We start from the raw sequence: 57,671 nt of genomic DNA on the forward strand, positions 1-57,671 counted from the left end.
ATACCCAATGCTTATCAAGGCTTGATTATCGGCCTACTACTGACTTTTTGTCGGGGGCTAGGTGAATTTGGCGCATCCTTGATGGTCGCCGGTTATATTGAAGGGAAAACGGACACCATCGCAACTAGTATTTATTTTTCGATTCAAGGTGGTGACACGTCAACGGCTCTGCTATTAAGTGGCGTCAATATTTTGATTGGCGTTTGCGCCTTGCTACTGATCCACTTACTTAATCAACAAATTGAAAGGAAGAAGCAGCAATTATGACGCTAGCTATCGCGATCCACAAGCAAATGAATGCGCGCCAGCTGAATTTTACCGCTACGCTCACTGAACAGATCTATGGCTTAATGGGACCATCTGGCGTTGGTAAAACGACGTTACTACGGATCATTGCTGGCCTAACCACCGCTGAAACTGGCCGAATCACTTGCCAAGAGCAAGTATGGTTTGACGCTGCACAAAAAATCAATTTACCACCAAAAACACGCCGACTTGGCTTCATGTTTCAAGATTTGGCATTATTTCCCCATTTAACCGCCCAGGCTAATATTGAATTTTATCGGCGTTTAAAGGCTCAACCGCGCCAAGTCGATACTGAATTTGAGCAACAATTGATCACTGAACTTGAATTAGAGGCATATTTAACGCGGCCAGTAACCCAACTTTCTGGTGGTCAGCGGCAACGAGTTGCGTTGTGTCGGGCATTGATTTCACGACCACAATTATTACTACTAGATGAACCATTTACTGGTCTGGATGATCAATTACGGCAGCGAGCAATTGACCTCACTAAAAACGTATTGGCCAAAACACCAGGGACTCAAGTTATCATTGTTTCTCATCGCCGCGACGAAATTACGGCTTTTACTGATAATATTTTAGCGTTGGAACGTTGATCGAATGTACAAAAATAGCCGCAATTGCGGCTATTTTTTTGACACTTTATCTCACTAAGCTTCATTCCAGATTTCAGTTAATACATTGGTTTGATCACGATCAGGACCAACTGAGAAAGTGGCGATATCGACGCCAACTAAGGCAGCTACTCGTTCAACATAATGGCGCGCGTTTTCTGGAAGTTCAGCTAATGTTTTAACACCAGTGATATCTTCCTTCCAACCAGGCATTTCTTCGTAAATTGGTTTGCATTTAGCCAATTCATCTAGACTAGCAGGATAATGATAAATCGTTTCGCCATCACGGTCATAGGCAGTACAAATCTTAACCGTGTCTAGGCCCGTTAAAACGTCGATTGAATTCAAGCAAAGGTCAGTCAAGCCCGAAACACGCTTGGCATGGCGCATAACAACGGAATCAAACCAGCCGATCCGCCGTGGCCGCTTCGTTACGGTACCATATTCGTGGCCCGCTTCACGTAAGAAATCGCCGGTTTCGTTCAATAATTCAGTTGGGAATGGCCCATCGCCAACCCGTGAGGTGTAAGCCTTGCAGACACCAACAACACGATTGATATGGGTTGGCCCAACGCCATTACCGACTGTGACACCGCCAGCAACAGGATTTGAAGAAGTAACAAAAGGATACGTACCTTGGTCGATATCCAACATGACCCCTTGAGCACCTTCAAATAAAACATTTTTACCAGCGTCTAAAGCATCGTTTAAAATAACTGATGTATCCGCAACAAATTGTTTTAGGCGTTGTCCATAAGCGTAATAAGTGTCGAAAATATCGTCAAATTTCAGCGCTGAACCGCCATAGATTTTAGTAAATAATTGATTCTTAAAGTCGAGATTTTCACGTAATTTCTTTGCAAAAACATCCTTATCGAGTAGATCGACCATCCGAATCCCAGTACGGGCTGCTTTATCCATATAAGCTGGGCCAATACCGCGATTGGTGGTACCGATTTTTTGATCGCCTTTACTTGCTTCTTGCAAGCGGTCAAGTTCGATATGGTAGGGTAAAATTACGTGGGCGCGGTCGGAAATCCGTAGATTATCCGCCGTTACCCCATTCTCAGCTAAGTAGTCCAATTCTGCTACCAACGATTCTGGATTGACCACCACACCGTTACCGATGATCGAGATTTTATTGGGATACAGAATACCGGATGGAATTAAGCGAAGTTTCAAGACTTTGCCTAGCCCGTGGATTGTATGCCCCGCGTTGTCGCCGCCTTGTGACCGAGCAATAATGTCGGCGTTTTCGCCCAAGAAATCGGTGATTTTCCCTTTTCCTTCATCGCCCCATTGGGATCCTACTACAACAACTGATGCCATATGATAACACCTCATTGAATTAGTGTATGCCTTGCTGCATTGCAACAACACACCAAGACTCATTCTAACAAGAAAAGCGTGTCACTTCAAGTTAAATCCGAATGAAATTATTTAAATTTGCAAATTATTAACTAAAATCCGAACATTAATTAAATATCACTATTTGGTTGTAAAAATTACCAAACTTACGTAAAATAATATCAGTTTCATTTTTAAGTAGGAGGCTTCAAATTTGTCTAGATTTTTGAAATCAATTCCGTTGCCAATTTGTGGCCTAATTTTAGCGATCGTTTCGTTAGGTAATCTGTTTAAAGACTATCAACACTTAATTATCGGCGATTTTTTAGGTGCTATTGGAACCGTTTTAATTATTATTATCGTGTTAAAAATTATTAGTGCACCACAAACAACCTTAACTGATCTGCAGGATCCAATTATTGCGTCCGTCGCGCCTAATTTGCCAATGGCGCTGCTGGTTACGGCTACTTTTTTCACCGCTTATCCACTACTAGCCAATAGTATTTGGTACATTGGCGTTGGCTTGCAGTACGGCTTATTGATTTATTTCACCTGGCACTTTGTTAGCAACCGCCATTTAAAGTTAGCGCAAATTTATCCCAGTTGGTTTATCGTTTATGTCGGTATTGGCGTTATTCCGCTGACCGCCGCTAACTTTAATCCACTAGTGGGCCAAATTACATTTTGGTTGGCTTTAAGTGCTTATTTAGTCTTACTACCGCTGGTTTTGTGGCGCGTTTTATTTATGCATCAAATGCCGGAAGCTACGTTACCACTGATTACAGTTATCGCGGCCCCTGGTTCCCTATGCCTAGCTGGGTACCTACGCGACTTCGCTCATCCACAAGCTGGCTTACTATTAGCTCTGGTTATTTTGGCGCAATCTGCTTACTTGCTTGTCCTATTTTTAATGCCACGGCTAGCTCAGGTTCCATTTTACCCCAGCTATGCGGCCTTCACCTTCCCACTGGTGATCAGTGCCTTAGCCATGACCTACTTAGTCGACTACTTGCAAAAAGGCGGTCAGCACGTTATCTGGCTACAAATGGCGGCTCGTGGTGAAAGCTTAATTGCCTTAGTCGTTGTTGGCTGTATTTCGTTACGTTATCTCCGCTACTTATGGCGGCAAAATGAACCAATGACCCAGAAACGAATGACAAAAAAGTCTAGCGATTAAATCGCTAGACTTTTTTAATTTACGCTTAATTTACTTTTTCAAAAACGGCTTTTCCTTTGACTTGTCCCTGACCAGCTTGCGCAATTTGATAAGTAAAGCTTCGCGCCGTGAATTTGTTACTAGTGGCTAGAATCTTATTATATTGCCATTGCGAAACCTTGTTCGCCTTAAGTTGCGCCAACGTTAACGTACCACCTTCAGCTTTGTAGCTCCAGTTGATCGTCTTTGACTGCGTTGTGTATTCTTTATCAAAGGCACTCTGACTTTGCGCAGCATCTAGTGCAATTGTTTTATTTTGATTAACAACTACTTTATTGTCATTTTTCGAAAAAGTCAGATAAAGTGATTTATCATTAGCGGTACTCTGATACCGATAAGTATTACCTGGAATACGTTTGGCCACAGAATGACCCATATTCCAATAATAACCGCCACCAACGGCCAAGATAATCACGATCAACACACCGATGATTGCCCAGCGCTTTTTATGGCTCGCCTTTTTTGTTGTCCGCATTAGTTTGCCAACTCCCTCAATTATTCGTCAACATCTGTCGTATTAACAGTGGTCTCTGAATCAGTAGTCACACTATCATTACTGTCTTCGTCTTCACTAGAAGTGGAATCTGAATCTGATTCTGATTCAGAATCTGTATTTGAATCACTAGCTTCATCAGCATCGGTTGTACTTTCTGAGCTATCGTTATCAGCCGCTGCTTCAGTCGTTAATGTTACGTTAAAATCAAAGCCATCAGCAGTTGCAGTGACCGTCACTTCGATTTCGTCAGCAGCATCCAAATCACTTAGTTTATCGTCAGCCTTTAATTGCTTATAGATTTTCTTAGCAACCTTGTTCGCATTTTTCGTCGTCAAAGTCGTGCTATTAGTCGTGATCGTCTGATCTTCAGTATAAACCGTTTGGGTATCATTATCCTCAGTATCAGTATCGGTGTCTTCATCACTAGCAGCTGCGTCGTCGTCCGTAACAGTCGATTCAGCATCATCATTACTTTCAGTATCAGTGGTGGCATCATCATCAGTAGCCGCTGTAAAATCAACCGTCAGCTTATCAGTTGTCTCGTCATCAAGATCTAATTTGGTCGCTAATTTATCATTGATTGCTTCGCCGAATTCATCTTCATCTAAGCGATTAGTTGTTGTCGTACTGTTAGTTTCTTTGTCAGATGAAGTGCTATCAGCTTCCTTAGTTGTAGAACTTGTACTTGTTGTCGCTGCGGAATCACTTAGTGCAGTCGAATCATTATCAGTTTCATCAGCCTCGCTAGTACCAGTTGCTGTTTTCCCTGAACTAGACTCATCAGCAGGTGATTGATAATTATTCGTCGTCTTACTGTGATCATCAACGCTCACTGGTGATACATCAATATGGGTCGAATTATCAGAATTTTCGGTAAAATTATTGATGGTGACCTTGGTATTCGCAACTTGCCACCCATCACCATAGTAATACCAATCAGTTGGTACATAGCCATCGCGATTCAGCATTAAAGTGTCACCTGCATAAATCAAATCAATATTCCGAATATTGTTGTCATACGCTAATTGGCGCACAGAAATACCAGTTGCCGCAGAGATACCTGATAATGTATCGCCCCACTGGATCACGTATTTATTCTGATCGCTTTGATTTAAATTATTGACGTCGATGTGCTGTGCACTAATATTACTGCTAATTTGTTCTGATGTATTAGCTACCCAATTGGTAATATCAGCTCGCTCAGCATTCGTCTGATTAGCATAGAAACTATCGGCCAATACAGTTGTTGTTTGCGCAATGAGCGGTGCAAACAATAAAGCACTCGCAATTGTTGCCCCAACAATTTGTTTTTTATTCATTTTTTGTCCTCCGCTTGATTTAAAAGGCTTTTTTTATACTTTCATAATAACTAATTTATTAAAATAACTCAAGCTTTGTTTAATTCATAGGCAATAGATCACTCGATAATTGCGTTGGTATCTGTTTTAAGCGAAAAAAAATAAGCGTGTGACCTAAAACTAGATCGCAGGCTTATTTCGAACTGTTTCCATCTTTAAATCCCAACTGCATGAAATAACTGCGCATAATGAACACTTTGTCCCTGAATTTCCACTGGTAATTCTAAGACCATAATTGTGATCAAAATGGCAATGATCGCATCACTAAAAACGTCCAAGCGTTCTTTCAATTTTTCTTTCATAACGTCACCTATTGCGCTTCCGGCACGTAAGCAATCGAGGAAAATTTATTATATTGCTTCACGAATAATAATTTTACCGTACCGCGCGCGCCACTTCGGTTTTTCTCAATAATGATTTCAACTTCGCCAACTTCTTGATCCTCGTCACGCTGACCACCAGCGGCACTATTTTGGGCGAATTTACTATTGTCGTCGTCATCGCCACCATCTTCATCACGATAATAATCTTCACGATACAAGAAAGCAACGATATCAGCATCCTGTTCGATCGACCCTGATTCACGAATATCAGACAGCACTGGCCGCTTATCTTGCCGCTGTTCAACACCACGGGAAAGCTGTGATAACGCAATTACTGGCACTCGTAACTCTTTGGCTAATTTTTTAAGTTGCCGCGAAATACCAGACACTTCTTGTTGCCGGCTTTCTTTATTGCTACCTTCGATCAGCTGTAAATAATCGACCACAACTAAGCCTAGATTACCCTTTTCCTTAGCCAAGCGGCGGCATTTAGCGCGGATCTCGGACATTTTATTGCCTGGCGTATCGTCAATATAGATCGATGCCTTGGACAAGCTACCCATGGCGATGATCAAGTTTTGCCATTCCTCTTCGGATAACTGACCTGTTCGCAAATGACTCGCATCGATACTGCCTTCTGCGCACAACATCCGGTTGACCAACGACTCAGCACTCATTTCCAAACTAAAAATAGCCACTGTTTTGTCAGTTTTAGTACCTACATTCTGGGCAATATTTAGCGCAAAGGCTGTTTTACCAACGGCTGGCCGCGCAGCTAAAATAATTAATTCGTCTTCCTGCAAGCCAGCAGTCATTTTGTCTAAATCACGATAGCCTGTTGGTAAACCAGTAATATCGTCATTATTTTGATACAACTGATCAATTTGTTCGATCGTACTATTTAAAACGTCTGAAATCGACTTAAAACCAGTCGAATTTCGCTGTTCGGAGACGTTCATGATGTCTTGTTCCGCTTCGTCCAAAATCGCCGTAACGTCGTCTTCAGTGTAGCTTTTAGTAACGATATTCGTCGCTGCCTTGATCAAGCGCCGTAAAATCGACTTTTCCTGCACAATTTTGGCATAATGGGCCACGTTAGCTGCTGTTGGTACGGCCACTGCTAAGTCGGCTAAATAAGGCAAACCGCCGATATCTTCCAGCTGGTTTTGCCCATCTAAGCGGTCCTTTAGCGTCACCACATCAATCGCTTCGGAAGCATCATTTAAATCCACCATTGCTTGGAAAATCACTTGATGAGCGCGCCGATAAAAATCATCCGGCGTAACAAATTCCATCGCTTCAACCAACGCATCAGGATTTAAAAAAACCGCGCCGAGAACCGCTTGTTCGGCCTCAATATTCTGTGGCGGTGTTTGATCGATCAATTCATTCACGCAAAAAATCCTCTCTTAAAAACCTAACTAACTGACATCAAACGATAAAATACTGCCATTATTATACGTTGTTCCGCGCGTAGTAGCAATCAACAATAACTGCAATTAAAAAGGACCGTCAAACGTTTGCTAGTACCGCTAAACGCTGATTGTCCCTATTACTTACCTGCTTATTTTTCGGTAATATGTACCCGAATTTTTGCCGTTACATCACCGTATAATTTAACTGGTACATTACGATAGCCCAACGCACGAATTGGTTCTGGTAATTCAATTTTGCGCTTGTCGACCTCAATTTGATATTGCTGCTTCAAGGCTTGCGCAATCTGTTTACTAGGTACGGAACCGAATAAACGACTATCAGCGCCTGCTTTAGACTTGATAATAACGACAGTATCATCTGCTTCGATCACTTTTTTCAATTTTTTAGCTTCAGCTAGTTCTTCTTCAGCGCGCCGTTCTTCAGCCCGTTGTTGACCGTGCAATTGGCTCATTGCTTGCTTAGTGGCCGACTTAGCTTTGCCATTTTTGATTAAAAAGTTTTGCGCATAACCATCAGGGACTTCCTTGATCTCCCCACGTTTGCCTTTACCACGTACATCTTCTAAGAAAATAACTTTCATTGCTAAATCCCCCTCTTGAGTTGTGCCTTATTCGGCGGTATCTTGCTCGGCCTTAGCTAACACTTGCTCCAGTTGTTCGCGCGCTGCAGCCACCGTTGTATCTTCCAGCTGCGTTGCGGCATTGGATAAATGACCACCGCCACCGAGTTGTTCCATGATCACCTGCACGTTCACGTTACCGAGACTGCGGGCAGAAATACCAACATCGCCACTAGGCCGCCGAATAATGACAAACGACGCATCAATGCCGGATAACGACAACAACGTATCCGCAGCCTGTGCAGCAATTACTGGATCATAGCTTTCGTCTTCCTCACCTAAACATAATGCCACATTTGGTTGAATAAATTCAATCGATTCGATCAAATGATTCTTTTGAATATAATTATCCACGTTCTCTTTCAACAAGCGCTGCACCATGATGGCATCCGCACCAACGGAACGTAAGTAACTGGCCGCATCAAAAGTCCGCGTCCCAGTTCGCAACGAGAACGACTTTGTATCAACTGTTATCCCAGCCAACATCGCCGTGGCTTCAAGCTTATTGATTGCCTCAGTTTCCTTCGGCTGATACTCAAACATTTCTGTGATCAGCTCACAAGTTGATGACGCATAAGGTTCGATGTAAACCAACATCGGATTTTCTGGAAACTCTTCACCACGCCGATGATGGTCGATGATGATCGTCCGATTAGCTAACCGCTGGTATAAAATTGGACTGGTTGAGATCGATGGTTTCGAATGATCCACCATGACCAGTAAACTATGATCAGTCGCTAATTCTGGTGCCTGATCTGGTGTTAAAATATCAGGGCCAATATTAGGGTCAGCCTTTAACTGAGCCATTAATCGCTGAATATCGGTGTGCACATGTTCTTGATTAACGACGATCGAGCATTTCTTACCGTTCATCGCAGCGATCCGGCGAATCCCTAAGCAAGCGCCTAACGAGTCCATATCTGGCTGTGCGTGACCCATAACGAAGATCCGATCGACTTGACTCATGACTTCTTGCAAAGCTTGACTGATCATCCGTGCCCGCACTCGTGTCCGCTTCTCCATCGGATTAGTTTTACCACCATAAAAACGTGCTTGCTCATTTTCAGCCTTAACGACAACTTGATCACCGCCACGGCCTAAAGCTAAATCAAGGTTGCTTTGCGAAAGTGTTGCTAACTTGGCCAGATCTGTATTGCCGTACGCAATCCCCAACGATAAGGTCAACGGATAATTTTGCTTCGACGTCCGCTCGCGAATCCGATCAAGAATTTTAAAGTTATCAGCTTCAATTTTCTGCAAAGCTTGCGCGTAAATCATCACGAAAAAGTGATCATCATCAACTCGCTTCAAGAACATCCCATAATGACGCGCCCAATTACTTAATTCATTAGTCACATAATTATTTAAGTTAGCAATATTCTTGTCGGTCATCGTCTGCGTGATCTCATCATAATTATCAAGGAAAACCTGGCCAATGGCAAGCTGTTCGTCATTATACCGTTCCTCAATTTTGGCATAGCGGGTAATATCCAATAAATAAACGACCCGAATACCCTCTTGAATAATGATTTCAAACTGATTATCGCCCCAACGCACCGTTTTTGGCTCATTAGTCGCTTCATTTTCGGTAATTAATTTAGCTAACTCAGGGTCGATTGTTGCAATCTTTTCCCCCAACACTTCTTTTTTACCTAAATATTCCTGTAAATATGGATTGGTCCATTCAATTTCGTTATCTTCACTATACAATAAAATTCCGATTGGCATTTTGATCAGCGCTTCTTGTTCGCCGCGCTTGATGCGATATGACAGATCAGAAATATATTTGTTCGTATTCGTTGTTACTGTCTCTAAAGCAAAAAAAACAGTCCCAACCAGTGCCGCAAACAACACTAACAAAAAAATACCTAAAATAAATTTAATGAAGAAGGCTAGGATAACGCCCAGCGCAGCAAAGGCAATCAGACCAACTGCAATTAAGCGTAACCGATCATTTTGTAAAAACGCTGGCAAATGGTCCCTTGAAAACAATTTTTTCATAGTAGCTCCTTTTGACCGAGATCCTACATAATATCCTTATTTTATCACAATCGCTTTCCTGATACAGCGAAAAGTACAGCGTACACCCTAAGACGCCTAGCTAATAAGCATTAGCCGACTATTCGTAATCCTTGGTTGAAAATAAAAAGAAGGCTGTGACTAAGCTTACCGTCACAGTCTCTGCAAAATAAATTCTATTTATGCTTCTTGATCGATTGCCATTTGTGCAACCTGATTTAAATAATTAACTGGCTGATCATAGAATGGATTGAACAACATATCGGTAAACGCTAGGTCCTCAATCGTATTATGATTTTGAATACTGATCGAAACAGCATTAGCCGACTGGGTGAGATCATACTCACCATAAAATTGTGCCCCTAAAATGCGGTGATCAACTTTGCTATAAACTAATTCGATCATAACCTCACTGGTCTTTGGCATGAACAGTGGCCGATAGGGACCAATGTAGGTTGCACTAGCAGCATCAGCCCCGCTGGCCAAAGCTTTTTTCAAAGTAACGCCGGTTGTCGCTAACGTTTGATCAAACAAGCGTAATGCTGTGGTCGCTTGAGTGCCTGGATAATGCTGCACGTGGCCAAACAAATTTTTAGCAATGATTCGACCTTGTTGAACTGCATTAGTCGCCAACGGAATAAAAGTTGGAACATCCGTTGGGTTAAATTTAGCGGCACAAGCATCCCCCGCTGCGAAAATCGTAGGATCAGAGGTTTCTAGCCATTGATTAGTCACAATTGCGCCGTGGCGATCAATCGTCACTTGCCCTTCTAATAAATCAGTATTAGGAATAAAGCCTGTGCAGACAACTACAAGATCAGATTGGAAATCACCTTGCGATGTTTCAATTTGTACAGGATTATCAGGACCCTCGGTGTGAAAAGCATTAACGTGTGTATTCAGCTGCACAGTAACACCATGTTTCCGCAATAACGCCACAATTTCTTTAGACATATTAGCATCAATATAGTTAGCTAATACCTGATTGTCGCCTTGTAACAAGGTAACTTCGTGGTCAGTATTTGCGTACGCTTCAGCTAATTCAATACCAGAATAACCAGCACCAACGATGGTTACCTGCCGGCTTGTTTCGGCGCTTTTCTTAATCGCTTGAGCTTGATGGTAGTCCTTACAAACCAATACCTTGCTACTATCAACACCACGTAATGGTGGCACTGACGCTGATGAACCAGTAGTCATTACCAAGCGATCGTAAGTATCCGTAAAAATACGTTTCGACTCTAAATCTTGAACCGTGACTTGGTGCTGCTTCGCATTTATTTTTAAAACATCATGGCGAATCTTCACATTGACCCCTAATTCGGCCAAATGTTCCGGCGTTTCGTAAAACATATCTTCCAAACGATCAACAGTATCCTGCAAATATAGTGCAATACCACAAGACAAAAATGAAACATTATCATTACGTTCATAAACGGTAACATCTGTATCTGGATGCTGCTTCATGATTTCTGTGATCACAGTCGCACCTGCGTGTGTACAGCCAACGACAATAACTTTCAAAAGCCGCACCTCCCTACTTCACAATTAATAGTTATTGATTACCTTTAAATAAGCTAATCAAGCTCAAATTTTAACGGTCAGTCAACTAAAAAGCAGTTGCACCTGACCGCTAATTTAAAATAAATAAGACTAAACTGCTAATGGATGTGGCTTGCCATAATAGTAGCCTTGGCGTAAATCGATTTTCATATCATCGACTAGCTCGTCATCATCCTGATTTTCAATACCTTCTAGAATAAAACGTAACCGATGTTGATCGGCAAAGTTCCGCCAAAAGATAACTTCAGCCTGCATCAACGGATCATGGATCGTGCCGTCAAAGTTTTGTAAAGCAAACTTGATTTCATGGGCATAAGGCAATAATTGCTTAATTTGCGCTAACAAGTTACGCCCACTACCGACATCGTCCAAAGAAATCTCCATACCATGATCAGAAAATTGACGCAAAATAGGAATCAACTGTTGATTTGTGATTGAAGCGTCCGTTTTTTCTTCAGTAATTTCAATCTTAATTCTGACTGGCCGTAATTGATCTTGCGCCGCCAGTAAAGCCGCTACAATATCAGGATTGATCATTTGGCTGCGATTCAAATTTAATGATAACGAACCGATTTTTAACTTCAGCTGGCTTGTTGTTTCAAACAATAGGCCCGCAACGATCTTAGGTGGAATATCGGTAAATGAAGCCGGCGGCCGCCAACCATTTTCTGTTTTTTGTTTTAATAAGAGTTCATAACCAATTAAAGTCTGATTATATTTGTTCAAAATTGGTTGGACAAAATACTTATACATAGCGACTTACCCCTTCCAGAAATAAAAAAGGCCCGCAACTTGTCTCTCTCAAGTGCGGGTCGTATCTCTATTCATGACAAAACCGATTTAGTTCCGTCTTAACAAATAGAGTTGAGCAATCAATAACATTTAGTTTTATTTACAGTTCTGCTTAAGCTTCAGTTGTAATTATAGCACACGCCTAATTAAATGAACAATTAAATTGTACTCAAATTAAATACATTTAATACCATACTTACTGGTGCCTATTCATGAAAGGCTTGCCATAACACAAAAAGATTGCATTTCCTGATGTAAGTTTAGTCAGTAACAACCGCCACTCTATTTCCACCAGCCCGTTTGGCCGTATAGGTTAAATGGTCCGAGCGGCGGAAGAAATCCCGGGAAGTTTCGTCGGTAACCTTGATCTGACTTAATCCGGCAGAGAAGGTAAGTTTAATATGGCTGCCCTCATAGTGGAATTCATGTTGTTGCAACGTTTCTAATAGCTGATTAGCAACGACCGTGGCTTGTTTGGCCTCGATCCCATTAAACACCAAAGCCATCTCCTCACCACCAATTCGGTAAGCGACAATATTAGCCTCAGATACATTGGCCAACATTTTGCTAAAACCACGTAAAACATGGTTACCCGCTAAATGGCCATAAGTATCATTAACCTGTTTAAAGCCATCGAGATCCATAATCATCAAACTCAGCGGTTTACGTATTTGTTGCGCTTTTTGAAAAGCTCGTTCAAAATTCAAACTAAACGAATGGTAGTTATAGAGCTGAGTCAATTCATCAATATACGCGCCTAATGTTTGCTCAGAGATCATTAACTGATTTTGTTCAAGTAACCGGATCATCAGTATCGGTGCCCCACAGAGAAATACCATTTCCAAAATATGCGTGATCAATGCTGCCACTGACATGCCCCCGCCAGCCGCCTCATTCTTATACAAATAAGTCCCCATCCAAAACAGCATGGCAACAATACAAAATAAGCCATATTGACTCAAAAAGCTTAGCCGTTTACTATGATTGATCATTGAGATAACAATGAATAAGCCAATGTACAACGCGGAATAAATGATAATGTAAGTATGGATGCCCCAAAATAAAAAGTAAGCCGTACTCGCTACAACGAGCACTACCGTAGCAATCGGCGTGCCCAGAAAAATGACCATCAATAAAACCGCCATGATCCGTAAATTGATCAATTCCATTGTATTGTAGAAATACAAATGTTCAATGATCGATAGCGAAATCCCAACAATCGAAAAGTAAATAATGGCACTTAACTTCATTTGCCAATTCATATTACCGATCCAAACCACTTCATTTGAGTATTTGGTCGTATAATAATCAGCAATCAATTGAAAGCCAAAAACGACACCTAATGTGACTAATAACTCGATCACTAACATTGTAATATTACTAACGAGCGTCATGATTCATCTCAACCTCAACTTTTTCAACGCCTAACCACGTCTTGTTTTAACCCCTTAACCTTAACAGATTTACCGAATTTTCCCAATAGTTGATCATTAGTTTTTACCATTTGTTTCACAGGAAACACTATTTTTGGGTAAAAAAAAACCAGGTTACCCTGGATTTTAAGTTTACATCCCAGTATCTTCTGCGACGAATGGTAGTAATGCCATAATACGTGCGCGTTTGATAGCGATGGTGATTTTACGTTGGTTCTTAGCACTTGTGCCAGTTACCCGACGTGGCAAAATCTTACCGCGTTCTGAAATAAAACGACGTAATAAGTCTGTATCTTTGTAATCGATATGTTCAATATGATTAGCAGCGATAAAATCAACTTTACGACGACGACGTCCGCCTCTACGTTGTTGAGCCATAGCTTATTCCTCCCTCAAATTACCAGTGCTTAGAATGGCAAGTCATCATCGGAAATATCAATCGAATCACCATTATTTGCAAATGGGTCATTCGGATTGCTATTCGCGCTGCTGGCTGGACCGTTACTAGGTGCTGGATTAGTTGTTGATTGAGGAGCTTGGTTGAATGCGCTACTGCTGTTGTTATTGTTGTTAAAGTTGCTAGTTTGGTTATTATTGTTATAACCACCAGTACTTTGGCCACCGCTATTTTGTTGGCGGTGTTCATCAGCAGAACGTGATTCCAGTAGCGAGAAATTATCGGCAACAACTTCGGTCACATAAACTCGTTGACCTTCAGCGTTATCATAATTCCGCGTCTGAATTCGGCCTTCGATACCCACTAATGACCCTTTATGGGTGAAATTAGTAAAGTTCTCAGCTGACTTACGCCACATCACACAGTTAATAAAGTCAGCTTCACGTTCCCCATTACGGTTAGTGAATTGACGATTAACAGCTAAAGTGAATGAAGCAACTGCTGCACCACCACTGGTATAACGTAATTCAGCATCACGGGTCAAACGTCCAATTAGGACTACTCGATTGATCATCCAATCGCTCCCCTCTCTAAAAATTTTAATGTTTATTTATTCGATTTAAATGCTTATTCTTCTACGCGTGTGATCATATGACGTAAAATTTCGTCATTGATCTTAGCCAGACGGTCGAATTCGTTAAGCGCTGTATCATCGTCAGTTGTTACCTTAATTAAATGGTATAAACCTTCGCGATAGTTTTTGATTTCATACGCTAAGCGCCGTTTCGACCAGTCCTTTGATTCAACCACTTCAGCACCGTTATCGCGTAAAATACTATCAAAACGTTCGACTAAAGCTGTTTTAGCGTCGTCATCAATATCAGTACGCACGATGTAAAGAATTTCATATTTCTTTGATTGAGCCATGACTGTTCACCTCCTTATGGTCTTTAAGGTCCTTACTCAATGTAAGAACAAGGAGAATCTAAAATCTTAGATACTCACAAAGTAAAATTATAGCATGCGCCGTCTGAAGTTTCAACTTTGTTTTCTTTTTTTAAACGAGTATTTAAAAACTCATTCAGTTCATTGCATCTGCTACACTCACTTCATGTCACCTTAACCGGCAACTCTGACTATAGAAAATAATCTACTTTTAAACACACAACAATAAAGTAAAGCTCAGATAACGCGTTTTTCATTCAGCCTCCTTCAATCAACAACACTCAACACAAAAAGCATTTCCTCGTCGTCTATATATAAACTACGCGAAAATGCTTTGAGTTACTTTAAATTAAGTTAAATTTATTCTTGATCATCATCCTGATCAGTTTCAGCGCGGCGAACTAATTCGTCAACTTGGGCTGAAGCTTGATCAGTTGTTGGTGCTGTCGCTTCTGGTGCTACTGTGGCAGCGTCACTAGTGGCAGCATCTGCCACTGGCTCCGTTTCGTCCTCAGCAGCAACTTTAGCCATCGTTGCAACAGCGGCATCATCGTCAACTCGGATCAGCCGTACACCTAGTGTGGCACGGCCAGTTTGTGACACATTGGCCACATGGAAACGAATCACGACACCAGTATTGGTGATCAGCATAATATCTTCGTCACCTTTGACCGTCGCTAACCCAGCTAATGGGCCATTTTTAGCGCTAACGTTGACCGTCTTGATCCCTTTACCGCCACGACCCTTGATTGGGTACTGTGCAGCAGGCGTGCGCTTACCGTAGCCTTTTTCGGAAATAATCAAGACTTCACTGTCTGATTCCAAAATATCGGAACCGACCACATAGTCACCTTCACGTAACCGGATCCCACGGACCCCAGTTGCGGAGCGCCCCATGGAACGAACTGCGGTTTCAGCAAAGCTAACAGCGTAACCTAAATGCGTGCCGATAATAATATTTTGCTTACCATCGGTTAGGCAAACGTTGATCAGCTCATCGCTATCTTTTAGCGTGATTGCTTTAAGGCCATTGCTACGAATATTGCGGAACTCACTGACAGCCGTCCGTTTCGTAACCCCTTGAAGCGTCGTAAACAATAAATAATTATCGTCTGCGTCGGCCGCTACATTGACAACGGTTTGAATCCGTTCACCGGAATCAATGCCTAACAAGTTGATCACTGGAATCCCCTTAGCTGTGCGGCCATATTCAGGAATTTCATAACCTTTGGCTTGGTAAACTTTACCGGTATTGGTGAAGAACAGCAACATATCATGGGTGGAAGTAAAGACGAGATGCTCAATGAAATCATCATCGTGGATCCCCATACCCTGGATCCCACGGCCACCACGATTTTGCGTCTTAAATTCTGATGCTGGCAACCGCTTGATATAGCCATTGTGCGTCAAAGTGATCACAACGTCTTCTTCTTCGATCAAGTCTTCGTCTTCTAGACTAAGAACTTCGCCAACCAATAATTCCGTCCGCCGTTTGTCACCAAACTTATTCTGGATCTCTAATAATTCTTGATAAATAATATTGTGGATACGTTCTGGCTTAGCCAAAATATCCTCGTAATCCGCAATCTTCTTCATCAATTCGGCGTATTCAGCTTCGACTTTATCGCGTTCCAAACCAGTTAAACGAACCAAGCGCATATCCAAAATAGCTTGTGCTTGTTTATCGTCTAATTCATAGTGTTCGATCAATAAGGCCTTTGCCACTTCACCTGTTTTTGAACTGCGGATGATCCGAATAATTTCATCGATATGATCTAAGGCAGTCCGCAAACCAGCTAAAATGTGCGCCCGCGCCTGTGCTTTACGTAAATCAAAGGCAGTCCGGCGATGAATAACTTCTTCTTGATGCTTCAGGTAATATTGTAAAATTTCCTTCAGCGATAATAAGCGTGGTGCGTTATCAACGATGGCTAGCATATTAAAGCCAAACGAAGTCTGCATCAAAGTTAATTTGTATAGATTATTTAAAACAACCGATGCCGACATATCACGACGAACATCGATAACGATTCGCATCCCGTCACGATCAGATTCATCGTTAAGGTCCGTGATTCCTTCTAAACGTTTGTCGCGCGCTAATTCAGCAATCCGTTCAACTAATTTCGCCTTGTTGACCATATACGGAATCTCGGTTACGATGATCCGTTCCTTGCCGTTCTTTTCTTCCTGAATCTCAGTTTTGGCCCGTAAAGTAATCGTCCCTTTACCAGTTTCGTAAGCCCGGCGAATACCCGACTTGCCCATCACTAAGCCACCAGTTGGAAAATCAGGCCCTGGAATAGCCTCCATCAAATCAGCTGTTGTCACATCAGGATTATCCATCAACATGTGTAAGCCACTGATTACTTCAGCTAAGTTATGCGGTGGAATATTGGTCGTCATCCCAACGGCGATTCCAGTTGCCCCATTAACTAATAAGTTAGGGAAACGCGCTGGTAAAACAACTGGTTCTTTTTCACTACCGTCATAGTTGTCTTGATAATCGATGGTATCTTTATTGATATCACGTAACATTTCAGTAGCGATTTTGCTCATCCGTGCTTCGGTATACCGCATTGCGGCAGCGCCATCCCCATCGACTGAGCCGAAGTTCCCGTGTCCATCAACTAACATGTAGCGATAACTAAAGTCCTGGGCCATCCGTACCATTGATTCATAAATTGCTGAATCACCATGCGGATGAAATTTACCCATAACATCACCGACGATCCGGGCAGACTTCTTATATGGCTTATCTGGAGTGACACCTAGTTCACTCATCCCGTAAAGAATACGCCGATGGACTGGTTTCAAGCCATCACGAACGTCAGGCAAAGCCCGCGCCACAATAACACTCATCGCATAATCTAGAAATGAGGTCCGCATGGTTTTGGCTAAATTGACGTTTTGAATACGCTGATTTTGTGGTTCATCTGCCATTAACTAATTTGCTCCCTTCAAAAACGTGTTCAAAATTTGAACGCTAAATATATAAGCGACACTTTTTATACGTCCAAGTTTTCAACATAATGGGCGTTATCTTCAATAAATTTCCGGCGCGGCTCAACTTTATCGCCCATCAACATTGAGAAAACTTCATCAGCTTCCTTAGCATCGGTGACATCAACCCGCAACAAACGGCGATAATCTGGATCCATAGTCGTTTCCCACAATTGTGATGCATCCATTTCACCAAGACCTTTATAACGCTGAATAACAGGCTTAGGGCTTGGTTGCAAAGTGCCGAGAATCTGATTTAACTCTTCCTCGGAATCAATATAGCGCTGCATCTTACCTTGGCGCACCTGATACAACGGTGGCTGGGCAATATAAACGTAGCCTGCTTCAACTACTGGCCGCATAAAGCGATAGAACAAGGTCAGTAGCAAGGTGCGAATATGCGCACCATCGACATCGGCATCGGTCATGATGATCAATTTATGGTAACGCGCCTTGGACAAATCAAATTCATCACCAAAACCTGTTCCCATTGCGGTAAACAAGGTCCGAATTTCTTCATTGGCCAAAATACGATCGATCGTTGCTTTTTCGACGTTCAAAATCTTACCACGAATTGGCAAAATAGCTTGGGTCAAGCGGGAACGGCCTTGCTTAGCGGAACCACCGGCAGAATCCCCTTCGACGATAAACAATTCTGAAATCTCTGGGTCTTTACTGGAATTATCAGCTAATTTACCAGGTAAGTTACTGATTTCCAAACCTGATTTTTTCCGTGTTACTTCACGTGCCCGTTTTGCCGCCAAACGTGCCTTTGAGGCCAATAAGCCTTTATCGACGACTTGGCGCGCAATTTTGGGATTTTCCATCAAATAACGCGAGAAAGTTTCAGAAAAAGTATGATCTGTAACCGTCCGTGCATCGGAGTTACCTAATTTAGTCTTAGTTTGTCCTTCGAATTGAGGATCCGGATGTTTGATACTAACAACCGCCGTCATCCCTTCACGAACATCTTCACCAGATAAATTGGCTTCATTATCCTTCATTAAGCCATTTTTATGGGCATAATCATTGATCACCCGGGTTAAGGCTGTTTTAAAACCAGCTTCATGGGTGCCACCTTCATAGGTATGAATATTGTTGGTAAAGGTCATTAGGTTGGTGTGGTAGTCTTCGGTATATTGCAATGCAACTTCCACTGTGATGCCTTTTTCAATACCTTCAACATAAATTGGTTCAGGGAACAAATCTTGCTTGCCATTGTCGAGGAACTCAACGTAGCTCTTGATCCCACCTTCGTAGTGGAATTCTTCGCGGGTTGGTTTTTCTGGCCGCAAATCTTCAATTGTGATCCGCAAGCCCTTGTTTAAGAACGCCAATTCACGAATCCGCGTAGTCAAAATTTTAATATCATAAACAGTCGTTTCCTGGAAAATATCATGATCTGGCCAGAAACGCACGATCGTACCATGTTCATGTTCAGGCGCTGGTCCGATATCTTTCAATTGTGTTGCCACTTTGCCCCGCTTGAAGTCCATGTAATAACGGTGACCTTCCTTGATGACTTCAACAGTCAATTTAGAGGACAGCGCATTAACAACGGAAGCACCAACACCATGCAACCCACCAGAAACTTTGTAGCCGCCACCGCCGAATTTACCGCCGGCATGCAGAATGGTGAAAATCGTTTCCACTGCAGGACGCCCAGTTTTTTGCTGTAAATCAACTGGAATACCACGACCATTATCAGTGACGCGAACCGAATTGTCTTTTTCCACGGTTACGTTGATCTCGTTAGCAAAACCAGCTAAAGCTTCATCGATACCATTATCGACGATTTCCCAAACCAAATGATGCAACCCTTGGGAAGAAGTGGTCCCAATATACATCCCTGGCCGTTTACGTACGGCTTCTAGGCCTTCAAGAACCTGAATCTGGCTGGCGTCATAGGACTTAGCTAGTTCTTCTAAGCGTTCTTCTTTTTTCTCTGCATCCGTCAAGTAAATTCCTCCTAAGTTCATTAATTAGTCTGTCGTTTGTTGCAATTCACCGTGCGTGATTTGAAAAACGCGCGGCGCTTCAATCATCGTTTCAGCCACACCGCTTAAGCTAGTCGTGGTCAAAAAAGTTTGCACCTTATGCTGAATTGCTTTGAGCAAATGCGTCTGGCGCGTATCGTCTAATTCGGACAACACATCGTCCAGTAGTAAAACGGGATACTCGCCCGTTTGTTCCTTCATCAAATCGATTTCTGCCAGCTTAACCGACAAGGCTGTCGTTCGCTGCTGACCTTGGGAACCGAATGTTTGCACGTTTTTGCCGTTGACTAAAAAACGCACATCATCCCGATGTGGTCCAATCAACGTTGTGCCTTGCTCGATCTCATGCTCAACATCAGCGTGCAAAGCTTGCTGCAACGTGGTATCGCCCTTGAGTTGGCTGACGTATTCAAAGGTCAGTTGCTCGCGGCCTTTACTGATATCATGATGCAACACTTGGGCCCAACCTTCCAACTTAGTCAGAAAATCTAGCCGCTGCTTAATAATGGCACTCCCATATTCAGCCAATTGATCGGATAACACTTCCAAATACAGACGATCAGTCGCTTGTTTATACTTTAATTGTTTTAAATATTGATTGCGTTGGCGCAAAGCCTTTTTATATTCACTGCTATTGTACAGATAACTAGGACTCATTTGGCCAAACTCCATGTCGATAAACCGCCGCCGAACTGCGGGGGCACCTTTTACCAAGGATAGATCCTCAGGCGCAAATAAAATGACGTTCAACTGGCCAATATATTGCGACAACTTCGCCTGCTTTAAATGGTTGACCTTAACCGTTTTACCTTTTTTGCTGATCACCAATTCTAGTGGCACTTTGCCACTACTTTTTTGCACTAAGCCAGTAATTTTAGCAAAATCCGTTTGCCAACGAATAAAATCCTTTTCGTTATGCGTGCGGTGGCTTTTAGTCAAGGCCAATACATAAATAGCTTCCAGCAAGTTCGTTTTACCTTGGGCATTCTCGCCTAGCATCACATTAACTCCTGGCGAAAAATCGACGGTCAAATGACCATAATTACGATAATCCGTTAATTGCAAATGATCGAGGTACATTAGTCATCAGCCTTATCCGCCGTTGCTGCCCGTAAAAAAAAGCTGCCTGTATCTGGAATCTCCACCGCGTCGCCAGCCACTAACTTACGGCCGCGCCGATCTTCTGGTATTCCATTTACAAAAACAGTCTGCTCACGCAAAAACCACTTAGCTTGGCCGCCAGATTGAACTAAAGCTTGTTCCTTCAGTAGTTGTCCTAACGTTAAATAAGCTGTCTCGAGGTAGACAATTTTCTTCAAAATAATATTCCCCACGCTTCCATTATGAAATAGGCCGCCAACATCACTGTGCCGCCCTGCTCATAGGCTATAAAACGGCGATTGACCGTTTTCTTACTCCTTATATTATACCCGTTTATTAGTGGAAACACAAACGAATCAGCCAATTTAAGCCGTTTAACGCAATTTAATTTAAAATAAGCAAAAGACACTAATTGGACTAAAAATGGCTAAAAATAAAAAATATGCACATATCAGCCACTTCACCGGTTTTTTTCCAAATTTTTGCTGCTTAAAATCACTCAAAGATCCTCACGTGCTTTTCATACAAAAAAAGCGTCGCCCAGAATTGCGGGCAACGCTAAATTTATAACAAGTTTAGAACGTACGAACTGGGGTGATCAATTGAATAAAATGATCGGCATCTTCAGTTGGGACTAACGTGAACGGCCGCAGCGCTGAGGTAAAGGCGATACGGATCTCCGTTTGCCCAAATGAATGCAAGGCATCCTTCATATAATCAGGATTAAACGAGATTTCCAATTCGTCACCAGTCAGATTCTTACCGGCTAACGTTTCTTCTACGTTACCAACGTCAGGCGAATTACCATAGATCGTCACTTGGTTCGTTGCTGGATCTAGCGCTAATTTAACCACGTTGTTGTGACTTTCATGGGACAACAAAGATGCCCGTTCAATGGCTGACAACAATTGTGGTGCGTTAAATTCAACCTGCGTTGATGAGCTCGTTGGAATCAAGCGTGAGGTTTCTGGATAATTGCCTTCCAGCAGACGTGAATAAAACGATGTTGTGCCGGCGACAAATAAAACTTGATTTTCCGCGATCCGCATTTCAACGTTTTCCACATCATCACCGAGCGTACGTGATAGTTCGATGAGACTTTTACCAGGAATGATCACATCGTAATGAATAGCAGCGTCAATATCCAATTGAATTTTGCGTTGGCTTAACCGATGGCTGTCAGTTGCGACAGCTAAAAGTTCTTGATCAGCTAAGACTAAATGAATCCCCGTTAAAATCGGCCGACTTTCTTGATTGGAAACAGCAATCACCGTTTGAGCGATCAATTGTTTTAATACAGCAGCGTCCAACACAACTTGTTTGTCAGTATCGATCACTGGCAAGTTAGGGTAGTTATTGGCGTCAAGGCCATTGATCGTAAAGGCAGCGGGACCAGAACGTAATTCAGTTTGGAAATTGTCTTTAACTTCTAAGGTCATTGTGTCTTCAGGTAATTTCTTAACGATTTCACCAAAGAAACGAGCAGGTAAAACGATTGAGCCCGTTGAACCGACTTCGAGTTCATTCTTTTCATCATCAGCTGAGATGAATGCCTCAATCGAAATATCAGCATCACTACCGGTGAGCATTAAACCAGCTTCAGTTAGAACTAACTTTAAGCCAGTTAATATTGGAATAGTCGTTTTGGATGAAATAGCGCGTTGCACGTCGTTTAAGTTTTTAACGAATAGCGACCGTTTGATTGAAAATTGCATGGGTTAAAGAACCTCCTTTTTTAGGTACGGCGAACTAACCGTTTCCGGTTAGCAGTAGTTATATTATATAAAAGATTTTTAAGTAATAGTAGTAGGGGCTGTTAATCTTGTGGAAAACTCAAAAACAGCTTAGGTAATAAAGATATCCACATGTGCATAACCTGTGGATATCTCTGTGGTTAATTAGCAGCTTATCCACAGGTGCTTAATTTGAACGTAAATTATTTTTGAGTTCACGCACATCATTTTGCAGCCTTTCATTTTGTTCTAAGGCTTGAGCAATTTTTTCGTGGGCGTGGATCACCGTTGTGTGGTCCTTGCCACCAAATGACTTACCGATCTTCGGTAATGAGTTATCAGTAAGCTCACGCGCCAAGTACATCGCAATTTGGCGCGGCATGACAATTGTTTTGACGCGTTTCTTGCCCTTAAGTTCGGCAACTGAGACTTCATAATACTTGGCCACTTCATTTTGGATATCGGCAATTGACAGTTGATTGTTTTTACCCGCTAATTTTAAATTCTTTAGCGCATCAGCCGCTAAACTGGTGGTGATCGTCAGATGCTTCATTGTAGCGTAGGCCTGAACGCGCACTAAAGCACCCTCCAATTCACGAATATTGGAGTCGATTTGGCCAGCAATATAACTGAGCGTCTCATCGGGAATCTGCAATTGTTCTGCATCGGCCTTATTCCGTAGAATTGCGATCCGGGTTTCCAAATCTGGTGGCGTGATATCCACTGATAGTCCCCATTTAAAGCGGGAAACCAAACGTTCCTGCAATTTTGGGATCTCATTTGGCAAGCGATCAGATGTGAGTACAATTTGTTTCTTATCATCATATAGTGCGTTAAAGGTGTGGAAAAATTCTTCCTGTGTCCCTTCCTTATCAGCGAAAAACTGAATGTCATCTACTAATAGAAGGTCGACACTGCGATATTCCTGGCGAAACTGTTCTTGCTGCCGTGTTTGAATCGAATTGATGAAATCATTGGCAAAGGCCTCAGAAGTCACATATTTAACTTTTGCATCGGGCCGTAACGTCAACATTTGATGGCCAATAGCGTGCATTAAATGGGTTTTGCCTAGACCAACCCCACCATAGAAAAATAGTGGATTGTACATCGTGCCAGGTTCTTCAGAAACGACTAATGCCGCTGCGTGCGCCATTTGATTGCCTTTACCCGTGACAAATGTATCAAAGGTGTAGCGACTATTTAAATGTGTTGGGCGCATAAACGTTGGTGTAATTGTTGCAGTATTGCGCTCTCCCATTGCTTCTTTTGGCGATATGGTAGTGGTCAGCGGGGTTTCAGCATGCGTGGCAGTCTGAATGATCGGTGTAATTTCGCCGCCGGTATGTTGATAAACGAATTCAACCACTTTTGTAGCCAGGTTGCGTTCCCAATAATCTTTTTGCAGATCTTCAGGAACTTCGATAATGAGCTGATTCTGGTTTAACGCGATCGGTTTCGCGGTGGTGACCCAGGTTTTATACCCCACGGGGGTAAGCGAACGCTGGAGTTCATCCCGAATTATCGCCCATAAATCTTCCAATTCAGGCACAAAAACGCCTCCTTTTTTAAAATCATATCTTCATTTTAGCATTCTCAAAAAAAGTTTTCCACAACTTTTACTAGAATAAAAAAGTTAGCTAAACTTATGAACATGCTGTTCAAAACCACTATCCACAAGCAATAGTTAGCTGTGCATAACTAGTCTTTTAAATCGGACGATAAACAAGGGCTTGTGCGTAAACAACACTGCTGTAATGAATGTTTCACGGGTTATCCACAAGTGAGGGCTGAAAGTGGATTACTTTTTTCCTGCCTGTTATCTTGTGGATAAGTTGGGGAAATAGCTGTGATTTGTTGTATAAACTGAAATCTGAAATTAACAACCTATCCACAGAAAAAACGGCTTACACACTATATTTTGTGGATAACTTTATTTTTTTAGTAGTTTCATTTAAGGAGGGAATATGCTATTATATTCTGGTAATTGCTATTGACGTCAGTCTATTAAATTCGTTATACTAGAAAATAACTGATTTGAATATGATTGCTTGTTTTAAACTTATTTTCGCGAGGAGGTTAATCGCATATGTCAACAAAACGCACATACCAACCAAAGAAACGCCATCGTGAACGTGTCCATGGTTTTATGAAACGAATGAGCACTAGCGCTGGTCGTAACGTGTTACAACGTAGACGCCAAAAAGGCAGAAAAGTATTGTCTGCATAGACCACTGACCCTCAGTGGTCTTTTTTATTAGTTGCGAGTGGACGCGTTTACGCCACACCGCAACTTAGTGTAATATCTAAGTGAGTAAGCATCTTGTTTACTCACAGTACATAGATTTGGAGTAATCAAATACGTCATGAGAAAATCTTATCGGGTCAAAAAAGAAGCAGATTTCCAAACCGTATTCCAGACCGGAAATTCCAAAGCTAATCGAAACTACATTGTTTATCGGCTGGAAAAACCGGGGCAAAAGCATTTTCGGGTTGGTATTTCGGTAGGGAAGCGTGTGGGCAACGCTGTGCACCGTAATCAGGTGAAGCGACGGATTCGCCAAGGTCTGCAGGAATTAAAACCACAATTGAAAACAGACGTTGATTTTTTGGTCATCGCGCGGCCACACGCCGATCGATTGACACAGGTAGAGGCTAAGGCTAACTTAGTGCATGTGTTAACTCTAGCTGATTTACTAACGGATGAAGTGAGGGAATAAGTGTGAAAAACAAGAAACGAGTGCTCGGTGTCGCCGGGCTCTTCACCTTAGTTTTATTCTTATCTGGTTGTAGCACTAAGCCGGTAACAAGCACCAGCACTGGCTTTTGGGATCACTACATTATTTGGAACTTCTCACGGGCGATCGTGTGGTTATCTAACTTATTTGGTGGTAGCTACGGTGTCGGAATTATCGTTTTTACCATTATTATCCGGATCATCATTTTGCCATTAATGCAATATCAGATGAATAGTTCGCGAAAAATGATGGATATTCAGCCACAAATGAAAGCTTTGCAAAGTAAGTATTCGTCACGTGATGTCGATACGCAACAAAAATTGCAAGGTGAAATGTCCAAACTGTATAAAGATGCTGGCGTTCATCCCTTTGCCAGCATGTTGCCCTTGGTTGTGCAGATGCCCGTTTTGATTGCGTTATATCAAGGTATTCAGCGGACCTCTGTATTACGCTCAGGCCACTTTTTATGGATGCAACTAGGCCAAGCGGATCCATACTTTATTCTGCCAATTTTGGCGGCGGTATTGACCTTTGCAACGTCGAAATTAACAATGATGGGTCAAGTCCAACAAACGGGGATCCAGAACGTCCTGATGCTATGGGGGATGCCGATCATGATCTTATTCATGGCGATCAGCTTACCTTCAGCCTTAGCCGTTTACTGGGTAGTTACCAACGCTTTTTCCGTTGGGCAAACGTTATTGTTGATGAATCCATTTAAATTACGTGCTGAGCGTGAAGCAAAGCAGCAGCAAAAGCGTGACCTAGAGCGGCAACTCGCTAAGGCACGCCGCGGTAAAAAGCGTAAATAATGCATCATTGATCGAGCTAAGGCCAACTGCGTTTGGTTTTAGCTCTTTTTTATTACCTAGTTTGTTGAACTTATTATTAACCCAACGATTGCCCACTAGTTTTGCGTGGCAAAATTGTGTAGACTAGAGAAGGTTATAATGGACGAGTACACAGCTGAGAAAGGCCCTGATCCGTGCCGTCTCGCTGTTGTAAAATGGAACCATAGATAATGAATAGACAAGGAGTTTTTATTTATGCCGACATTTGAAGGAAGTACGATCCAAGCTGCCATTCAAAAAGGGCTGACGCATCTAGATTTAAAACGTGATGCGGTCAATGTTGAGGTCGTGTCGGAAGGACGTAAAGGGTTTCTCGGCATCGGACGCAAACCCGCGATTGTTTCGTTAGCGGCACTACCAGTTACGCCACCTAAAGTGACCGCAGCAGCCCCGCAGCACGTTACGCCTGTGGCTGCCGCCGTGGTCCCAGCACACCCGCAGCCGCAGCAAATGACGCCAGCACATAAGCGGGATGATGAACAGGCCGTCACTGCGCTTAAAGCGTACTTAGCGGCGATGGCAGCGGCGATTGATGCGCCAGCTAAGTTAAGCGTTCAGCGTGCATCAAAGAACCGACTAACGATTCAAATGGTTACGCAAAAAGAAGGCTTACTGATTGGTCATCATGGTAAGACGATCAATGCGCTACAGTATTTAGGCCAGGTTTACTTGAATCATCATGCCCATTCAAAATTTGCGTTATTACTGAATGTTGGTGATTATCGCGAACGGCGTAGCGGTATTCTAGCGCGCTTAGCTGACAAAACAGCGCGTGAAGCAATTGCTACTGGTCAACCAACGATGCTGGAAGCAATGCCGGCGTTTGAGCGTAAACAAATCCACGCCCATTTAGCGGACAGCCCCCATGTTTTGACCTACTCAGAGGGCGACGAACCACATCGTTATGTTGTGATCGCACCAAAACCGCACGTTGGATAAGCTGGGGTGCCCCTTAAATGACTAAACATCATTTTTGATTGAGCGCGCTTGAAAGTAAGTTACAAGAAAAAATCGTTGACAAATCAGAGGGTAACTTTTATAGTAAGTCATAATATGAGTTCGATAAAGTAGTCAAGGTGCTTTGTCACGTTCCCGTTAACCAAGGGGCGTGGTGTAGGCGCTTTTTTTGTTGAAAAAAATAAGGAGGACGATATTTCATGGCGAATACAACAACTGAATTTGACACGATCGCGGCGATTTCGACACCGCCGGGCGAAGGTGCGATTTCGATCGTACGCTTGTCAGGTGAGGATGCGCTGCCGATTGCGGGCAAGATTTTTAAAGGACATGATTTGCAAAAAGTAGCCAGCCATACGATCAATTACGGGCATATCGTTGACCCAGATAATGATGAAACGATTGATGAAGTCATGGTCTCCGTTCTGCGCGCACCCAAAACGTACACGCGCGAAGAAATGGTAGAAATCAATACACATGGCGGTATTGTTGCGACCAATCATGTGTTGCAGTTGTTGCTCAGTCACGGTGCCCGCCTAGCCGAACCTGGTGAATTTACCAAGCGCGCTTTTCTTAATGGTCGAATTGATTTGACGCAAGCCGAATCAGTAATGGATCTGATCCGCGCCAAAACTGATCGAGCAATGCAGGTTGCCGTTGATCAATTAGATGGTAATTTATCGCGCTTGATCAAGAATATTCGCCAAGAGATCCTTGATGCGCTGGCCCAGGTTGAAGTGAATATCGACTATCCTGAATACGATGCTGTGGAAACAATGACGACGAAAATGCTGTTAGAAAAAGCGACGACGGTTAAAAAACAGATCGAGCAACTTTTAGCCACGGCTAGTCAGGGCAAAGTTTTACGTGAAGGCTTAGCCACCGCCATCGTTGGCCGGCCCAACGTTGGTAAATCCAGCTTATTGAATTACCTATTGCATGAAGATAAAGCAATTGTGACGGATGTTGCCGGTACCACACGTGATGTAATCGAAGAGTACGTCAACGTCCGAGATGTACCTTTAAAACTGATCGATACGGCTGGTATTCGCGAAACTAACGATAAGGTCGAAAAAATCGGCGTTGAGCGCTCACGCCAAGCAATCACCCAAGCTGACCTTGTTTTGTTGATCCTCGATAATAGCGAGGCACTAACGGATGAGGATCGCGCTTTGTTAACCGCAACTAACGCTAAAAAGCGCTTAGTCATTTTAAATAAAACTGACTTACCGGTTGAGCTAGACGAAGCTGAGCTACAACAAAGTGTGGCGCCAGAAAATATTATTGCGATTTCCGCCTTAACGGCTACTGGTGTTGATCAATTGGAACAGCGGATCGCTGACTTATTCTGGGGTGGCATTGATAATAGTCAGAGCACGACCCTAGTTAGTAATGCGCGCCAAATTGGTTTGCTTAATCAAGCTAAACAGGCCTTAGACGATGTTTTGGCGGGAATCAAGGCAGAGATGCCAGTCGACTTAATTCAAATCGATATGACGCGTTGTTGGGACTTGCTCGGTGAAATCACTGGCGATGCGTATCAAGATGAATTATTAAATCAACTATTTAGCCAGTTTTGTTTAGGTAAATAAGCCACAGTGAAAAAAGTTAAGCGCGCTTGAAACGGCGCTTGACCTTTATATATGGAGGGAAACTAAGAGATGGAAGTACGCGAATATGATGCGCAGAATTATGATGTGATCGTTGTCGGCGCCGGTCATGCTGGCTCAGAGGCGGCTTTAGCGGCTGCACGTATGGGCAACGAAACCTTACTGTTAACGATCAATTTGGACATGGTTGCTTTTATGCCCTGTAATCCGTCAGTCGGCGGTCCAGCTAAAGGTATCGTGGTTCGCGAAATTGATGCTTTAGGCGGCGAAATGGCCCATAATATTGATAAAACTTATATTCAAATGCGCATGCTGAATACGGGTAAAGGCCCAGCAGTTCGGGCATTACGCGCACAAGCTGATAAACATGCCTATCACCAAGCGATGAAAGATACGATTGAAAAACAGGCGCATTTGACTTTACGTCAGGGGATCGCTGATCGTTTATTGATGGAAGATGATGCTTGTGTGGGGATCGTGACTAACACAGGGGCACGCTACCATGCTAAAAGTGTCGTTTTAGCTGCCGGCACAGCTTCCCGCGGTAAAATCATTATTGGTGAATTAATGTACTCGTCAGGCCCCAATAATTCGCAACCAGCAACAAAACTGTCCTTAGATTTAATGGATCAAGGCCTTAAGTTACGTCGTTTTAAAACAGGGACACCGCCACGGGTCGATGGCACAACGATTGATTATTCAGTCACTGAAGAACAGCCTGGGGACAAGGAAGTTAATCATTTTAGTTATGATACGCCTGATTCAATTTACTTGAAGGATCAAGTTTCTTGCTGGCTAACTTATACCAACCCAACAACGCATAAAATAATTCGCGATAACTTGGATCGTGCACCGATGTTTTCTGGCTTGATCAAAGGTGTTGGGCCGCGTTATTGCCCTTCAATTGAAGATAAAGTTGTCCGTTTTGCGGATAAAGATCACCATCAATTATTCTTGGAACCTGAAGGCCGTAACACAGAGGAATGGTACGTCCAAGGCTTTTCAACATCAATGCCAGAAGAAGTTCAGCAACAGATGCTCCATACCGTTGCCGGCTTAGAGCACGCCCAAATGATGCGCCCAGGCTACGCAATTGAATACGATGTGGTTGAACCTTATCAATTACGGCCAACCTTGGAAACGAAGCTCGTACGGAACTTATTTACAGCTGGTCAAATGAATGGGACCTCTGGTTATGAAGAAGCTGCTGGCCAAGGTTTATTGGCGGGGATCAATGCTGGCTTACGGGCTAAAGGTATTGAAGAACCCTTTATCTTAAAGCGCAGCGATGCTTATATCGGCGTTATGGTCGATGACTTGGTGACTAAGGGGACTAACGAACCTTATCGTCTATTAACAAGCCGCGCTGAATACCGCTTGATTTTGCGGCACGATAATGCGGATCTACGTTTAACTGAACGCGGACATGAACTAGGTTTGATCAGCGATGCGCGGTACAACAAGTTTCTTGTTAAAAAAGCAGCGATTGAAAATGAATTAGCGCGCTTGAATACTGTTCGAATCAAGCCCAGCGAAGCCGTTAATGCTTTCTTAGCTACTAAAGGCGCAACGCCACTAAAAGATGGTGTGCTGGCCAGCGAGTTCTTGCGGCGGCCAGAAGTTAATTATGCTGATGCATTACAGTTTATTGCGGCACCGGCAACGCCACTGGATCGTCGAGAAATTGAGCAAATTGAAATCCAGATGAAGTACGCCGGCTACATTAAAAAAGCCGAGGAACGTGTTGCAAAGTTAAAGCGGATGGAAGCTAAGCAGATTCCGGCTAACATTGATTACGATGCTATCAACGGTTTGGCAACTGAAGCACACCAAAAGCTCAAAAAGATTCAACCAGAAACACTTGCTCAAGCAACACGAATCAGTGGGGTCAATCCAGCTGATATTGCTATTTTAAGTGTTTATATTGAACAGGGTCGAATTGCTAAAGTTTCTAGTTAAGCGCACTTCCAAGCGCGCTTGAAAAAGTCTGTCAGTAGAAAATCACTGGCAGACTTTTTTGTGTGGTCAAATATTTGCGGCTAGTGTCAATTAAGTGGTACGGTAAAGCATATTAGTTGGTCACAAATTAGGAGGTAATCGTTAATGGCAAAACAAGTGACAATCGGAAAATCGGCAGTAACCGCAGTACCACTAGGCTTGGGCACAAATGCGGTTGGTGGCACGAACTTATTTCCAGATCTAGAAGATCGTACCGGCAAAGCAATCGTTCATACTGGTCTTGATGCTGGGATGACGCTATTGGATACTGCTTTTGCTTATGGTTTAGGCCATTCTGAAGAATTAATTGGGCAAGTGTTAAAAGATTATGATCGGCATCAAGTAGTGGTGGCGTCTAAAGCGGCACAGGATCTTTCCAGTGGGGAAGCCGTTTTGAATAACACACCACAATTTTTACGGCAGGCAGTTGATGATAGTCTTCGCCGGTTACAAACCGACTATCTAGATATTTTTTATATTCATTTTCCCGATCAGCAAACGCCAAAGGATGAGGCGGTGTCAGCGTTAAATGATTTGAAACAAGCTGGTAAAATTCGGGCCGTTGGGGTTTCTAATTTCAGTTTGGCGCAAGTTAAGGAAGCCAATCGTGATGGCGACGTTGATGTCGTTGAGGATCAATATAGTTTATTACACCGCGATGCAGAAGCGGAACTGTTGCCTTATCTGCAACAGCAGAAGATCAGCTTTGTACCGTATTTTCCATTGGCTTCTGGGTTATTGACCGGTAAATATCGTGCTGACGTTACCTTCCCAGCCAACGATATTCGCCATAAGAATCCAGATTTTCAAGGTGAGCGCTTTGCAACGATCGTTAAGCAAGTTGCTCAGTTACAGCCTTTGGCAGACGCGCATGCTGCAACGATTGCGCAAGTTGCGCTAGCATGGTACATCCAAAATCCACAGATTGGCGTGGTGATTCCTGGTGCCAAAAAAGTCGCACAGGTCACAGCAAACGCTAAAGCATTAGAAATAGAGTTAACGCAAGCTGAGTATCAACAAATCGATCAACTATTTAAATAAAGCAAAGCAGTTGTGCTAAGAAAGTTATAGCGCAACTGCTTTGCTTTATTTTTTCTATGCTGTTTTACTGATTTTACCATCTAAAATTTCGTAAACTTGGTCAGCGTAGTCGCGCAACCGCAGATCATGGGTGACAACGACAATGGCTTTATGCTGACTTTTTGCTAAATCAGCCAATAACTGGCCGACTTCCTTAACGCGCTCACTGTCTAAGGCGGCCGTGGGTTCATCGGCTAGAACGATTTCTGGGTTAGTATACAAGGCGCGGGCGATGGCGACGCGCTGTTTTTGACCACCGGAAAGTTCAGCGGGGTATTGGTGCTGAAACTCGGCGATACCCAATTGTTCTAATAGCGTTTCAAGCGCGCTTGAAGTTAGATTACCTTGTTTTTTAACGCGCTCAGCTAGGCTGAATTGTTCGCGGACGGTTAGGTATGGAAGTAGGTTATAGGCCTGTAAAATGAAGCCAATTTTATTCAGGCGCAGATTATCGCGTTGCTTGGCCGTTAACGCGTAAAGTGGTTGTTGATCTAATTCGACTTGGCCGCTGTTAGGCGTTTGTAGGCCGCCAGCAATGGTTAAGAACGTACTTTTACCAGAACCAGAAGGGCCGATAACTAGACTTAATTCGCCAGCTTCAGCGGTAAAATTAATATCGCGTAAGACGTGCACGCGGCTGGCTTTATGACCAAAAAATTTATTGATGTTTGTTAATTTAATTGCACTCATGACTAACCTCCAATAACACTGACAGGATCAACACGTAAAATCATGCGCGTTGGGAATAAAGCACCGATAATACCGGTAACAACTAAGCCAAGCGCAACGGCACCAAGAATGGGCAGATCAAATGTCATTGGTACATTTGCCGGCATGGCTAATGCAGTGAGCGCAGTCAAAGCGGTACCGATGATTAGGCCGCTGATCACGAGGATCATGGCTTGACTGATCGTAGCGCCAACCAATGTTTTAGCGGGGATGCCCTGTGCTCGTAAAACCGCGTAATTTTGTAATTTTTGCACGGTTAAAATATATAAGAATACGGCTATGACAATCAGTGAAATAATCATTAAGAAGCCGATCATGAAAGCAAAGGTGGAATTTTGCGCAGAATAGCCGGGTAATTTATTAATGAACTGTTTGGTGGAATAGTATTTTAAATCATCATTTTTCTGGCTGAAGTGGCTTGTCTGACTGACGATCGCGCTGGCAACCAGATTAGGGCCAACATTTTTCAAACTGCGCCAAGCGGTTAGCGTGCCGTAAACGATTGGGGCGATGTTGATTTTGGCGTTATTGATGAAGCCAACGATTTTAAATTGTTGGCTAGTACTGCTTAAGCGAATTTTTTGACCTAAATGGTAGCCCGCGTTCTTAAATGAAGTATCGACGACGACTTCCTGATTGGTAGTCGGTTTGTGGCCGGCTGCTAGTTGCATATTTTTGGCGATGAACTGTTGGCTTTGTAGGCCGATAAATTGAGCGCTGGTTTTAGGCTCACCACTAGCCTTAGCTACAACGGGCACTTGGCCGATATAGGCTTCGTGGCCGGATAATTTAGCGGGGACTTGCTGCTTAGTCAGCAGCGATTGGCTCAAACTAACGTTGGCGTCCTGACTTAAAGCGATTCGTTGGATGTTCCAAGACTCAATGGCGTTGGTATTTTCGCGCGCTAAGCCTAATGCTAAGCTGGTTAGGATAAAAATTAAATAGCTGATCAAAACAATCATAGCAATGATCAAGCTATAACGTAGTTTCTCGTGCTTGATTTCTTTTAAGGCTAAAAACATAATCATAACTTCTTTCTACACGGTATGTAAAACAGTCAGTACTTGCTCTAAGCGCTGTAACGCCTGTGTTTCGCTACTAGGATCAGTCAAGATCTGTTTGATCGTTGCGTGAATGAGAATGGCGGCGGCCCAAACTGAGCTGGGGATGTTAGCGGGCATGGCTGACCTTGTTGTATCAGGTAGGAGCGCTTCATTTTGGGTCACATGGCGCTTGATCAGTTGATAATACTGACTATTAGCGGTGCGTTCAGTAAACTGCTGCACTTGTAGCATGTATTCATGCGGCGTGTTGTCGCGCGATACATTGCGGTGAATAGCAGTCATTGCTTGGCGATAAAGGTATTGGTACGCATCGGTTAAATCGGTAAAATATTTATAAAAGGCGCCGCGAGCAATTTGCGCCTGAACGACGATCCGGGCAACTTGTGCTTGCGCGAGTGAATAATCGGAGAATTCTTGAAGCAAGGCCGCCTCGATGCGGGCTTTTTTGGCGGCTGGTAAATTATTAAATGTTGTAGAAACCATGAGTTCCTCCTTAGTTAAATGGTGACGCGGTGTCACTAATATACCGCGATAGTGACACCGTGTCAACTTTTGGTAAATAAAAAAGCCAGCACAGTGGCTGACCTTGTTATTTATTTCAATGATTCCTTTTGCAATTGAGCTAATACTTGCTGCTGCGCTTGTTGTTGCGCCGCAGTCGTATATTGTTTTTGCAAAGCTTGTTGTTGCTCGGTGGTCATTTGCGGATTTTGCTTGATAGCGGCCGTCATTTTAGCTTTGACGGCTGCTGTTAGTTCAGCTTTCATTTTAGCCGCTGACGACTTAGCTTGTTTCTGTAATTGTTTTGCCTGTGTGGTGCTAAGAACGACCCAGTCACTGCCAACTTTAAATTGTTGTTGTCGTGATTTGAAGGTATGGTTATTGCCAACGCCGGCAAACAAGAAGCGGTAGAAGCCATTACGGTACACATAACGCGTTGTTTTAGTCACTAACTTCGCGTTTTTTGTGTTATTTTTAGTTACGCTAGTTTTGGTTTTAATATCAGCCGTTGTATGGGCAACCTTTTTTTGTTGGCTATCGGTTTTATAAATAAAAATCTTTTCGTTACCGTTGCCTAAAGGTTGATACAACAATAATTTAGCGCCAGAAATATTACTAGCCGAGGTTAGCGATTTTTCCGTGGTCGTAGTGACAGTTTTCATGCCCCACTGCTGATTATCGTTGAAGAATAAGCCAGCGATCGAGCAAATCAAAACAAGTAATAATACGCCAGTTGCGACGTTGCGGCCGGCACTACGCTGATTTGTGGAAATCGTAATGATGACAAAAAGTAAGGCGCTTAATAAAACGAGTACGATCAACATTATTTAACACCTCCTGTAACACTAGGTGCTTTCTTGTCGCGGACGAAGAAGGTAACGATCAAGCCGGCGATACAGAATAACGCCGCAACGATGAAGGCAGCCTTATAACCGGAAACAACCGCATCCATTGCTTTAGCCTTATATTGTAATGGTACATTGTGTAAAACGTGTTTGCCTGGCATTTGGTTGTTAGTAACGTTGGTCAAAACACTGATCAAAATGGCAGTCCCAACGGAACTAGCAACTTGACGTAGCGTGTTGTTGACGGCAGTCCCGTGACTGATCAAATTCAATGGTAAAGCGTTCATCCCAGCAGTTGTAACGGGCATCATGACCATGGCGATCCCAAACATACGGATAGCGTACAAAATAACGACGTTGATCATAGGTGTTGATTCAGTTAAGAAAATAAATGGAATCGTGCCAATAGTCAATAAAGTCATCCCAGTGACAGCCAAATGTTTAGCGCCTAAGCGGTCAAAAATACGCCCAGTGATCGGACTCATGATCCCCATCATAATCGCACCAGGGAGTAGCGTTAAGCCAGAGTTAAAGGCAGATTCGCCGCGGACGGTTTGAATGTACATGGGTAGTACCATTTCGGCACCGACCATGGCCATGTTAACAACACCACTTAAAATAGTTGCGATGGTGAATTCTGGTGTTTTGAAAACATGTAGTTCCAAGAAGGGATGCGTCATTTTTAATTGGCGCCAAGCAAATAAGGCAATGAAAATCACGCCAATACCGATTCCGGCAATCACAATCAGGCTATTCCAGCCTTCAGTACCAACTTCAGAGAAGCCGTACAGTAAGCTACCAAAACCGATAGTTGACAGAATGGCGGATAAAATATCCAATGATGGCTTAGACGTTTTCAAAACTTTGCGCATTGTAAAGAAAGAAGCGACGATGACTATCCCAGCAATTGGTAAAATCATGCTGAACAGGACACGCCAGTTGTAAGTGTCAATGACCCAGCCAGAAAGTGTTGGGCCGATGGCTGGTGCCAAGCCGATAGCTAAGCCAACGGCACCCATGGCCGCACCACGTTTTTCAGGTGGAAAAATTGATAATGCAATTGTCTGCATTAATGGCATCGATAAACCAACCCCGACGGCTTCAACTAACCGGCCAATCAGTAAAAAGGTAAAGTTTGGTGCTTGCCAACAAATTGCAGTTCCAATGAAGAAAATTGTCATGGCACTGATGTAAAGGTACTTAGAATTAAAACGATTGAGCAGCCAAGCGCTGATTGGGATCATGATCCCATTGACCAGCAAAAAGCCAGTGGTGAGCCACTGGACAGTGGCGGTGGAAATATCAAAAGCCTTCATTAAGGTTGGATAGGCGGTAGCCAGTAAGGTCTGAGTCAATACCGTCGCAAACGTCCCAATGATGACTGTTGCCAATAGTAAACCACGATTATATGGTTGACCATTGGCATCTAATGGTTGTGTCTTAGTCAAGCTGTTATCCCTCTTTCATGAAAAAATCACTGTTGAAAACTATAGCGCTTAGCTTTATACTTGTCAAGTAAATTGACACTGCTAGCTACATATTTGACAGATATGTTAAATATGCGATAATATTGGTAGGATTTCTTAGTTATGGAGGAGTTTTCATATGAGTTTACAAAAAAAATTAGGGATCGATATTGATAGATTGATTTTCGGTATCAGTCAAATTAGCCAAATGACCGCTATTTCTCCGCGGCAGCTACGTTATTGGGAGAAACGTGGTTACATCAGCTCTCTACCAGAAAAAGAAGGCGCTAGTCGCCAATATAATTTAAAAATGACCATTCGGATCATCGGGATCAAGCAATTTTTAGATGAAGGCTATACGTTAGCAACTGCAGTTCAAAAAGTGGCTGACTTTGCACAACGTAATGGCTTAATGCGGCAATTTATCACGCAGCGTTTTGAAGGGACAACTGAACTAGCTGGCGAAATGGCACTAGATTTTGGCGATTTGGCTGATGGTCAACGCATTTACGGGGTTGTCCATGAGGGCCGTGCTGAATTTAAGATACAAGCTAAGGCATAATTAAAATAGTAAATAAAATAGCGATAATCAGATTCTTTCTGATTATCGCTATTTTTATTGTTTACTGAATTGAGTCGCGCAAAGAAAATTATTTAACTTGAGCAACTAACTTAGCCATCGCTTGAGCTTGATAAGCGGCGGTAGCTTTTGTGGTTGTCGTTTTTGCTAGTGCTTGCTGTTGTTCGGCCGACATGCTTGGATCTTGTTTTAATCCAGCGGCCAGTGCTGTTTTAACAGCAGCAGTCACGTAAGTTTGGCCATCTTGTTTCATTTTTGCGGAATTTTGGGTAACTAATTTTTGTAATTTTTTCGCTTGCTGGCTACTTAACGTTAGCCAATCCTTGTTAATGGCGAACGTATTATAACGTTTAACAAACTTGTGGTCGTTATTAGCAATACCAAACCACAGTTTATAGCTATCGTTTTTATATTCCCAACGGACGGTGCGCGTGGTTACTTTTGGCGTGCCGGTAATTGTTTTTACCGTGTTAGCCGCTTTCGTTGGATCAGGATTAGTTGTGGTCGACTTCTTTTGAACCTTGTGTGTTTTATAAATGTACACGCGGTTTTTACTTGAAGTACCAACATCTTGGTAAAGGAGCAATTTCATTTGACTAGAAGGTGATACCGAGACTAAATCGGTTGTCGTGGTGGTTGACACTTTTTTCATGCCAAAGTGATCACGATCATTAGCTGTAAGGAAAAAGATTGAAACCACTAATAGCGCGGCAAAAATCAAACTAACAATTGTGCGAACCAGCGGCTTAGATAGACTGACCATACTGATGAACAGTAAAATCGCTAAAACAATAATGGCAATAATGATCATTAATCTTCACCTCCAGCTAATTTTTCATCTGCGTTAATACTTTTTGGACTACGCGCACTAACGAAGAAGGCGACGATCAAACCAAGGATACAAAAGGCGATTGCGGTCCAAAAGGCGGCATGATAACCGCCAACAGTAGCGTTGAGCGCTTGGTTTTTATAGCTCAATGGTGCTGATTTTAATAGGCTTTTACCAGGCATTTGATTATTGGTGACGTTGGTTAAAACACTAACTAAGATGGCAGTCGCTACAGAAGCTGCAACTTGGCGTAAGGTGTTGTTAACGGCGGTCCCGTTACTCATTAATTTTAGAGGTAATGCGTTCATACCAGAGGTTGTAACGGGCATCATACACATTGCGATACCAGCCATCCGAACGGCATATAAGGTGGTAATATAAATAACTGGTGTATCGCGAGTAATGAAGGCAAATGGAATCGTGCCAACGGTCAGTAAGAACATACCAGTGATTGCCAATCGTTTGGCGCCGATTCGATCAAAAATGCGGCCAGTAATTGGACTCATAATCCCCATCATTAAGGCACCGGCAAGTAAAGTTAAGCCAGAATCTAGGGCTGAATCACCACGGACAATTTGCAGGTACATTGGTAAGACCATTTCGACACCGACCATGGCCATGTAGGAAACAGAGCTTAATAAGGCGGAAATTGAAAATTCGCGATATTTGAAAACGCGTAATTCTAGGAATGGTTTTTCCACGGTTAATTGGCGCCAACCAAAAAGCAAGATAAAGACGACACCAACGACTAAGCTACCAACGACAATGGCGCTGCCCCAACTGTTAGTACCGACTTCAGAGAAGCCATATAGGAGCGTACCGAAACCAATAGTTGATAGTAAAGCAGATAGCCAATCGAGGGTCTTCTTTTCTGTTGGTAGGACGCTCTTCATGAGCCAGAAACCAGCAACAATAACCAAGAAAACAACTGGAATCAACATACCAAAAAGATCACGCCAAGTGTAAGTATCAATGACCCAGCCAGAAAGTGTTGGCCCAATTGCAGGCGCAACACCGATAACTAAGCCAGCTAAGCCCATGGCAGTACCACGACTATTAGCGGGGAAGATCGTCAGCATTAAGGTCTGTAATAATGGCATTGTGATACCAACACCGAGGGCTTGGATCAGCCGACCAGTTAGTAGTGTGCCGAAATTTGGTGCCATGTAACAATTGACGGTACCAATTAGAAAAATAACCATGGCACTTTCGTATAAAATCTTGGTGTTGATCCGCGTTGTTAACCACGCGCTGATTGGGATCATGATCCCGTTGACTAACATAAAACCAGTGGTTAACCACTGTACGGTTGAGGTATTAATGTCAAAAGCTTTCATTAGCGCTGGATAGGCAGTCGCCAAAATAGTCTGATTTAATACCGTACAAAAAGTTCCGACGAGCAAGAGCACCACAAGTAAGGTGCGGTTATATGGCTTGCCGTTTGTATCAATTGCGTTTCCCAAAATAAGGCTTCCCTTCGGTAGAAGATAATTTATTCAGGCTCCAGTGTAGTTCACTGTTTTTATGTTGTCAACTTACTTGACAACGATAGTATTAAATATACAATTGATGTCAGCTATGACGACATAATTTTATCTGCAGAAATACCTTTATCGGCACTAAAAGGCTGTTATTAAAATTACGGTAATGACTAAATCACCTTGATGAACGAAATAAATAGAAGGGGCTAACTTATGAACAGCGAAATTGATTTTATTCAGCGGGTCAGGAAAATTGTTAAGCGGGAAAAATTTGTGTTAGGTATCGGCGACCTTGCAACGGCCACAGGTGTTTCCCAGCGCCAATTACGGTATTGGGAGAAGAAGGGGTATATTAATTCTGAGCAAGCGGCTGGAACGCATCAGCATCGAAAATATTCTTACTTTACCTTGATGAAGGTGCACATGATTCAGTCTTATGTCGTTTCCGGATTTACGCTGAGTATTGCGGTAGAAAAAGCAGAACGACATGAAGAGATGGCCCAGGCATTGCGCCGTGTATTAGGTGAACGGTTGTTAGATTTCAAAAACGTTAAAAACGGCTATGAACTAGACTTTGGCCAAGTTCAAGGAGTGGTTAACACGAAACATTTAATCTTAGTGCTATTAAAGGATCAGCCGCTAGAATTTGAATTAAAGTCAGTGGTGGCGCAATAAATGTTATAATGGTGTGCTAATATCTATCGAGTAGAAAGGGGTCTGACGTGCGTGGCAACAAAAATTGGTGTGCGTGAACTAGTTGAGTTTGTCCTGCGCTCTGGCGACCTTAATCAGCGCCAAGGCAGCCAAAATACGGCTTTAAATGGCGCGCGGATTCACCGGCGACTGCAAAAACAGCGCGGTGCTGACTACGAAAAGGAAGTCTATTTGAAGCAAACGGTGACCATGAGTGGCCGTGACTACGTGATCGATGGCCGCGCCGATGGTATCAGCCACACCGACAAGCAGTATACAATTGAAGAAATCAAAACCTCAGATTTAGATTTTACTGAGCTCAGTGAGAATACCTTACGGCTATATTGGGGTCAAGCGCAGGTTTATGGGTATATTTTAGCGGTGCAGCAGGAACTCATCGACGTTACACTACAGCTGACTTATTTTCAGACCACTACCGAAACGATCACCACGAAAACAAAAGTGCTGAGTCGAACGGAATTAACCGATTTTTTCCAGCAATTAATTGCTGAATACGAAGAATGGCTAGTGTTGCGCGATCAATGGCGGGCACAGCGTAATCAAACGGTTAAGCAAGTTACTTTTCCGTTTCCCGCGTACCGCCAAGGACAGCGCGAACTAGCAGTGGCGGTGTACAAAACGATTTTGCTGCAAAAGCGACTATTTGTTGAAGCGCCAACGGGTACCGGTAAAACAATCTCGACGCTATTTCCGGCAATCAAGGCCTTGGGTGAAGATAAAATTCAGCGCGTTTTTTATTTGACGGCTAAGCAAAGTACGCGCCAGGTCGCCGAGGAGGCGGTGGCGTTGCTGAGTCAACAAGGGATGCAGCTGAAAAGTATTACGCTGACGGCCAAAGACAAGATCACTTTTGCTGAAGAAGCTGACCTAGCGCCTGAAGAAAATCCTTATATGCTCGGCTATTATGACCGTATTAAGCCGGCGCTGCGTGATTTATTGACCAATGAAAATCAACTGACCCGGGCAGTGATCGAGGCGTATGCGCGGAAGCATATGGTGGATCCATTTGAATTTTCGCTGGACGCTAGCTTATTTGCTGATGTGATTATTTGCGATTATAACTATCTATTTGATCCAATCGTTTACCTGCAGCGCTTTTTCAGCGAGCCTGATCAGGATAACTTTTTCTTGGTGGATGAAGTGCATAATTTGGTTAGTCGATCGCGGGCGATGTACTCGGCTAGCGTCAGCAGTCAAACTTTTCAGGCCGTATTACAGCAGACAAAAGATAGTTCAAGCACTGGATCAAGCGCGCTTGAAAAAACCACCCGAAAAGTGAAGCGAGCGCTGACTAAAATTAGCAAGCCGCTACGTGACGCTGATGTTGTCGAAATGACGGCCCAAGCGCCGCTGGATTCAGTGACCGAGGCGCTGGCTGATTGGGTGGCAAAAGTGCATGATTGGCTTGGTGAATATCCGGATAGTCCACTAGTTGAGACTTTGTTAGATGCTTATTTTACGAGTCTAACTTATTTAAAAATCGCGGATTTATATGATGACACTTATCAATCATTGGTCACTTATGATTCGAAATTGCGTCAAACGACAGTTAAACAATTATGCCTTGATCCCAGCGCTTTTTTGGATCGTTCGCTAAGCTTAGGCGCCGGCGCAATTTTATTTTCGGCCACCTTATCACCGCTCAGTTATTATCAGCAGGTGTTAGGCAATAGTGCGGCTAGTCTGCCCTTTCGCTTGGCCTCACCGTTTCCGCCGCAGCATCAAGCTTTGTTGGTGACGCCGTACATTCAAACGACTTACCGGCAGCGTGAACAAAATCTCGAGCGCATCGTCACTAGTATTGGCGCCATGGTCAACGCAAAAACGGGTAATTATTTAGTCTTTCTGCCGTCATATAGCTATTTGGAAACCGTGCAGACAGCATTTAGCGCCGCTTATCCGCAATTGACCATAATCACGCAAACCAACCAAATGGATGAAACTCAGCGCGCTGAGTTTTTGACGCAGTTTAAGCCAGCGCCGCTAGAAACGCTGGTAGCTTTTTGCGTACTGGGCGGTATTTTCTCTGAAGGAATTGATCTGAAAGGGGAGCGCTTAAGCGGCGTGGCAATTGTTGGTGTTGGCTTGCCTGGCTTGTCCACCGAGCGTAACTTGGTGCGTGATTATTTTGACGCGCAACAGGGGACTGGCTTCCAGTATGCTTATCAGCTGCCGGGGATGAACCATGTGTTGCAGGCTGCGGGGCGCTTGATCCGCGGTAGCCATGATGTTGGCGTGATCTTGCTGCTGGATCAGCGCTTCGCTAGTTCACGCTACACTCAATTATTTCCGGCGCATTGGCAACATTTCCAGCGCTGTTATTCTGTCGCGCAGTTGACGACACAAATTGAGTATTTTTGGCAAATGGTCGCAATGAAAGATAAAGCTTTAGACTGACGACGTTGGCGGCGCGACCTTTTACAATAAGAACATCAAGACAAATCAAAGTGAGGGTGTTCATTATGAATGGATTTTTTAAAACGGTTGGTATTATCGTTGTCGGCTTGTTTGTTTTATCGCTAGTGTTACATTTGATCCCCATCGTCTTCAGCTTGTTCTTTAAATTAATTTTTGCAGCGTTGCTGATTGGCGGTATCGTTTGGGGGGTTAACTGGTTACGCCGCGCGCGTAGCTAACTAACCGCGTTTACCAGATAATGAGTCTAAAAAGGTGATTTTTATGCTGATCTAGGCTAGTATTTTCAAGTTAAGTCGCCTTTTGCGGTACGCTTTAGTGTTAATGCATTCTTTTAGATGCGTTAACACTAATTTTGTGTATAAATGCTATCGTTTCTGGTACTTTGTCGGTATAATGGGGAGTGGACTAATGCCAGAAAGTGAGGTGTCGCGCAATGCATTCAATTTTAACCGATTTGGAAAATGCCCAAGAGCAGCATTTACTCGTCAATGTTTATCAAGAAGCCCAAGAAATTGTTTATACGGGTTATGTGACTATGGTCAATAATACGGCCGTGATACTGAACACATATGACGATGGCGGTTTACGCGATGGCGCCGTTTACTTGGCGTTGGCTGTGATCAGCGAGGTTGAGTTGGACGGTCAGGATTTAACCAGCATGGCCTTTCGAATCAAAAATGCACAGTTAGAGCAATTTATTAAGTTGACACCGCAACGGTTGGATCTAAATGATCAATTTGCGCTTTTGCCACAACTCTTACAAACGAGCTTGAACCAACAATATTTTATGTTACTGATTTTAGACAATGGCGAGACTTTCATGGAAGGCTTCGTACAGAGCGTTACAACGGATGCAGTGACGATGAATGTGTTCGATAAATTCGATTTCAGTACGCAGCGGCTAGTAACGGTGGCGCTGGCGGATATTCAGATCATCGAGTTGCAGGGTAAGGAACTGACCTTGGTTGGTAAGTTCCTACAGGAGGTCACCAACAAGCAACATGTTGCCGTCGTTAATTTTACGGTTCCTTTGGCAATTGCGCAGCAGTTACGGTTGGCGCAAAAAGGCCATGAATTGGTGATGATCTACACCGGCAATGATGAGGATAATTTCTTCGTGGGAACGGTCAATACACTGAATCAGACGTCCGTTTTATTTAATTTGATCGATATGAACGGGCAATTTGGCGGCTATGTGCTGCTACGAATTGATGAAATTCAGCGCCTAACCACGCAAGCTGACTATTTGCAGTTAATGCAGTTTTTCCTGAAAATCAATCGGCAACGGCATTTTGTTAAGCAGCCTGTCCTAAATGATGAGCGGTTGTTTGATGGGACTACTGATCTATTTGCCGGCTTAGTTCAACAAGCACGGGTATTTGCGCGCGTGATTCGATTACGTTTGCGCCATGATCCAGGTACGTTTACTGGGATTCCGTTGCATTTTGATGGTGATATCGTGACGCTGCGGCTGATCACCAGTAGTGAAGCAGACGACGCTGATGATGACGATTTCGAAATTGAAGATCAAATGAGTTTCTCGCTGGATAACGTTGGCGAGCTGGCGTTTGATTATTTAGACGCTTACCTGACTGAACGACAAATTAAGCAAAATGGCGATGTATAAGCGTTTTTAAACGCGGAACGAGCAGTGATCTTGCTGCTCATTCCGTATTTTACATACTAATTTTTGAAATGAGGTACATACTTTTGTTAGATATTTTTAAAGCAGTCATTCTCGGGATCGTTGAAGGGATCACCGAGTTCCTGCCCATTAGCTCAACCGGCCATATTGTGTTGGTCAACGAGTTTATTCAGTTGCAAGAATCTAAGGCCTTCGTTGATATGTTCAACGTGGTCATTCAACTTGGCGCGATCATGGCGGTGGTGGTGCTGTATTTCCACAAATTAAATCCACTGTCTGGCCGCAAAACGCACGTTGAGCAGTCCCAAACGTGGACGTTGTGGTGGAAAGTTTTGTTGGCGGTGGTGCCTTCTGTAATTGTTGGCTTGCCGCTAAATGATTGGATGGATGCGCATCTGATGAATTGGGCCGTGGTTTCAGCGACCTTGATCATTTACGGGATTTTATTCATTGTCATCGAAAATCACAACAAAGGCTTAAAGCCGAAATTTACTGACTTGTACACGTTACCTTACCGCACCGCCTTGTTTATCGGCGTTTTCCAATTGTTATCACTGATTCCAGGTACGTCACGTTCTGGCGCCACGATTCTAGGGGCGATCATTATCGGTACGTCACGTTATGTCGCCACCGAGTTCTCATTTTTCATGGCAATACCGACGATGCTGGGCGCTTCGGTGTTGAAAATTCTCAAGTTCTACATGCACGGCAACAGTCTTGACGGCATGCAAAGTGCTGTTCTGTTAGTCGGCGTGCTCGTTTCCTTTATTGTCGCTTACTTGTCCATTCGCTTCTTATTAAGTTATATTAAGAAAAATGACTTCAAGGCGTTCGGTTGGTACCGAATTATTTTAGGGGTTTTGGTCATCGGCTATTTTACTTTATTTAAATAAACGCGGAGCCTAGCAATCAGTGCTAGGTTTTTTTGTTGCATTGGTGCTAAACTAAACGGGAGAGAAGGCGGTTTTGGTTGGCAAAAATGCAAGATTTTCGGCAGCGGCTAGACTTTTTAGTGTTGTCGATTTTTATGAACGCAGCGGGCAATGGCTTGACGATTGCCACGCATCTAGGCAGTGCTGTCTGGACAGGCTCGTCGGTTAATTTATCTAATTGGATCCACATTCCATTAGGGACGACGCTGTTTATTTATGGTATCGTGATCACTTTGGTCAATCAATTGCTGCTGGGTCACTTTGATCGGCGGCGCTTTGTTTCGAATTTACTGTACACAATTCCATTTAGTTACATGGTGTCTTTTTTCGCTAACCTATGGAGTTGGTTGGGTGTGCCGCAAGTCAGTTTAATTGGGCGCTTAGTGCTAGATACGCTGGGGATTTTAATTTTATCGGCGGCGGTGTCGATTTATCAGCGCTCGAATCTGTTGATGCACCCCAACGATGATTTATCGTACATTCTGCGGTTTAAATTTTTAAAAGGGTCCGCGATCCTCGGTCAGTGGGTCAGCTACGTGCCACCGTTGTTGATCATGGTACTTTCGTTTATTGCGACCGGCAAGTTGACCGCTATTGGTTATGGGACGTTGTTGGCGTTAACGGCGCAGGGGGCCTTGATGAAGTGGTCAGATGTGCACGTGTTCCCACGGTTGAAGCACCACGTTGATGTTTAGTAAAAAATGAAGGCTGCGACATAAGTGAAATTATGTCGCAGCCTTTTTATTTGTCCATTTTGTTAGTGATGTGAAAATACAAATTGAGGTCTGGGTAGACGAAAATTGTTCGCGCTAGATTGTAGGCTTGGTTGCCGTAGTAATTGGTTTGATAAAGCGTCAATTGCTGTTCGGTGGTGGTTTTGTGCAGCAGTTCAGCCTCCGTGGCGGTCAACTTTTCTTGGGCCAAATATTGATCGCTGCTGGTGGCGTAAATACCGTACGCCTTACGAATGAATTCAAAAATTGAATCCGTTGCGGCTTCGTTGGAAATGAACGGCACGACCGCGTCGACGTAATAGGCAGTTTCTAAATTATATAGCTCGTCGTTAAGATAGCGTAGACGCACGATCCGCGTTAATGGCGTGTTTAGCGCCACATTATAGCGCTCAGTCAAACTGGCATCGGCGGTTATTTTGTCAAAAGTAATAATTTTTGAAGTTAATTTTTTTCGTTTAGTGGTATAGCCCAATGATAGATTGACCACGGTTTTTTCGGCAACGTTGATGTGATTGATGAAATAGCCGCTACCTTGGATGCGGCGAACTAGCCCTTTTTGCGTGATCAGCTCGATGGCCTTATGGATCGTGTCACGACTGACTTGAAAGCGTGCGCGTAACTGTGCTTCGGTGGGCAGCTTTTCGGGAAAAAGGCCAGCTTCGATTTCTTGAATCAATACTTCGGCAATATCGTGATACATAATTGGTTAGCCTCCTTAGGCAATCAAAATACATGTACGGACTTGTAAAACTTGTACGGATAAGTTATACTTTGTTCGTTATGAAAGCGGTTGAAATAATTTGCTGGTAGTTCAAATTAACTTTTAGTGGTGAATGAGTTCATTTTAAAAAGTAGCTTAGCGCTTAATCGTGTCACGCTGCCACCACTACTTTAACGCTAACTAGCATAGAACTATTGACGCTAAAAAGGAAGCAGAATTTGCGCAAAGGGGGGATGGCATGTTTTCTTATGAGCAGGTACAATCGTTGAATCGCTTGGAATTACTGGTATATAAGTATGTGATCAGCCACCCTAAGGCCATTCGGCAAATGACGATTCGTGAGTTAGCCGCGCAGATCCATGTTTCAACGACAACGATTTTCCGTTTTTTGAAGAAAACTGGTTATACAGGTTTTTCTGAATTTAAATACGCGCTGAAGCAGCGGCCGGCTGCGGCTAAGGTGGCGTTACCGTCAGTGCAACCTGCTGCTACAAATCAGTTGGCAGCTGTGGCCCAAGTGGTCAGTACCGCGACGACGCTGATTTTCTTTGGTGTGGGCACTAGCGCGGCATTGGCGCAGTACGGCGCACAAGTGTTTGCGCGGCATGACTTTTACACACTAACGATCACGGCCTCGGTGACACCACGATTATGCGCGCGTCCTGATTTGACTGATACGTTGCTGATTTTATTGTCCGTCAGCGGCGAAACGGCGGCAGTGTTGCGGCAGGCGGAATATTATAAGCAAAATGGGGCGTTGGTGCTGGCGCTCACTGCCAATGCTAATTCTACCTTAGCACAAATCGCTGACTTGAAGCTATGTTATACGTTACCGCAGGAGCAACAGTTACTCACGCAATTACCGGTGTTGTATTTGTTGGAACAATTATTATTGACCACTAGTCAAACTAACCAAGTTTTAGTTAAATAAGTCAGTTAGCCTCGACTGCGGTATTTTTTTCGACAAATTTAATGAGACGAGGAGGTGAGGCTGAAGATTTAAAGTGGCGAGCATTTTGTGTTTTTAGAATCGGCGGCTTGCGTGTCGTTGTATTCTGCTAGGGTGTCATTGGTGTGGGTGCAGTGGCATGCTGGGGGTCACAAATTATTTTGGGAGGAACTTACTTATGAATGGACTTATTCAATGGTTGGAAAAGCACGTGGTGCCGATCGCAACTAAAATTGGCTCAGTTCGCTGGCTGATCGCATTACGGGATGCCTTTATTAGTACGATGCCAGCAACTATGGCTGGCTCGGTTGCCGTTTTACTGAACGCTTTTCTGCGTGATATTCCGACGCAATACGGCTGGACTGGCTTTGTAAAGGCTATGCAGCCAGTGGTCGGCGTTAACTCGCAGGTTTGGACAGGGACTTTAGCGGTTATTGGCTTAATTTTTGCCTTCACGTGGGGCTATAATTTGGCGAAACAATACGATGTTGAGCCGTTAACTGGTGGGATCGTCACGTTGGGCACGTTCCTGATGAGTGTGTCGCAAACGTTCACGATCACGCTGACTAAGGCGTTACCGAAGGCTGCAGAAAAGATTTTGACGGCTTCTGGCGCTGCAGTTGACGGTAAAACCGTGACTGGCTGGGGCTACTTCAATTTCAACGCTCATTTTGGTGCGGCTGGTTTATTTACTGCCATGATTTTAGGTGGCTTGGCAGGTGCAATTTATATTATTTTAACGAAACGCAATATTACGATCAAAATGCCTGAATCCGTACCGCCAGCAATTTCCAAAGCTTTCGCTGGGATTATTCCCGCGATTGTTGCTTGGTATGTGATCGGCATTATTACCTACGTCTTCACTGACGCAACAGGTACTGCAATTATTGATTGGATCGGCAAAACAATTCAAACGCCATTGTTGTCCTTATCGCAAGGCTATGGCGCAGTCTTACTCTTGACCATTTTAGTTCAAGTTTTCTGGTTCTTCGGCATTCACGGAACCAATGTGTTAGGCCCAGTGCTGGATAGCATCTGGTTAACCGCCCAACTGGCTAACGTTAACGCTGCTGCCAAAGGCGACGCACTACCATACTTATGGACACGTTCTGACTTTGATATGTATGCTTGGCTAGGTGGCGCTGGTTCAACGTTACTTTTGTTGATCGCCATTTTCGTCTTTAGTCGGCGGGATGATGAACGAACGGTCGCTAAATTAGCGATTGCGCCGGGGATATTTAATATCAACGAGCCAACGATGTTCGGGTTACCGATCGTGCTGAACCCAATTTACGTGATCCCATTTATTTTGGCGCCCGTTGTGATGGTCACTGTGGCTTACTTTGCCATTAACTGGCATTTAGTGGCGCCGGTCAGCATTCAAATGACTTGGGTAATGCCACCATTCTTGAACTCATTCTTAGCGACGAGCTTGGATTGGCGTGCACCAGTGCTACAGTTGGTCAATGCGGTGATTGGCTTTATCATTTACGCACCGTTTGTTATTGCTAGCAACAAATTAGATCCAGAGAAGTTGGCTTAAACAGTCTACCGTAATCGTGTGTTGCGGTTGCGGTGAGTTGTGTCCGGACATAACTCACCCCAGCAGCAACGCAAAACGGCAATTCAGGAGGTTATTTTAATGATTATTTTAGATGCACCAATTCAACAAGATAAAATTATTGCGTTACTTAATGCGTATGACCAAGATGGCGTGAGCTTTCAATTTGATCATAAAAAAGGCATTCAATTGCATTTTACGACGAACCAAAGCGACTTAGCAACAGCGGCTAAAGTCGCTAAAGCGGCGATCAAGGCAGAACCGTGGGGTGGGGTGCTTTACTTCCAAGCCCGAGTGGCCAAATGAAAAAGCGCGGGCTGTTAGTCATGAGCATTGGTTTCTTGATTGTCGCGCTGAGTCCAATTGGCGCCCAACGCACAACTAATTACAGCTTAGTGCTTGTTGGGATCAGCATAATCGGGTTAGGCTATTTTGAATTCCGCCATAACAAGCAGGTGGCCGCAAAGCGAGGGACACATGATGGAGATTAAGCAAACGTTGAAGTTGCCGCCGAATGCGTTGTACACGAAAATTATTGATTCAGTATTGTACGATATTCAGCAGCAAACCGGTAAAAAATTGAATCCCAATCAACTGACTAATTTCAGTTATCGCAAAGGTTTTGGTGGCCAGAGTAGTGGCCGCGTGACGATCACCGCCAACCGGCCAGGGGAGTGCTATCATTATCGGACGGAAACTAACCGCAATCAGTACTTAGTCGGTTACGATATCCAAACAGTAGCTGCTGGCCAGCAAAGTTTACTGACCTATAGTGAGAAAGTTGTTGCCAACCGGGATGGTCAACAGCTCAATAATTGGTTGAGTGTCGCGATACTTGGTTTTAACCGGCGGCGGCATTTTAAGAAGATGTTGCGGGCAATGGAAGCCGAATATCAGGTCGCAAACTAAGAAGTTAAGCGCGCTTGATGTCGCGCTTGAAAATAAATAAAAAGCGTTGCACCGCCATTTATAGGGGGTACAACGCTTTTTATAATTAAATCTAACGTACGGGACAAGCGCCACTTTCGCAGTCGGTTTGATCCACTAATACGAGATCTTTTTGTTCTTGATAATTTTGTTGGGCAAATGTTGCTTCAACGTTACCGCTGATTTCAGCACAGCGCGCTTCGTAAGTTGCTTGGTCAATTGGTTCTTTTGGTGCTTGTTTCAATTCGCCACCGCTATAAGGCAACATTGAGGTTGACTTGGTGATGTGACGGTATTGTTTCAACAAGCCAGCTAATTGATCAGCTTCTTCTGGTTGGAACGTGGCCGTACAGCTAACCGCGTTATCAGACCAGTAAGTCTGCAAGAAGGCCTGCGTTGCAAATTGTTCAGCGACAGAAACGCTGCCGGCAGAAGCAAAGTTATCATTGTCAGCGTTAGCGGCCTTGACTGGGAACTCAACGCACATGGTGTTATCCGTGTACAAATCAGGTTCAATGCGGTAACCGCAAGCTTTCAAGGCTGGTAACAAGGGATCACTATCTTGGAAACGAATCCGCTGAATCAAGTAGCCAGCATAATGGAAATGCATCCCTTCAGAAACACCGGCTAATTTAGCGACAGTGCCTGATGGTTTAACGGTGGTGTGTTTCAATGATGGTTGGCAACCAAGCGCGTCAGAATAGTCCTGATCAGCTTGAGTGATGGCTTTGTACAAACCGTCAAAGCGTTGCACTGCTTTTTGATCATAAACTGGCTTTTGAATGGTTTCGTCAGTTTCTGGATCAAGCGCTGGTGTAAAGCCAGTAACGACACGTTGGCCAAATTCGTCTAAAATCCAATCTTGAACGCCAGACATAGAAATGCCGATCCGGCGGTTTTTGGCGATCATTTTACGAGAAACTTCCCAGTCGTAATGGCTGAATGTGATCCGTTTCGTGTAGCGCGTACCTAAGGCAAAAGCGTCCTTTAGATCCCAGCCTTGTTCTTCAGCAACTGAAGGGAAGACTTCAAATAAGTTACAAGGTTCACCGTTGCTTAAGGAAATTTCGCCACAAGGGTTAGTGCCTTCAACGCTGCCGTCAATGCCTTCTTGGCGGCCATCAGCGATACGACCATAGTTTTGTGATAATTCCAAGTTCACGATGCCAGGTTCGCCGTTGTGCAAAATGGAATCGGCAACAGGACCGTAATCAGTGAAGTTGGAATCAACAGCAATACTGTTATTTGAAGCCCAACGATGATGGTAGAGCTTCTTTTGGTCTTGCTTCATGGTGATAAATGCGTCGTCTTCAGCGCCACCTAAAGCTAGTTCAGCTGAGCGGCGAACGTTACCCGCAACGACGGCCTTACCGATCATGTTACCAAGGTCAGTGCATTCAACGCCAGTTAATTGCCGGCCAGCAGCTTCGTTTAAAACGTCGTTGCTGTCGAGTAGCATGCTGATCAAAGGCATTGGGCCAGAAGCAGTGCCACCGAAACCGTGGATCCGCGCGTTTTTAGGCCGAATCTGCGTCATATCCAAGACGACTTCTTTGACCTGATTAGGGTTGGTTGCTGTAAAATGCGCATCGATCATGTGTGCGTTGGCTAAAACCCAGCCTTCGCGCGTATCTGGTAATTCGTAATACAAAACGTCAGCGGGATCGTTTTCAGCTAACCATTGTTCGCGGTCAATTGCGCCGACAGCCAGCGAATCCGTATAAGATTCACTATCTTTACTGATAACGACGCTTAATTTGATTTTAGCGGCAACTGGAGGCAATTGGCTGATATTAGTTGGGACAACGGAAAAACCGACGCCGCCGCCTTTCATCAATTGGTCAAACATGAATGAGTAAGGCATGGAGACAGCTGGCTGTTTTGGATCCAAATAGTCAGGCACAATATGGCTGTCACCATAAGCTTGTGGGCGGATCGCAATGAACCAACAATTGTTCAAGGCATCGCCGTTACGCTTTTGGTAATCCGTGCCGGAGATCCACAAATTACGGCCAGATGGTGTCGCGCCTAAGCCGTAGATCAAGCGGTAAAGTTGTTGCGCCTCAGTGGTTAATTCTTCAAACAATTCAGGGGCAACGTCGCCGTTGTGTAGCCGTGGGTCAAGGTTGATATTGCCTTCGACGACACGCTTAACGGTTTCGAACCATTCTTCAGTCCGTTTTTGCTCAGGAATCCAGCGGGCGTATGTACGTTTGTAGGTTACCCAGCCTAATTTACCCCAGTGTGGTTGAACTTCTTGTTTTGTTTTTTCTATAAAGTCATTGGTCAAGCCGATTTTTATTGGTGTTGATGTCATTTGCATAGATGTAGTGCCTCCGTTCGTTTCAATACATTATATGGTAGCACATTTCAAAGCGATATACTATATCTAGTAATGAATGAAAAGAAAAAGAAAACGTGTGTGGCATGTGGTTAAGCGCTTTAAATTTTTTTATTCGTAACTGACTATCGAAATATGCCGTCGAGTCAGTTAGCTTGCCACGACCCGCTGATTTTCGTTATACTAGTACGGATTGTTTTTTTCAAAGCAATAAAAATAAAAGGGGTGTGGTCAACTTGACAACAAAAGCAAAACGGGCGATTTTCATTTTGATATTTAGTGAGTTTTTGGTGTGTTTAGGTATCGGCTTGGTGATCCCAGTCATGCCCTTTATCAAAAATGAACTGCATTTAAGCGCAACGGATATGGGCATCATGAGCGCGCTGTTTGCCTTTGCCCAATTTGTCGCCTCACCGCTGGTTGGCCGCTTGTCCGACCGTGTCGGCCGCAAGCCTGTGCTGGCTGTAGGCCTGTTCTTATTTATGGTGTCGGAGATCTTATTTGCGTTGACCAACCAATTGTACATGTTCAATATTTCGCGGCTCGTCGGCGGTTTGTCCGCGGCAATGGTCACCCCAACAGCGATGGCGATGGCCGCCGACATCACCACACGTAGCCAGCGCGCCAAGGTCATTGGCTGGCTGTCAGCGGCTTTTAGCGGCGGCTTGATCCTCGGCCCCGGACTAGGCGGCATTATGGCTAACATCGACTACAAAGCGCCATTTTGGAGCGCCGCGATCCTCGGCCTGCTGAGCACGATCGCGCTACTAGTCATGCTGCCACCAGAGGACGAACTAGTCGCGGATGACGTCGTGGCGGCCAAAGGAAAATCACCAGCTGGCGGCAATATGAAAGACTTTTTGACTAAGTCGGTGATCCTACTTTTTGTGATGATCTTAGTCTCATCGTTTGGCCTCCAAGGTTTTGAAAGTATTTACAGCATCTACGTCAACGAAGTTTTCCACTTCACACTGGGCAATATTGCGCTGGTACTGACGCTAAACGGGCTGATTTCGTTGTTCATGCAGGTGGCGTTATTTGACCGCTTGGTGGTGGCCTTTAACGAAACGCGGGTGATTCGTTTCTGCTTCTTCTTCAGCTTTGTCGGCACAGTGTGGATCATTCTTGCCCATAGCAAATGGGAAGTTATTGTTGCTACGCTGATCGTTTTCACTGCCTTTGACTTGTTGCGGCCGGCGATCACCACGCTGCTGACCAAAGCAAGCACCGGCAACCAAGGCCTGATCAACGGCTTAAACATGTCGCTGACTAGTGTTGGTAATGTTATTGGACCAATCATGTCCGGCACACTGCTGGATATGAATCATCATTATCCCTATTTGGTGGTCGCTGGCTTCTTGTTTGTTTCCTTCGGCTTCACTTATTTGATTCGGATGAACAAAAGTGGCAGCGTAAAAGCAAGTTAAGCCTGACCGGTGAGTTCAATTTAGAAGTGCACGCTTGATTTCACGCCAGTTTGATGCTATTTAAAGAGTGAAAAAGCGGCTTCTGGATTGTTAAGTTAGACGTAAACTAATGAATTTCGCGCAAACAAAGAAGGTGTGGCAATTTGCCGCACCTTCTTTGTTTACTGAAACAACTAGTCGTTCATCACGTGTTTGATGTTGGCCAAGGTCACTTGGCTAGTATCACTGAAATTGATATCCGCTTCGTGCAATAAGTCGCAGTCGCCGATACCGATGGAGGTTTCGCCAGCGGCATTGATGCCGGTGATCCCAGCGACGGCGTCTTCTAGGCCGATACATTGAGTTGGCGCTAAGCCTAATAGTTGCGCGCCTTTAATGAAGATTTCTGGATCAGGCTTGCCGTTGGTCAGTGATGCAGGATCGACCGCCTTGGTGAAGTAATCACTGAGGCCGATTTTAGCCAGAATTGTAGGGGCGTTTTTCGACGCTGAGGCCAAGGCGATGCCGTAGCCGTTGTCCTTGAGTTCAGCTAGAAAATCGGCCATGCCCGGTAAAATGTCAGCGGCGGTCATATTTTGAATCAACTGAATGTAGTTGGTGTTTTTCTCCGTTGCTAAGGCTTCTTTTTCAGCTGGCGAGTAGTTATTTTCCAAACCGCCTTTTTTCAGGATCATTTCCAGTGCGTCCATTCGGCTGATACCTTTAACGGCGTCACCGAGGCCCGGGTAGTCAACACCGAGTTTGTCGGCCAGCTGACCCCAAGCTTGGGCGTGGAAGCGTGATGTGTCGGTTACGACACCATCGAGATCGAATACGAAACCTTTAATATCTGTAAATTTTACCATGCAATTTCCTCCATTCATGAGCGCATTTGTATAGTAGCTTTTTTGAAAAGATGTTCTGCGGACACCCGTTAGTTCGCTTTGCCGATCGCCGTTAATGGTTGGCCGTTGTAGTCCACTGTTAGCGGCTGGTTAGCGGTCAATAGGAGCTCGTGCTCAGCGACGCGGAACTTGGCTGACTTGTCGGCTGTGACCGTGATTGCTTGCTGGGTGATCTGGAAATGGTATTGCGTGCCGCGGAAATACTGGCGGAAGGCGATACTACGCCAATGTGCTGGCAAATGGGGCGCGATGTTGATCACGTCGGTTAATTCGTCGACCCCTGCGTAGTTGCGCGTTTCCAGCATTAGCGTGGCCGCCATAACGCCGAGATGAATCCCTTCGGCAGTCGTGCCGCCTTGGATATCGTAGTAATCTGACAGCAGCGCTTGGGAAAAGAGGTGCCACGATTGATCCATGTTGCCATCGACTAACGTCAAAACGGCGTACACGATCCGCGATAGCGTTGAGCCATGGGTCGTGCGATCCAAGTAGTATTCAATATTGCGGGTCAGGAACTCGCTAGGCAGATCGTAGCCCATTTGCTTGAGAATTTGGTTGACATGGGTGAAATCGAAGTTGTAAAAAGCCATCAATGCATCGGCTTGTTTGGCAACTTGGTAGGCGTCTGGTGTGCGACCTTCTGCCTTTAAAATGCGATCCATCCGTGAAATGTCGCCATACTTTTTGCGGTAATTTTCGAAGTTCAATGATGGTAACTTGAAGTAGCCTTCGAATTGGCCAATTACGCCGGCAGAATCAACATCTAAGGACAAATGGTGACCAATATCGGCCATTTTTTTGTACATGGCGTCATTAATATCAGTTTGTTCCAGTGCTTTAGTGAACGCTGCTTCGGGCACCACGTTGCCACGGAGGTAGGCGATCGTTTCAAATAACCAACTGACCATAATATTAGTGTAGGCGTTGTTAGTCAAGCCTTCCTCGTCGCTGTTAGGGTAGCCTTCGTGGAATTCATCGGGGCCCATGACTTTTTTGATGTCATAGCGCTTCGTTTGCTTGTTGTAAACGGCCTTGCTGATCCAGAAACGGGCGATATCCAGCAACATTTGGATGCCGTAGCTTTGCATAAATTCGCGGTCGTTGGCCAAATGGTAGTAAACCCACACGTTGTAGGCCACCGCCAAAGAGACGTGGCGTTGCAGGCGGCTGTTGTCGGGGTCCCATTGCTGGGTCAGTGGATTGAGATGCACAAATTGGGATTGTTCATCGCCGTCTTGGCCTGACTGCCACGGGAACATGGCGCCTTGATAGCCTTCACTGGCGGCGTATTTTTTAGCGGCGTCTAAGCGGTGATAGCGGTACATCAACAGCTGGCGCGCTAACTTCGGATAGTGCAAGGTGTAGAAGGGAATGACAAACATTTCGTCCCAGAACACGTGGCCACGATAAGCTTCACCATGCAAGCCGCGGGCACCAACGGAGGCATCTAAATGCTGGTTGGCATTTTCCGTAGCGGATACGAACGAATGAAAAATGTTGACCCGGGTCAGTTTTTGGCTGGTGAGGTCACCGTCGATTTGGATATCGGCATTGTGCCAGAGATCCTGCCAAAAATCGTTGCTGTGCTGTTCACTGGCATTAAATGACGCATCCCGCAATTCAGCCGTGGTTGCGGTCATTAAATCAGTTGTTGTTTCGAGGCTTGTGAATAAAGCCACATTCTTTTCAAAAGTATACGATTGATTTTGGGTCACGTCGAGGGACAGTTCTTGCGTAATGACGTCTGGCCGATTGTGCGTCGACATTTTTGTGGGGATATCGTTACAGTTGGTCAATTTACTACCAACCGCAAATTTGATTTTTGATGTTTTTGTTTGGCCGGCTAAGTAGGCTTCATCACCGCTGGTACTCATTTCCATCACGTCAAGGTGGCGCGAATTGAAGTTACGGTAGCGTTCGACGTTGCTGTTGGTGACGCTGCCGTCGATCGCGGCATAAATTTGGAGGCTGCCGGAAAAATTCAGTGGCGTTAACTGGTAGCGAATAGCGTATTGGTGCCAATTGTGCATGTCGGCGACTTTGGTGGTGACGACGCGCAGGGCATGGCCTGTTGCCAGCTGAACCATCATCGTGGTGCGCAGTTCGCCGGTTTGTAGGTCAAGGCTACGATAAATATCTTGAATGTTTTCAGATTTGATTGTAAATGGGCTCTGGTGATCGACGCCGAAGGTTAAGTATTGGCCGTTGGGAACGTTGACCAAGTCTTCGTTGACCACATCGCGGTCGTTGATTTTAGTGGTTAATTGATTATAGAAGCCTGCGATATAGGTGCCGGGATAATTGTCTTCGTCGGCGGTGGCTTCAACGTAGCTACCACGCAAGCCGAAAAAGCCATTGCCCAGCGTTAACATCGATTCTTGGCCATAGTTGCGCTTGCCGGTGTATTCGCCATAGTAATCTAGATGCCACTGATTGTAGGCTTGTTTACGCGCGGCTGCCTTGGCCAACCCTAGTGTTTGCACCACTTGGCGGCTGACGGCAGGGACGTTTAGCATGTTGGTCAGCGCTAAGCCAATATCGATGCGCTGATGGTTGATGCCGACGATCGTGTCGGAGAATTCGTAGGCCAATGGATTTTCGATCACCGCGACGTCAAATGTGATCCCGACTAGTCGCTCGCGAATTTTCTCCAAGTTATCACCGATGCTTTGTTGCGGATCATAAGCAATCACGCTTTGTTGGTGCTGGTGATTGGCCCGCTCATAAGCCAGCACGATTGCATCATCAGTGACGCGTAATGAAATAACTTTCACAATATCCACTGCCTTTCTAAAATAATCGTATCAATAGAAGAAAAAATAAGCTGAACAAAAAGGTGCTCGCTGGCGGCACATTAATAAGTTTCAATGTGATGTAACGAACACCTGCTACTTATAATATTAGAACGCAAAAATTAATTTAGCAACTTTTAGGCTTTTTCTAGGGCGACCGTGTTGGGCATTTGTTGGCTCAAGGCGCAGTCGTGTTTTTGACAATAA

At 44.1% G+C, this 57,671-nt stretch carries 54 protein-coding genes (2 of these 54 cut by a window edge); 23 read left to right on the top strand and 31 right to left on the bottom strand.

Features of this window, described 5'->3' with window-relative positions; all coding sequences use genetic code 11:
• Both modB and EKM80_RS01075 read left to right on the top strand, forming a co-directional pair.
• Nucleotides 1-267, top strand: the 3' end of a protein-coding gene (modB, locus tag EKM80_RS01070; RefSeq protein WP_125551248.1) for a molybdate ABC transporter permease subunit. 399 nt of this gene lie to the left of the window's left edge; only the last 267 of its 666 coding nucleotides appear in the window; its start codon lies off the left edge, out of view; it ends in the stop codon at nt 265-267.
• Nucleotides 264-899 carry an ATP-binding cassette domain-containing protein gene (locus EKM80_RS01075; protein WP_125551249.1) on the top strand — a complete coding sequence of 212 codons (636 nt, stop codon included), beginning with the start codon at nt 264-266 and terminating at the stop codon, nt 897-899. The genes modB and EKM80_RS01075 overlap by 4 nt, the downstream gene beginning before the upstream one ends.
• Nucleotides 900-953: 54 nt before the next feature.
• On the opposite strand, the gene EKM80_RS01080 is transcribed toward EKM80_RS01075, so the two are convergent.
• Nucleotides 954-2,246: an adenylosuccinate synthase gene (locus EKM80_RS01080; protein WP_125551250.1), complete on the bottom strand. Its 1,293-nt coding sequence runs from the start codon at nt 2,244-2,246 to the stop codon at nt 954-956.
• Between the two features lie 232 nt (nt 2,247-2,478).
• Between EKM80_RS01080 and EKM80_RS01085 the strand changes: the two genes are divergently transcribed.
• Nucleotides 2,479-3,441: a TDT family transporter gene (locus tag EKM80_RS01085; RefSeq protein ID WP_125551251.1), complete on the top strand. Its 963-nt coding sequence runs from the start codon at nt 2,479-2,481 to the stop codon at nt 3,439-3,441.
• 25 nt (nt 3,442-3,466) lie between these two features.
• On the opposite strand, the gene EKM80_RS01090 is transcribed toward EKM80_RS01085, so the two are convergent.
• The 18 genes from EKM80_RS01090 to dnaA all read right to left on the bottom strand — a co-directional run bounded on the left by EKM80_RS01090 (nt 3,467) and on the right by dnaA (nt 24,242).
• Nucleotides 3,467-3,955 (bottom strand): hypothetical protein, encoded by a 489-nt coding sequence (locus tag EKM80_RS01090; protein ID WP_125551252.1) that lies wholly within the window; start codon nt 3,953-3,955, stop codon nt 3,467-3,469.
• Nucleotides 3,956-3,975: 20 nt separating this feature from the next.
• A complete protein-coding gene (locus EKM80_RS01095; RefSeq protein ID WP_125551253.1) occupies nt 3,976-5,295 on the bottom strand; it encodes a LysM peptidoglycan-binding domain-containing protein in 1,320 nt (439 codons plus the stop codon).
• 194 nt (nt 5,296-5,489) lie between these two features.
• Entirely contained in the window at nt 5,490-5,636 is a 147-nt protein-coding gene (locus tag EKM80_RS15095) for a TMEM175 family protein (RefSeq protein ID WP_125551254.1), read from the bottom strand.
• Between the two features lie 8 nt (nt 5,637-5,644).
• A complete protein-coding gene (dnaB, locus tag EKM80_RS01105; protein ID WP_125551255.1) occupies nt 5,645-7,051 on the bottom strand; it encodes a replicative DNA helicase in 1,407 nt (468 codons plus the stop codon).
• Between the two features lie 170 nt (nt 7,052-7,221).
• Complete coding sequence (gene rplI, locus EKM80_RS01110; protein WP_125551256.1) at nt 7,222-7,674, bottom strand: 50S ribosomal protein L9; 453 nt, start codon at nt 7,672-7,674, stop codon at nt 7,222-7,224.
• Nucleotides 7,675-7,701: 27 nt separating this feature from the next.
• Entirely contained in the window at nt 7,702-9,714 is a 2,013-nt protein-coding gene (locus EKM80_RS01115) for a DHH family phosphoesterase (RefSeq protein ID WP_125551257.1), read from the bottom strand.
• Between the two features lie 198 nt (nt 9,715-9,912).
• Complete coding sequence (locus tag EKM80_RS01120) at nt 9,913-11,256, bottom strand: FAD-dependent oxidoreductase (RefSeq protein WP_125551258.1); 1,344 nt, start codon at nt 11,254-11,256, stop codon at nt 9,913-9,915.
• Between the two features lie 129 nt (nt 11,257-11,385).
• Nucleotides 11,386-12,048: an EAL domain-containing protein gene (locus EKM80_RS01125; protein ID WP_125551259.1), complete on the bottom strand. Its 663-nt coding sequence runs from the start codon at nt 12,046-12,048 to the stop codon at nt 11,386-11,388.
• 299 nt (nt 12,049-12,347) lie between these two features.
• Nucleotides 12,348-13,481, bottom strand: a complete 1,134-nt coding sequence (locus EKM80_RS01130) for a GGDEF domain-containing protein (protein ID WP_125551260.1) — start codon at nt 13,479-13,481, stop codon at nt 12,348-12,350.
• 171 nt (nt 13,482-13,652) lie between these two features.
• Nucleotides 13,653-13,898, bottom strand: coding sequence for a 30S ribosomal protein S18 (rpsR, locus tag EKM80_RS01135; protein WP_003680800.1), 246 nt, complete (start codon nt 13,896-13,898; stop codon nt 13,653-13,655).
• 29 nt (nt 13,899-13,927) lie between these two features.
• Nucleotides 13,928-14,491 carry a single-stranded DNA-binding protein gene (ssb, locus tag EKM80_RS01140; protein ID WP_125551261.1) on the bottom strand — a complete coding sequence of 188 codons (564 nt, stop codon included), beginning with the start codon at nt 14,489-14,491 and terminating at the stop codon, nt 13,928-13,930.
• Nucleotides 14,492-14,544: 53 nt separating this feature from the next.
• Nucleotides 14,545-14,844: a 30S ribosomal protein S6 gene (gene rpsF / locus EKM80_RS01145; RefSeq protein ID WP_125551262.1), complete on the bottom strand. Its 300-nt coding sequence runs from the start codon at nt 14,842-14,844 to the stop codon at nt 14,545-14,547.
• A gap of 378 nt (nt 14,845-15,222) precedes the next feature.
• Nucleotides 15,223-17,802: a DNA gyrase subunit A gene (gene gyrA, locus EKM80_RS01150; protein ID WP_125551263.1), complete on the bottom strand. Its 2,580-nt coding sequence runs from the start codon at nt 17,800-17,802 to the stop codon at nt 15,223-15,225.
• 65 nt (nt 17,803-17,867) lie between these two features.
• Nucleotides 17,868-19,841, bottom strand: coding sequence for a DNA topoisomerase (ATP-hydrolyzing) subunit B (gene gyrB / locus EKM80_RS01155; RefSeq protein ID WP_386699094.1), 1,974 nt, complete (start codon nt 19,839-19,841; stop codon nt 17,868-17,870).
• A gap of 3 nt (nt 19,842-19,844) precedes the next feature.
• On the bottom strand, nt 19,845-20,939 hold the full coding sequence (recF, locus tag EKM80_RS01160; RefSeq protein ID WP_125551265.1) for a DNA replication/repair protein RecF: 1,095 nt from the start codon (nt 20,937-20,939) through the stop codon (nt 19,845-19,847).
• Nucleotides 20,939-21,178: a S4 domain-containing protein YaaA gene (yaaA, locus tag EKM80_RS01165; protein ID WP_125551266.1), complete on the bottom strand. Its 240-nt coding sequence runs from the start codon at nt 21,176-21,178 to the stop codon at nt 20,939-20,941. The genes recF and yaaA overlap by 1 nt, the downstream gene beginning before the upstream one ends.
• A 357-nt stretch (nt 21,179-21,535) precedes the next feature.
• Nucleotides 21,536-22,675: a DNA polymerase III subunit beta gene (gene dnaN, locus EKM80_RS01170; protein WP_125551267.1), complete on the bottom strand. Its 1,140-nt coding sequence runs from the start codon at nt 22,673-22,675 to the stop codon at nt 21,536-21,538.
• Between the two features lie 205 nt (nt 22,676-22,880).
• Complete coding sequence (gene dnaA / locus EKM80_RS01175; RefSeq protein ID WP_125551268.1) at nt 22,881-24,242, bottom strand: chromosomal replication initiator protein DnaA; 1,362 nt, start codon at nt 24,240-24,242, stop codon at nt 22,881-22,883.
• 537 nt (nt 24,243-24,779) lie between these two features.
• Between dnaA and rpmH the strand changes: the two genes are divergently transcribed.
• From rpmH to EKM80_RS01210, 7 genes are all read left to right on the top strand, one after another.
• Entirely contained in the window at nt 24,780-24,920 is a 141-nt protein-coding gene (rpmH, locus tag EKM80_RS01180; protein WP_125550231.1) for a 50S ribosomal protein L34, read from the top strand.
• 136 nt (nt 24,921-25,056) lie between these two features.
• Complete coding sequence (gene rnpA / locus EKM80_RS01185; RefSeq protein ID WP_125551269.1) at nt 25,057-25,410, top strand: ribonuclease P protein component; 354 nt, start codon at nt 25,057-25,059, stop codon at nt 25,408-25,410.
• Between the two features lie 2 nt (nt 25,411-25,412).
• Complete coding sequence (gene yidC, locus EKM80_RS01190; RefSeq protein ID WP_125551270.1) at nt 25,413-26,240, top strand: membrane protein insertase YidC; 828 nt, start codon at nt 25,413-25,415, stop codon at nt 26,238-26,240.
• A gap of 234 nt (nt 26,241-26,474) precedes the next feature.
• Complete coding sequence (jag, locus tag EKM80_RS01195; protein ID WP_125551271.1) at nt 26,475-27,218, top strand: RNA-binding cell elongation regulator Jag/EloR; 744 nt, start codon at nt 26,475-26,477, stop codon at nt 27,216-27,218.
• Nucleotides 27,219-27,436: 218 nt separating this feature from the next.
• On the top strand, nt 27,437-28,828 hold the full coding sequence (gene mnmE, locus EKM80_RS01200) for a tRNA uridine-5-carboxymethylaminomethyl(34) synthesis GTPase MnmE (RefSeq protein ID WP_125551272.1): 1,392 nt from the start codon (nt 27,437-27,439) through the stop codon (nt 28,826-28,828).
• 69 nt (nt 28,829-28,897) lie between these two features.
• On the top strand, nt 28,898-30,805 hold the full coding sequence (gene mnmG / locus EKM80_RS01205; protein ID WP_125551273.1) for a tRNA uridine-5-carboxymethylaminomethyl(34) synthesis enzyme MnmG: 1,908 nt from the start codon (nt 28,898-28,900) through the stop codon (nt 30,803-30,805).
• A 144-nt stretch (nt 30,806-30,949) separates the two neighbouring features.
• On the top strand, nt 30,950-31,885 hold the full coding sequence (locus EKM80_RS01210; RefSeq protein WP_125551274.1) for an aldo/keto reductase: 936 nt from the start codon (nt 30,950-30,952) through the stop codon (nt 31,883-31,885).
• 54 nt (nt 31,886-31,939) lie between these two features.
• On the opposite strand, the gene EKM80_RS01215 is transcribed toward EKM80_RS01210, so the two are convergent.
• The 5 genes from EKM80_RS01215 to EKM80_RS01235 all read right to left on the bottom strand — a co-directional run bounded on the left by EKM80_RS01215 (nt 31,940) and on the right by EKM80_RS01235 (nt 36,511).
• Nucleotides 31,940-32,614 (bottom strand): ABC transporter ATP-binding protein, encoded by a 675-nt coding sequence (locus EKM80_RS01215; protein ID WP_125551275.1) that lies wholly within the window; start codon nt 32,612-32,614, stop codon nt 31,940-31,942.
• Nucleotides 32,615-32,616: 2 nt separating this feature from the next.
• Complete coding sequence (locus EKM80_RS01220; RefSeq protein WP_125551276.1) at nt 32,617-33,675, bottom strand: ABC transporter permease; 1,059 nt, start codon at nt 33,673-33,675, stop codon at nt 32,617-32,619.
• 15 nt (nt 33,676-33,690) lie between these two features.
• Nucleotides 33,691-34,200 (bottom strand): TetR/AcrR family transcriptional regulator, encoded by a 510-nt coding sequence (locus EKM80_RS01225; protein WP_125551277.1) that lies wholly within the window; start codon nt 34,198-34,200, stop codon nt 33,691-33,693.
• Nucleotides 34,201-34,310: 110 nt separating this feature from the next.
• Nucleotides 34,311-35,042, bottom strand: a complete 732-nt coding sequence (locus tag EKM80_RS01230) for a DUF4811 domain-containing protein (protein ID WP_125551278.1) — start codon at nt 35,040-35,042, stop codon at nt 34,311-34,313.
• Nucleotides 35,042-36,511 carry an MDR family MFS transporter gene (locus EKM80_RS01235; protein ID WP_125551279.1) on the bottom strand — a complete coding sequence of 490 codons (1,470 nt, stop codon included), beginning with the start codon at nt 36,509-36,511 and terminating at the stop codon, nt 35,042-35,044. Before EKM80_RS01235 ends, EKM80_RS01230 begins: the two co-directional genes overlap by 1 nt.
• A 157-nt stretch (nt 36,512-36,668) precedes the next feature.
• Between EKM80_RS01235 and EKM80_RS01240 the strand changes: the two genes are divergently transcribed.
• Nucleotides 36,669-37,091 carry a MerR family transcriptional regulator gene (locus tag EKM80_RS01240; RefSeq protein ID WP_125551280.1) on the top strand — a complete coding sequence of 141 codons (423 nt, stop codon included), beginning with the start codon at nt 36,669-36,671 and terminating at the stop codon, nt 37,089-37,091.
• A gap of 88 nt (nt 37,092-37,179) precedes the next feature.
• On the opposite strand, the gene EKM80_RS01245 is transcribed toward EKM80_RS01240, so the two are convergent.
• A complete protein-coding gene (locus tag EKM80_RS01245) occupies nt 37,180-37,920 on the bottom strand; it encodes a DUF4811 domain-containing protein (protein WP_125551281.1) in 741 nt (246 codons plus the stop codon).
• Nucleotides 37,920-39,401, bottom strand: coding sequence for an MDR family MFS transporter (locus EKM80_RS01250; protein ID WP_125551282.1), 1,482 nt, complete (start codon nt 39,399-39,401; stop codon nt 37,920-37,922). The genes EKM80_RS01245 and EKM80_RS01250 overlap by 1 nt, the downstream gene beginning before the upstream one ends.
• Nucleotides 39,402-39,632: 231 nt before the next feature.
• On the opposite strand from EKM80_RS01250, the gene EKM80_RS01255 reads away from it, so the two are divergent.
• From EKM80_RS01255 to EKM80_RS01275, 6 genes are all read left to right on the top strand, one after another.
• The gene (locus EKM80_RS01255) at nt 39,633-40,094 is read left to right on the top strand and encodes a MerR family transcriptional regulator (RefSeq protein ID WP_125551283.1); all 462 of its coding nucleotides are present in this window, start codon (nt 39,633-39,635) and stop codon (nt 40,092-40,094) included.
• Between the two features lie 51 nt (nt 40,095-40,145).
• Nucleotides 40,146-42,530 (top strand): ATP-dependent DNA helicase, encoded by a 2,385-nt coding sequence (locus tag EKM80_RS01260; RefSeq protein WP_125551284.1) that lies wholly within the window; start codon nt 40,146-40,148, stop codon nt 42,528-42,530.
• Between the two features lie 65 nt (nt 42,531-42,595).
• Nucleotides 42,596-42,769 carry a hypothetical protein gene (locus EKM80_RS14790; RefSeq protein WP_164509472.1) on the top strand — a complete coding sequence of 58 codons (174 nt, stop codon included), beginning with the start codon at nt 42,596-42,598 and terminating at the stop codon, nt 42,767-42,769.
• Between the two features lie 215 nt (nt 42,770-42,984).
• A complete protein-coding gene (locus EKM80_RS01265) occupies nt 42,985-44,178 on the top strand; it encodes a hypothetical protein (RefSeq protein ID WP_125551285.1) in 1,194 nt (397 codons plus the stop codon).
• Between the two features lie 83 nt (nt 44,179-44,261).
• A complete protein-coding gene (locus EKM80_RS01270) occupies nt 44,262-45,089 on the top strand; it encodes an undecaprenyl-diphosphate phosphatase (protein ID WP_125551286.1) in 828 nt (275 codons plus the stop codon).
• 77 nt (nt 45,090-45,166) lie between these two features.
• On the top strand, nt 45,167-45,823 hold the full coding sequence (locus EKM80_RS01275) for a YczE/YyaS/YitT family protein (RefSeq protein WP_125551287.1): 657 nt from the start codon (nt 45,167-45,169) through the stop codon (nt 45,821-45,823).
• Between the two features lie 46 nt (nt 45,824-45,869).
• Here the strand turns inward: EKM80_RS01275 and EKM80_RS01280 are convergent, their stop codons facing one another.
• On the bottom strand, nt 45,870-46,562 hold the full coding sequence (locus EKM80_RS01280; protein WP_125551288.1) for a GntR family transcriptional regulator: 693 nt from the start codon (nt 46,560-46,562) through the stop codon (nt 45,870-45,872).
• 259 nt (nt 46,563-46,821) lie between these two features.
• Here EKM80_RS01280 and EKM80_RS01285 point away from each other — a divergent pair, with 259 nt between their 5' ends.
• The 5 genes from EKM80_RS01285 (at nt 46,822) to EKM80_RS01305 (ending at nt 50,002) form a co-directional block, all read left to right on the top strand.
• On the top strand, nt 46,822-47,514 hold the full coding sequence (locus EKM80_RS01285) for a MurR/RpiR family transcriptional regulator (protein ID WP_125551289.1): 693 nt from the start codon (nt 46,822-46,824) through the stop codon (nt 47,512-47,514).
• Between the two features lie 196 nt (nt 47,515-47,710).
• Nucleotides 47,711-49,075: a PTS sugar transporter subunit IIC gene (locus EKM80_RS01290; protein WP_125551291.1), complete on the top strand. Its 1,365-nt coding sequence runs from the start codon at nt 47,711-47,713 to the stop codon at nt 49,073-49,075.
• A gap of 99 nt (nt 49,076-49,174) precedes the next feature.
• Nucleotides 49,175-49,399 carry a hypothetical protein gene (locus EKM80_RS01295; protein WP_125551292.1) on the top strand — a complete coding sequence of 75 codons (225 nt, stop codon included), beginning with the start codon at nt 49,175-49,177 and terminating at the stop codon, nt 49,397-49,399.
• Entirely contained in the window at nt 49,396-49,584 is a 189-nt protein-coding gene (locus EKM80_RS01300) for a hypothetical protein (RefSeq protein ID WP_125551293.1), read from the top strand. Before EKM80_RS01295 ends, EKM80_RS01300 begins: the two co-directional genes overlap by 4 nt.
• Entirely contained in the window at nt 49,571-50,002 is a 432-nt protein-coding gene (locus EKM80_RS01305) for a DUF3284 domain-containing protein (RefSeq protein ID WP_125551294.1), read from the top strand. The genes EKM80_RS01300 and EKM80_RS01305 overlap by 14 nt, the downstream gene beginning before the upstream one ends.
• Nucleotides 50,003-50,093: 91 nt before the next feature.
• On the opposite strand, the gene nrdJ is transcribed toward EKM80_RS01305, so the two are convergent.
• On the bottom strand, nt 50,094-52,343 hold the full coding sequence (gene nrdJ / locus EKM80_RS01310; RefSeq protein WP_125551296.1) for a ribonucleoside-triphosphate reductase, adenosylcobalamin-dependent: 2,250 nt from the start codon (nt 52,341-52,343) through the stop codon (nt 50,094-50,096).
• A 254-nt stretch (nt 52,344-52,597) separates the two neighbouring features.
• Here nrdJ and EKM80_RS01315 point away from each other — a divergent pair, with 254 nt between their 5' ends.
• Nucleotides 52,598-53,788 carry an MFS transporter gene (locus EKM80_RS01315; RefSeq protein ID WP_125551297.1) on the top strand — a complete coding sequence of 397 codons (1,191 nt, stop codon included), beginning with the start codon at nt 52,598-52,600 and terminating at the stop codon, nt 53,786-53,788.
• Nucleotides 53,789-53,961: 173 nt separating this feature from the next.
• On the opposite strand, the gene pgmB is transcribed toward EKM80_RS01315, so the two are convergent.
• From pgmB to EKM80_RS01330, 3 genes are all read right to left on the bottom strand, one after another.
• Nucleotides 53,962-54,633: a beta-phosphoglucomutase gene (gene pgmB / locus EKM80_RS01320; protein ID WP_125551298.1), complete on the bottom strand. Its 672-nt coding sequence runs from the start codon at nt 54,631-54,633 to the stop codon at nt 53,962-53,964.
• A 68-nt stretch (nt 54,634-54,701) separates the two neighbouring features.
• Nucleotides 54,702-57,446, bottom strand: a complete 2,745-nt coding sequence (locus EKM80_RS01325; RefSeq protein ID WP_125551300.1) for a glycoside hydrolase family 65 protein — start codon at nt 57,444-57,446, stop codon at nt 54,702-54,704.
• 155 nt (nt 57,447-57,601) lie between these two features.
• Nucleotides 57,602-57,671, bottom strand: partial view of a glycoside hydrolase family 65 protein gene (locus EKM80_RS01330; protein WP_125551301.1) — the 3' end only. Its footprint extends 2,237 nt past the window's final position; only the last 70 of its 2,307 coding nucleotides appear in the window; the start codon falls outside the window, past its right edge; the stop codon is at nt 57,602-57,604.

Origin of the sequence: Loigolactobacillus jiayinensis (assembly GCF_003946445.1) — a bacterium.
Taxonomy (GTDB): domain Bacteria; phylum Bacillota; class Bacilli; order Lactobacillales; family Lactobacillaceae; genus Loigolactobacillus; species Loigolactobacillus jiayinensis.

What these genes read in the sequence shown, in the direction of transcription:
- EKM80_RS01215 (WP_125551275.1), bottom strand. Translation starts at nt 32,614, where the DNA reads ATGAGTGCAATTAAATTAACAAACATCAATAAATTTTTTGGTCATAAA.
- EKM80_RS01245 (WP_125551281.1), bottom strand. Translation starts at nt 37,920, where the DNA reads ATGATCATTATTGCCATTATTGTTTTAGCGATTTTACTGTTCATCAGT.
- rpsR (WP_003680800.1), bottom strand. Translation starts at nt 13,898, where the DNA reads ATGGCTCAACAACGTAGAGGCGGACGTCGTCGTCGTAAAGTTGATTTT.
- EKM80_RS01095 (WP_125551253.1), bottom strand. Translation starts at nt 5,295, where the DNA reads ATGAATAAAAAACAAATTGTTGGGGCAACAATTGCGAGTGCTTTATTG.
- EKM80_RS15095 (WP_125551254.1), bottom strand. Translation starts at nt 5,636, where the DNA reads ATGAAAGAAAAATTGAAAGAACGCTTGGACGTTTTTAGTGATGCGATC.
- EKM80_RS01290 (WP_125551291.1), top strand. Translation starts at nt 47,711, where the DNA reads ATGAATGGACTTATTCAATGGTTGGAAAAGCACGTGGTGCCGATCGCA.
- EKM80_RS01090 (WP_125551252.1), bottom strand. Translation starts at nt 3,955, where the DNA reads ATGCGGACAACAAAAAAGGCGAGCCATAAAAAGCGCTGGGCAATCATC.
- EKM80_RS01285 (WP_125551289.1), top strand. Translation starts at nt 46,822, where the DNA reads ATGTTTTCTTATGAGCAGGTACAATCGTTGAATCGCTTGGAATTACTG.
- EKM80_RS01240 (WP_125551280.1), top strand. Translation starts at nt 36,669, where the DNA reads ATGAGTTTACAAAAAAAATTAGGGATCGATATTGATAGATTGATTTTC.
- nrdJ (WP_125551296.1), bottom strand. Translation starts at nt 52,343, where the DNA reads ATGCAAATGACATCAACACCAATAAAAATCGGCTTGACCAATGACTTT.
- EKM80_RS01125 (WP_125551259.1), bottom strand. Translation starts at nt 12,048, where the DNA reads ATGTATAAGTATTTTGTCCAACCAATTTTGAACAAATATAATCAGACT.
- EKM80_RS01075 (WP_125551249.1), top strand. Translation starts at nt 264, where the DNA reads ATGACGCTAGCTATCGCGATCCACAAGCAAATGAATGCGCGCCAGCTG.
- EKM80_RS01230 (WP_125551278.1), bottom strand. Translation starts at nt 35,042, where the DNA reads ATGTTGATCGTACTCGTTTTATTAAGCGCCTTACTTTTTGTCATCATT.
- rpsF (WP_125551262.1), bottom strand. Translation starts at nt 14,844, where the DNA reads ATGGCTCAATCAAAGAAATATGAAATTCTTTACATCGTGCGTACTGAT.
- rpmH (WP_125550231.1), top strand. Translation starts at nt 24,780, where the DNA reads ATGTCAACAAAACGCACATACCAACCAAAGAAACGCCATCGTGAACGT.
- EKM80_RS01280 (WP_125551288.1), bottom strand. Translation starts at nt 46,562, where the DNA reads ATGTATCACGATATTGCCGAAGTATTGATTCAAGAAATCGAAGCTGGC.
- EKM80_RS01130 (WP_125551260.1), bottom strand. Translation starts at nt 13,481, where the DNA reads ATGACGCTCGTTAGTAATATTACAATGTTAGTGATCGAGTTATTAGTC.
- EKM80_RS01305 (WP_125551294.1), top strand. Translation starts at nt 49,571, where the DNA reads ATGATGGAGATTAAGCAAACGTTGAAGTTGCCGCCGAATGCGTTGTAC.
- EKM80_RS01080 (WP_125551250.1), bottom strand. Translation starts at nt 2,246, where the DNA reads ATGGCATCAGTTGTTGTAGTAGGATCCCAATGGGGCGATGAAGGAAAA.
- EKM80_RS01115 (WP_125551257.1), bottom strand. Translation starts at nt 9,714, where the DNA reads ATGAAAAAATTGTTTTCAAGGGACCATTTGCCAGCGTTTTTACAAAAT.
- gyrA (WP_125551263.1), bottom strand. Translation starts at nt 17,802, where the DNA reads ATGGCAGATGAACCACAAAATCAGCGTATTCAAAACGTCAATTTAGCC.
- EKM80_RS01265 (WP_125551285.1), top strand. Translation starts at nt 42,985, where the DNA reads ATGCATTCAATTTTAACCGATTTGGAAAATGCCCAAGAGCAGCATTTA.
- EKM80_RS14790 (WP_164509472.1), top strand. Translation starts at nt 42,596, where the DNA reads ATGAATGGATTTTTTAAAACGGTTGGTATTATCGTTGTCGGCTTGTTT.
- ssb (WP_125551261.1), bottom strand. Translation starts at nt 14,491, where the DNA reads ATGATCAATCGAGTAGTCCTAATTGGACGTTTGACCCGTGATGCTGAA.
- EKM80_RS01300 (WP_125551293.1), top strand. Translation starts at nt 49,396, where the DNA reads ATGAAAAAGCGCGGGCTGTTAGTCATGAGCATTGGTTTCTTGATTGTC.
- mnmG (WP_125551273.1), top strand. Translation starts at nt 28,898, where the DNA reads ATGGAAGTACGCGAATATGATGCGCAGAATTATGATGTGATCGTTGTC.
- rplI (WP_125551256.1), bottom strand. Translation starts at nt 7,674, where the DNA reads ATGAAAGTTATTTTCTTAGAAGATGTACGTGGTAAAGGCAAACGTGGG.
- jag (WP_125551271.1), top strand. Translation starts at nt 26,475, where the DNA reads ATGCCGACATTTGAAGGAAGTACGATCCAAGCTGCCATTCAAAAAGGG.
- pgmB (WP_125551298.1), bottom strand. Translation starts at nt 54,633, where the DNA reads ATGGTAAAATTTACAGATATTAAAGGTTTCGTATTCGATCTCGATGGT.
- dnaN (WP_125551267.1), bottom strand. Translation starts at nt 22,675, where the DNA reads ATGCAATTTTCAATCAAACGGTCGCTATTCGTTAAAAACTTAAACGAC.
- rnpA (WP_125551269.1), top strand. Translation starts at nt 25,057, where the DNA reads ATGAGAAAATCTTATCGGGTCAAAAAAGAAGCAGATTTCCAAACCGTA.
- EKM80_RS01220 (WP_125551276.1), bottom strand. Translation starts at nt 33,675, where the DNA reads ATGTTTTTAGCCTTAAAAGAAATCAAGCACGAGAAACTACGTTATAGC.
- EKM80_RS01255 (WP_125551283.1), top strand. Translation starts at nt 39,633, where the DNA reads ATGAACAGCGAAATTGATTTTATTCAGCGGGTCAGGAAAATTGTTAAG.
- recF (WP_125551265.1), bottom strand. Translation starts at nt 20,939, where the DNA reads ATGTACCTCGATCATTTGCAATTAACGGATTATCGTAATTATGGTCAT.
- EKM80_RS01295 (WP_125551292.1), top strand. Translation starts at nt 49,175, where the DNA reads ATGATTATTTTAGATGCACCAATTCAACAAGATAAAATTATTGCGTTA.
- mnmE (WP_125551272.1), top strand. Translation starts at nt 27,437, where the DNA reads ATGGCGAATACAACAACTGAATTTGACACGATCGCGGCGATTTCGACA.
- EKM80_RS01225 (WP_125551277.1), bottom strand. Translation starts at nt 34,200, where the DNA reads ATGGTTTCTACAACATTTAATAATTTACCAGCCGCCAAAAAAGCCCGC.
- gyrB (WP_386699094.1), bottom strand. Translation starts at nt 19,841, where the DNA reads ATGAACTTAGGAGGAATTTACTTGACGGATGCAGAGAAAAAAGAAGAA.
- EKM80_RS01210 (WP_125551274.1), top strand. Translation starts at nt 30,950, where the DNA reads ATGGCAAAACAAGTGACAATCGGAAAATCGGCAGTAACCGCAGTACCA.